This is a genomic window from Mesorhizobium sp. dw_380 (assembly GCF_018588885.1).
Taxonomy (GTDB): domain Bacteria; phylum Pseudomonadota; class Alphaproteobacteria; order Rhizobiales; family Rhizobiaceae; genus Mesorhizobium.
Genome location: NZ_JAFFIW010000012.1, coordinates 57,125 through 114,103, shown reverse-complemented (window position 1 = coordinate 114,103; position 56,979 = coordinate 57,125). Strand labels below are relative to the sequence as shown.

Here is a 56,979-nt window from a genome sequence, read left to right as displayed (position 1 = left end):
GCCAGGCCCCACAACGCAAAGGTCTTGCCCCTTAGGTTGCCCTTGAAATAGCGGTTCACCTTGTCGAACAGGACGGATTTCTGATCGTTGTTGCGCTCCTCCACGGCGCGCAGCAGCTTGGCGTCGAACTTGACGCCCTCGGCGGTCTTGATCAGCGCCCGCACATCCTTGGGGAAACACGAGCCGCCATAGCCGAGACCTGGATAGATGAAGTGGTAGCCGATGCGAGGATCGCTGCCGATACCCTTGCGCACCTCCTCGATGTCGGCGCCGAGCTGCTCGGCGAGGTTGGCCATCTCGTTCATGAAGCTGATCTTGGTCGCCAGCATGCAGTTGGCGGCGTATTTGGTGAATTCGGCGCTGCGCACGTCCATCACGATCATCTTCTCGTGGTTGCGGTTGAACGGGGCGTAGAGCTCGCGCATCACCGCCTCGGTGTCCTCGCTGGACGTGCCGACGATGATGCGGTCGGGCTTCATGCAGTCGGCGACGGCCGAGCCTTCCTTGAGGAATTCGGGATTGGAGGCGACGTCGAAACTCAAATCCTCGCGCCCTCTCTTCTTCAGCGTCTCGGCGATCCTGGCCTTCACCTTTTCGCAGGTGCCGACCGGCACGGTCGACTTGCCGACGACGATCTTGGCGGTCTCCATCTCGCGGCCGATAGTCTCGGCGACCGCCAGCACGTATTTGAGATCGGCCGAACCATCCTCGCCGGGCGGCGTGCCGACCGCGATCATCTGGATTTCGCCGTGCCTGACGGCGGCAGCGGCGTCGGTGGTGAATTTGATGCGGCCGGCGGCGTGATTCTCCCTGACGATGCTTTCGAGGCCCGGCTCGAAAATCGGGACGAAGCCCTGGTTGAGCCTCTCCACCTTGTTTGCGTCGATGTCGACGCAAACAACCTGGTGGCCAACTTCGGCAAGCACGGCCGCCTGCACCAGGCCGACATAGCCAATTCCAAACACCGTCAAGTTCATTCGGTTTCGTTCCTGTTCAGGGCCGCGAAGCGTTTTCGGTGCGGCCGGTTCATTCCGACTTTCCCAATCATTTTATAGTGCATGCCAGCGATTCCGGAAATTGGCAGGGTTGGCCGAGCGCGGTGAAGGCAACGCGCTCGACCTGCAGCGAAACCTTGCGGCCGGGATCCGCGAACGCGCCCATCCAGCTCTTCATCGTGTCGCTGCCCCAAAGGCTGAAGAAGATCTTCTGCGCATGGCTGGGCAGCTTCGCCGGATCGGTGATGGTGTTCACCAGCTGGCCGTTGACGTACCAGCGCAAACTGTCCTTCTGCCAGACGAAGGCATAGTCGTTGTAGGCTCTGTCGGTGCCGCCCGGCACGTCGACCAGCTTCTCGTTCTTGCCCTTGCCGGCGATATAGGCATTGACCTGCACCTTGGATGTGTCCTTGGTCAGGATCTCGAAATCGATCTCGTCCCAAGGCTGCTTGTCGGACGGGCCGATATAGGAGAAGAAAGCCGCGTTGAAGCCCGGCCCGGTGTCGGTCTTCATCCGCGCCTCATAGGTGCCGTAGCCGAAGCGCTGCTTGGTCTGGATCTCGCCGCAGGCGAATTCGCGATCCTTCGTTTTCCCTTTCTCGAAGCTCAGCGACAGCGCGCCGTCCGACAGGCTGACCTGCTTCTTCGACCAGGTGCAATTCTGGTGGCTGCCGTTCGTCCAGCCGTCGGAAACGTACCAGCGCTCACGGTTGAAGCTGGTGAAATCGTCGACGAAAGAAGGAGCCGTCTCGATATCCTGTGCATGGGCAGGAACTGCCGAGAGACAGCCAAGAGCGGCCAGCAGCAGCGCACTGGGCAAAACCAATCGCCGCAGCCCGGCCTGCCGGGTTTTGCGCGCGAAGGACATTGCGTCAATTGCTGTCGTGGACGTGGTTTTCGGACCAGAACTCATATCAAACTCACCTTGTGCTGTGCGCCTTCAACCCAACGTCGACATTTGAACCGCTTCCAAACGGGCCAACCTTGACCTCCTTTTTGAGCCTCTCGAAGTTCCTTCGCTGTCTTGCATCATCCTTTGCAGCAGTCCCCGCCTTCACGTCCGCGCTCGGCCGGCACCCGCGGGCCTGGCGAAATCGGCCGCGGTTGCCGAACCGGACGCCTCAGCGTCATCGAAGACCATATCCAGCGAATGACGAACCTCCTTCATCATGACGTTCTGGCGCGACAGCGCCGCGATGCGGCGCTCACAATTCAGGATCGATTGCGTCAGCCCGCTGACTTCGGATGACCGCCTCTCGGAAGCGGAGCCGTTTTCCATGGCTTCGACGAGGAAGGCCGCGTTGGTCGCCGTCTTGCGGTAGCGGCTCTCCAGGCCGGTTTTCTCGGCCTCGATCTCGGCGGCGATCTGCTCGAACAGCTTCGCCAGCCGGTCGAGGCGCGAGATGTCGGCCTGCCGGTCGCGGGCCGGATCCCTTGATCTGAAGCCGAATATCGAGGCCATGAGCTTAAATTCCTGTCATCGCCGGCTGGCGTGCCGGGCTACTGGCCGATCCCCGCAACCGGGGTAAAAAAAAACGGGTACCGCGTCGTCCCGCTCCTCCGACGGGAGAGACTTCAGACCAATCCGATCGGGGGCCAGTTCGGCTGGTCGTCCAATTTGCTGCACCGCAACATAGACTGCCATCACCTGAGCCGTGAGGCAACCACCCAATTCGTAAACTCATAAATCCGCCGGAAATGGTTGCGCGACGAGGCTGCTGTCGGCCGACAAACCGAACATTCCCCGCGCCTTACCGCTCCTTGCCCGTGCTGGTTCCAGCCATCAGGAAACGCAGCGGCGGCACATGTTTGTGGCCGGACATGAGGCCAACACGACGAAACAATGCCTCGAGCTTGTCGGACGCCACGCCCTGGACGATGGGGACCAGGTTGGATTGACTTGCGAAGGCATAGGCCGCGGCCGAGGCCAGCCCGCGCTCGGCCTTCACATCGAGAAAATTGCGCAGCCGGTATTTGTCGCGCACGTGCCGCTCATGCCGCCGCAGCACCGCTTTGGAGCCTTCCGGCAGGCTGTCGATCGCCAGCAGCGCCAGATCTGCGTCGGCCAATCGCTTCAGGTCCTGCGTCTTGTGGCGGCCGCTGAGCGAATCGGCGCGCACGATGGCGCCGTAGCCGCAGGAGCGGATGACCTTGAACCGCGCGCCGTGGGCGACAGCGCGCGCGTAGAGTTCATAGTCCTCGCCCAGGCGCAGGCTCTCATCGTAGCGCAGTCCGTGCCGGTCGAGGAAGGCACGGCTGATCACGGGCTTCAAGAAGCCAAGTTCGCCTCTTTGCACGCGGCGCCTGGAGATGTTGCCCTCGACGAAACGCTCGAAGTCGAGGAATTCCGGATCGGCGGCAAAGTCGGGGGCGGCGATTTTCGTCGCATCATCCGTCGCGTCATCCCTGATGAGCATGATGTTGTCGGCCGCGAAATCCCAATCGGCGCCGGCAAACAGGTTGCGGAACCGGCCCTCGAGGAAGAAGTCGTCGGCGTCCAGAATGCTGATGAACGGCGCTTTGGAGGCGGCGATCGCGGCATTGCGGGCGAAGGAAGGGCCGCGATTGACGTCGAGGCGCATCACCTTGAGCCGGCCGCTGCCGTCGTCGGCGGAGCGGGCGACCTCGGCCGTATCATCTGTGGAGCCGTCGTCGACGACGACGACCTCCGCCACTTCCGGTTCGCGCAACGCGGATGCGATAGCGACCGCGATCGTGCGCGCCGCATTTTTGGCCGCGATGATCACGCAGACCTCGGATTTCGTCATCGACATAAGTTTGCCTCTTGCACAGGTTCCGATCTGCCCTCGCCCTGTACGCATTCCGACGCCACCGCCATCACGGACTGGCCGGCCGCTCGAAGATGCGGCGGCTGATGTCCGCCGACGCTGCCCAGCCAGCCTCGGCCAGGTAGCGGACGGGAGCCCTGCCGCACAATTCCCACAACACCGTTCGCCGCTGCGGCCATCGCAAGGACGACAGCCATGGCGCGATGACCATGTTGAGCAGGTCCTCGTTGCCGATGCGCGACAGGATCGGCTTGGCCCGTTCCGACAAAAGCGTACCGGTGCCGCCCAGCAGCACATCGGCGGCGCGCAGGCCGAGCAGCAGCGTGTCGTCCAACCCCTGGCTCACCGCCGCATCGAGCACTTGGCGTTGCTCGGCGTCGTCGAGACGGTTGGCGCTGGCTCTGATATCACAGACATAGCCAGCGCAGGGTTCGCGGTTGAACAGTGCCTTGGCGACGCTGATGCAGGACAGCATCAGAGTGTCGGCGACCGAGGTGAACGGCACTTCGGTGCCGGCAATCTCGACCAGCCGTTTGCGCCGCAGGAACCCGTCTGCATCGCGCGGACTGGGCGAGCCTGGCTGCTGGAGGCGATAGTGAAGGTCGACCGTGGACGATTTCGGCCCGTTGCCGCGGATCATATGCTGTTCGCCAAGGAAGCGAACCCACCAGACCGAGCGCGACTTGCCTGATACTTCGTAGCCGATCGAACGCAGAACATCGCGCGCTTTCGAGAAACCGGCCGGGGAAACCAGGATGTCGATATCGCCCGAAGGCTTCATGAAGTGGTCGTCGTAGAGCAGGTGCTGCTGGAACGGGCCCTTCAGAAAGACGAAATCGATCTGGCTGTCGTGCAGCGCCTGATGGATTGCTATCGAATCCATGAGGCAGGCGGCGTTCATCGAAACCGTCTGCCTGCGATAGGTGTCGAGCCATTGGAACAGCTCAGCCGGCCTTTCGGCCGCAGGCGCGCGCGACAGCGCCTTCAGAACGAAAATGGCGACCTTGTTCAGCCTGGCGATGTCGGCGACGGCGGTGTCGGAAAGGCTCGGCGTCGACACGTGACTTGCCGAGGCGGCCGGCCCGGCGAAATACAATCGCAGGCAGGCCTGAACATAGGCAATCTCTTCGGCGCAGTCGGCGGCGCGCAGTCGTTCATAGGAACTTTCCGGCAAGGCCATTGAGCGCATAGTCTCCAAAAAGCGGTTTGCGCGACACGCATGCTGCAAGTGCGAAGCGAAGCATCCTCAAAAATCTCGGCGCCGTAAAGCCTTTCCTTTTGCAGCGCGGTACCTTGCAACCAGAGCGTTTGCCTACCTTCGAACGCGGGCAAGTATCCAGTCCTTCCGAACGGGTCCAACCGGCCATCAGTTCCGAATTGGCTAACAAAAATCAGTCTTTTTAGCGACGCCTAAAAAAGCATCAGCCGGATGAAATTTTATCATAAGCAAATCAATTGCTTAAAGAATCGCCAGCGAGCAGAGGCGATTGCGCCTGGCCTCGACCTCAAAGAGGTCAAACTTTGAGCATTTCTTGCACACCTAATGACGCCCGCAACCCATAATTGATTAACACCTGGTAAATCAGGCTTGACTCATAAATGTTGCTATGCAGCTATTGCATTGCAGCATGAAAGTGCTGACGGCACTCGACAGGCCGTTTCAAGTCCTCATAGGAGAGTAAAATGGAACAGAATGTTGAAAGGCACGAGTACGAAACGCCAAGCCTGACGGTACATGGTTCGATTGAAACCATCACCCAGGGCGGCGGTGGCAGCACGGCAATCGACGCTTCGTTTCCCGCGCACACCCCGATCGGCGACCTGACGTTCTCCTGAGACTAGCCTGGTCCTGAAGGAGTGACGTTGGGCCTCCAGGATCCAAGACCATAAACCATAAATGGAGCCGGGGATGAAAATCCCCGACTTTCCAGCATTGATCCGACTTTCCTGCACTGAACTGACGACGCGTAGACCGTGTGTTGCAAACGAGGTTTTAGGATGAACTGGAACCCATCTGAGCACGATTGCGTAAGTGCCACCAAGGATGCCGTGGCTTGCGAATTCGGCGATGGCCTCGCGCTCCTCAATCTGAAATCCAATATCTATTACAGCCTCAATGGCGTCGGCGCTTTCATCTGGGAACTGATCCAGGAGCCGAAGTCGATCGCCGATATCCGCGGCGCCGTGCTTGAGCGTTACAATGTCGACGCCGAGCGCTGCAAGACCGACGTCGACGCATTGCTGAAAGGCCTGGCCGAAAACGGACTTGCGAGGCTGCAGCATGAGGCACTCGTTTAGGCAGGCTCCGCAAAAGGCCATGATCTCGCGGCAAGGACCTGCGATGGAACACAGACCCAGGCCGGCGAAACGCCGGCCCAGCCGGCGGAGCTTGGCCAGGGTTCTCTCCCTGAACGGCTCGGAAGCACTTTTCCTTTGCCGCTGCCTGGTGGTGGTCGCAACCGTCCGGCTGGCGCTGACATTGTTCTCCTACAACCGTGTTCGCGGCATGGTGACCCGGCTCAACGCGCGCCAGTGCGCCAGTATGGGCGAGTTGCGGCTCGTCGCCTGGGGGGTTAGCGCGGCTGCAAGGTTCGTGCCGCGCGCCACCTGCCTGACCCAGGCGCTTTCGGGCCAATACATTCTTGCGCGCCAGGGCAATGCCTCCAACATCCGCATCGGCATCGAACGCGGCACGGGCGAGCAACTGAAGGCGCATGCCTGGCTGGTCAGCGACAACCATATCGTGCTTGGCGGCTCGGTCGATGGTTTCGCCCATCTGGTCGACCACGGCAGCCGATGAGCGGCGTGGCCGGAATCCTGCTGCGACAGGGGCCCGCGCCGACGGACGCGGCGACCGACATCCAGCAGATGCTGGCACGCATGCGCCATCGCGCCCCCGACGGAAATTCATGGTGGCTGGACACCGGCATCGCGCTTGGCCACGCCTGGCTCAACACCACGGATGAAGCCGGCCCCGGCCCGCTGACCATGGCCGGCGGCAAGCTCGCCATCACCGCCGATTGCCGGCTGGACAATCGCGACGAGTTGATGGCGAAGCTCGGCATACGCGACAGCTCGGTCGCCGATGCGACACTGCTGATGCGGGCCTATCTGCGCTGGGGTGAAGCCAGCCCCGTGCATCTGCAGGGCGATTTCGCCTTCGCGATCTGGGATGCCGAGCGGCAATTGCTGTTCTGCGCGCGAGACCATTTCGGGATCAAGCCATTCTACTACCATGCGGCGGACCGACGTTTCGCCTTTGCCTCCGAGATCGGGCCGATGCTTGGACTCGACGGCGTCGGTGCACGCATCAGCGAGCACCGGATCTCCGGCTTCCTGGCCGGGCTCCCCGACGACCCGCAATCGACGCCCTACAGCGACATTTTCAGCCTGCCGGCGCGGCACAGCCTCACCGTCACCGCGCAACAGGTGGTGCTGCGCCGATACTGGCAGATCGAGCCCTCGCCGCGAGCGCTGCGGTCGGATGCACCGGAGGAATTCGCCCATCTGTTCTCTCAATCGGTGCGCAACCGCATGCGCGGAAGTCGGTCGATCGGCGCGATGCTGAGCGGCGGCCTCGATTCCTCATCGATCGCCTGCGTCGCCGGCCTGCAGAACGCCGCCGAGCGGAAACCAAAGCTGCCCACCTTCTCGCTGATCTTCGAGAAGGGCTCGTCGATGGACGAGCGCGCCTTTATCGATGCGGTTCTCGATCAGCAGAGGGCCGACCCGACGCTGATCCCTGTCGGCAATTATGCACCCTTCGCCGAATTCGAGCGGGTGCTGGAGGAGCAGGAAGGCACCTTCCTGGCGCCCGGCCTGACGCTGACCCGCGGCATCTACCGGACGGCGGGCGCCAAGGGCATCAAGGTGCTGCTCGACGGCCATGGCGGCGACGAGGTCGTTTCGCAGGGACATGGCCATCTGCACGAGCTTGCCAATGCCGGCAAATGGCTGAACCTTTGGCGCGAGGTCCGCAGCGCCTCCGACACCTATGGCGACAGCACGTTCGGTCTCTATTACCAGTTCCTGACCCTTTACGGACCTGCCTGGCGCATCGCCAGGCTGAGACAGCTGGCGAACCGGGCGCTGAACAAGTTCCGCCGGCCTGGCCAAACGCAGCGTGGCCGGAGCTGGCGCGACCTGATCAATCCGGACCTGGCTAGGCGGACCGAACTCATCGACCGCTTCCGCCGGGCCGGCTATATGCCGCCCGGCGTCCAGGCCAGCGACGCGCTCAGCCATCGCTGGATCCTGTCCAACGGTTATGTGCCGCACTCTTTCGAGGTTCTCGACAAGGCAGCAGCCAATTTCGGCGTCGAACCGCGTTATCCGTTCTGGGACAAGCCGCTGGTCGAGTTCTGCCTGGCGCTGCCGGGCGAGGAGAAGCTCAGCCACGGCTTTGGCCGCTATGTGTTGCGCCGCGCCATGGAGGGCATCCTGCCGGCGGCGGTCCAGTGGCGGCGCGACAAGATCGATTTCACCGCCAATCTCGTTAATGGCATGGTGCGCAACCACCGCGACCTCCTGGAGCAATTGCTGGTCTCGGATGCCGGCCGCATCGCGCCCTACGTCAACCTGCCACAGGTGAGTGCCGCCTATGCGCGACTGCTGCGCCAACCCGATCAGGCGGCGCCGCTCGATGTCCAGTATGTCTGGCGCTCGGCGTCGCTGTCACTCTGGCTGCGGCAGGTCCAGCACAGCGGGAGCCCCGCATGATGCCTCGCAACCAGCCGCTCGCCGCACGTGCCGATCATCCTCCTCGCCATGGCGCGATGATGAGAGAGCGACGTTACTACCGGACCTATGGCCTGACCGTCGCATCCGACGTGGCATTGCCCGAGCTGGAACCGATGGAGCCGGTGGCGGCGCCGGATATCCTGATCGCCATCGGCGCCATCGACATGCCTGGGCCTTCGCCCGAGGCCGCGACGATCTTCCACTTCGACCCGGACCGGCAATATCTCGCTTGGCATGCCGTCGGCGCCTTCCTGATCAGCGACGGTTGTCGCATCGACATCGAGCCGGCGCCCGGCGTCGACGACGCATTACTTGCCTTCCCGCTGCTGGGGCCGGTGATGGCGCTGTTGCTGCACCGGCGCGGCCTGCTCGTCCTGCATGCCAGCGCCATCGCGGTGACCGGCAGGGGCACCATCTTCATGGGCGACAAGGGCGCCGGCAAATCGACGACGGCAAGTGCGCTGATCAGGGCCGGGCATGATCTGCTTACCGATGACGTCGTGGCGCTCGATCTCACCGACCCGGACGAGCCGATGATCGTTCCGGGCTTTCCGCAGATCAAGCTTGCCGCCGACGCCGCGGCCGCAATTCCGCTTGGCCAAGCTGAGGTGCGGCCGCAAGTGCATCCGGCGATCGAGAAGATGCAGCATCGCCTGCACGGCGCCTTCTCCGGCGGCAAAGTGCCGGCGACCAGGATCTATGTCCTCGAGCGCGGCCAAAGGGCCGAGATCACCCCCTTGTCCGGCATCGCCGCCTTGCAGGCCATCATCAAATTCTCCTACGTGACACGGTTTGGCCGCGCGGCCTTGACCGGCGATTTCGCGGCGATGCATTTTCGGCAATGTTCAGGAATCGCTAACCATGTCGGTGTGTGCCGGCTGGAAGTTCCGACCGGCCTCGACAGAATTGGCGAGGCGGTGGAGCTGATCGAAACCGACTTTGCGGCCTGGCATCTGGCGGCCGGGGATCCGGCGGCTGGCCGCCGGCAGCGGTGAGCGCAATCATGTCGAAGTCCTCGATCCTTCGCCTGTCACTGTTTCGCGATGTCGCCGCGTTCGGCGCCGTCATCGCCCAGATTGGCGGGCGGCGAACCTGGACGGCGCTGCTGTTCCTGATCCTCGGCAGCCTGACGGAAGGCATGTCGATCCTGCTGCTGGTGCCGCTGCTGCATCTGGTCGGGCGCGCCGACCAGGATTTCGCCGTCCGCTTGCCGAACATCGGTTTCGTGCGCTGGCTGGTGCCGGACGGAACGCTGCAGCTGACGACAGTGCTGTTTGCGCTGGTCGGGCTGGTTGCCGTGCAGGCCGCATTCAACCGCTTCAAGTCGGTCTACATGGCAAGGCTGCTTTTCGACTTCATCAACCGCTTGCGCATGAATTTGTTCGAGAGCATCGGCAAGGCGCGCTGGGGGGTGTTCGCGCGCATGCGCAGCTCCGACCTCGACCACGCCTTGACGGGAGACATAGACCGGGTCCAGGGGGCTGCCTTCTCCCTGCTGATGCTGGTGCAGATCGCCGTGCTTCTGGCCGGCTATCTCGTGGTCTCCGTGTTCATCTCGCCTGTCATGACGCTGTTTGCGGTGGTCATCGGCGTCATGATGTTCGTGGCGCTGCAGCCATTTCGCTCGCGCGCCACCGCGTTCGGGCGTGTCCTGACAAGCAATCGCCAGGATCAGTACCGAACGGTCTCGGAATTTCTTGGCGGCATCAAGGTGGCCAAGAGCCTGAATGTCGAGGCCAGTTATTTCGCGCAATTGCAGGCCACGCTCGAAAAGATGAAGGCCGACAACATCGACTATGTGCGCAACAGCTCGATCGGCACCGCCGTGTTCCAGGTGGCGAGCGTCGTCGGCTTGAGCCTGTTCATCTATGTGGCGCTGGTCCGCTTCAACCTGTCGTTGGCCGAGATCGTCGTACTGCTTCTGGTCTTCATGCGGATCGCGCCGCGCTTCATGGACATGCAGACGCAGGCGCAGCAAGTGCTGATCAACCTGCCCGCCTATACGGCCATGCGCGGCCTGCAGGCACGCTTCGACGCCGAGCGCGAACCGGGCCATGCCGAATCCAGGGATACAAGCAAGCTGTCGCTCGATACCGGGCTGAACATTCGCGGGGTCTCCTTCTTCTATGATGCCGGCGCCGGCAAGGCGGTGGTGAGCGACATCACCTTCGGCCTTCCCGCGGGCAAGGTCACTGCCCTGATCGGCCCTTCGGGATCGGGCAAGAGCACGATCGCCGACATGCTGCTCGGCCTGCTCGAGCCGACCGCCGGCAAGATCCTGGTCGACGGCGTCGAGATCGATGCCGCCAATCGCCGCCGCTGGCGCGACCAGGTGGCCTACGTGCCGCAGGATGTGTTCCTGCTGCACGACACGATCGCGGCCAATCTGCGTCTTGCCGCGCCGCAGGCCAGCAACGACGATTTGTGGACCGCGCTGCGCGCCGCGCATGCCGCCGAGTTCGTCGAACGGCTCGACCAGCGGCTCGATACAGTGGTCGGCGACCGTGGCGTGCGCCTCTCGGGCGGCGAACGCCAGCGCATCGCGCTGGCGCGGGCGCTGCTGCGCAAGCCGTCGCTGCTTATCCTGGATGAGGCGACCAGCGCGCTCGACTGGCAGAACCAGTCGCTGATCGCCCGGTCGATCGACGGATTGCGCGGCGCCATGACCATCCTGACCATCGCGCACCGTCCATCGATGATCGCCTTCGCGGACTGGGTGGTGGCGATGGAAGACGGCCGCGTCGTGGAAGTCGGGCAGTATCAGCGGCTGAAGGCAAAGCCGGCGAGCAGATTGTCCAGGATGCTGTCGGGAGAACAGGCGGAAAGCGAACCCGCCAATGTGGCCTGAGCCAGGTCAGATTCTCTTTCGAACTAGTGCACGCTCCGCCGGGCACTGCCAAGCTTCTCGCCTTCGGCCACGTCGGTCGAACTCAACTTTCTTTCCGCTTCGCGTAGCCTGTCGGCCGGCGTCGGCGCACTCCTGGCGATCATGGCATAGACGAGCGCGAAATAGCCGGCCTGGATGACCACGGCACAGATGACGACGCGCAGCAGTGTCGTGCCCAGCGAAGCGCCGTCGATCCAGGACCAGCTGACGACGATCGCGAGAGCGAAAATCATCCCAATGATGAATTTTGGAAGCGACATACCCAATAGCCCATAAACCGGCTCGGGTAATATCCAACGATAGCCCCACCCGAGCGCCGTCCCTTGTCATGCGGGCTTGTTAAACCACCCGCTGTCGACCGGTTGCTTCCGGCCTTTCAACCTGTCGCCACTCTGACAGGTATAATTTGCAATTCTATTAAGGCGAGCAGAAGGCAGCAAGGGCAACCGCACATATTTTTGATTGAGCTTACGCGATCGACTCTGCCATGCTGCAACGCACACGGCCGCACATCACTCAACCTGCATCCGCCTGGCTTTTCCAGTACTGCCCATAGTATTAAGTAGTATTTTATGTTAATGGTCGTGAACCTCATACCTTTCTAAAGCACTGATATGCGCCATTCCAGGCCGGCGAGGATGCCCTGCCCAAAATTCGCCCCAAAAAGGTCGGGATTTTTTTCCATTTGCCCATTTATTGTCACAAATGTGCTAAATATCCTGAAAAATATGCATTTCAAGCTTATTATTTAGTCAATTCATGACGCAACTATTTCAACGGCATGGGAAATTGTGTGTTGCGCTGCAACATTTTTTTGATATCGTGTGTGGTGAACCATTCGTTCAACGCATGGAGTTTACGGCATGAGGGACGTTGCCAAGTCGGCCACGGCGGATTTTTCGCAGGCTGGCACCGATTTTCCGCCGCCGATCGGTGGCCTCATCAAGCGCAGCTTCGATATCGCCGGTTCGCTGATTGGCCTGATCGCCCTCAGCCCGCTGTTTGTGATGATCGCGCTGCTGGTCAAACTTTCCGATGGCGGATCGATTTTCTACGGTCATCGGCGAATCGGACGCGGCGGACGGATTTTTGCGTGCCTGAAGTTCCGCACCATGGTTCCCGACGGCGACAAGGTGCTGGCCGCCTATCTCGCCACCAATCCGGAAGCCAATGCGGAATGGCTAGCGACCCGCAAGCTGAAAAACGATCCGCGCGTCACCCGCGTCGGCGCGGTGTTGCGCAAGCTCAGCCTCGATGAGCTGCCGCAGATCATCAACATCCTGCAGGGCGACATGAGCCTTGTCGGACCTCGCCCGGTGGTGCGCGACGAACTGGAAATCTACGGCAGTGCGGCCGTGTACTATCTGAAGTCCCGTCCCGGCCTGACCGGCCTGTGGCAGGTCAGCGGCCGCAACGATGTCTCCTATGACAGCCGCGTCGCGTTCGATCGACACTATGTCGAGAACTGGTCGCTGTTCGGGGATGTTCGCATCATCATCAAGACCGTGCCGGCCGTCTGGATGTCACGCGGTTCTTACTGACCGGCCGCCAGGCATCCGGCGGCAAGCTCATCGGGCGATGGGGCTAAAACGGATCGGAACGCTCAGTTGAAAACAGACATATTCGAAGCCTTTGGCAGCGGCCCCTTTTCCGGCCGCTCTCGGCTTATGGCCACGTGCCTTGCGGCGTCGCTCGCTTTTCTTCCCCAGATCGCCGCAGCCGATGAATACCATCTCGGCTCACAGGACAAGCTCACCATCCGGATCGCCGAATGGCAGACCGTCGAAGGCACGTTCAGGGACTGGACTGCGGTCAATGGCCAATACACGGTCGGACCGGGCGGCACGCTGTCGGTGCCTTTCGTCGGCGAGCTGCCGGCGGCCGGCAAGACCACGGCGGAAGTCGCGGCGGCGATCGGAGAGGCGCTGCAGCACAAGCTCGCCCTGTCGGACAGGCCCGAAGCCTCGGTCGAGATGGCGCAGTTCCGGCCGTTCTACATTTCGGGCGAAGTGCAGAATCCCGGCCAGTTTCCCTATGTGCCCGATCTGACGGTGCTGAAAGCGATCAGCGTCGCCGGTGGCATCAGGCGCAACACCGACTACGGTCCCCAGCTCGGCAAGGACCTGGTCACCGCCAAGGGCAACTTCGATATCTCCGACGACCAGCGCATCCGGCTGATGGTCAGACGTGCCCGCATCGATGCCGACCTTGCGGGCAAGACCAGCTTCGAGGCACCGAAGGAGGTCGAGGGCGACCCGCGGCTGCCGGCCATCGTCGCCGATGAGATGACGATCCTGACGGCCGACCAGAAGGCGCTGAAGCTGAAACTCGAGGCGTTGGACGATCTCAAGGGGGTTTTGCAGGCCGAGATCGAATCGCTGCAGAAGAAGATCGTCAACCAGCAGAAGCAGGTCGATCTGGCGCAGCAGCAGCTCGCCAGCATCGGCCCGCTGGCGCAGAAGGGTCTGGTCGCCAATGCGAGGCTTCTGGATTCGCAGCAGTCCGTCACCGACCTGCAGGGCAAGATCCTGGACTACGAGACGGCCATCCTCACCGCCAAGCAGGCGATCAGCAAGGCGACGCAGGACGCCATCGATGCCCAGAATACCTTGAGTTCGAGCCTCGCCGCCGACCGGCAGCAGACCGAAGCCGACCTGAACGAGGCCGCGCTGAAGGTGAATATGCAGCAAGGCCTGATCGCGCAGGCGACCGATCCCGCCACGAGGGTAGCCACCGCGACCAACGAAGAGCCTGCCCTGCTCTACGCGCTGGTGCGGGTCGTCGACGGCAAGACCAGCGAGATCGCGGCGAAGGAAGACACGCCCATCCTGCCCGGCGATGTGATCAAGGTGAAGCTGGCGCCGCTGCCCAGCCAATAAGGCTTCGGGACTTCGGCGCGATCCAGCGCTTTCTACCCGTAGCGCAAAGCATTCCAACCTCCGCCAGGCCTCTGGTGGAGGTTTTGCCTTGTGCGATTTCAGGCGGCTAAACGACGACTAGAGCGGTTCATCGTTTCACGGAAACGCCGAACCGCTCTAACTCTTTGTTTTGACGCTATTCCGGACGGAAAACCGCTTCACACCTGGAATTGCTTTAAGGCGCGCTACGTCGAAACGGATTCATGCGACGCACTTTAGGATTTGTCTTGATGCATGTCGGTGGGCCAAAACCGCTGCGCACTTGGACGACAGGCGTGGCCTCATGATGGGTCGGCAACTGGGCGGCCGGCATGCCGGGGCCAAGCTGCCTCGTCCCTTGCCGCATCCGCCGGCTCGAAGGCTGGCGACCATCGCGTGCGGGTCACCGGCAGTCGCGCCAGCTTGAAATAGCTGAAATACATCAGGAAGGAGCCCATGATGTAGGGGTTGAGGATCTCGACCTCGACGAAGGAGCGGATGAGCAGGAGCACCATCACGCCGAAGAGAACCACCGATTCAGCCTGCCACGCCTTGAAGATGACGGTCGAGACATGGCCGTAAAGCGTGCGCAGCAGGATCAGCGATACCATCGCCGCGCCGGTGAAGCCGAGCTCGACAAGCGCCTCGACATAGGTGTTGTGGAAATGGAAGCCGGTGCGGGTGGTGATGTAGAATTCGTTCCACAGCCGCTCGGCCTCGGCAAATCCCTGCACCCAATAGGCGGCATAACCGACGCCGAGGACCGGCGAGCGCTGCGCGGTGTTCCAGCCCTGCTCCCACAGATAGGTCCGCCCGGTGAGCGTCGAATCCTTGCCGAAGAGGCCAAGCACGAAGTCCATGAGCCCGAGATTGAGCGCAACAACGGCCACCACGACGACCAGACCGGCGCCGACAAGGAAGATCACCCGACGATAGCGCCGCGACAAAAGCTTTGTCATGGCAAGAAGCGCGATCAGCGCCAGGACCGCCGGTATCGAGGCCATCGAGGTGGCGGAATGCGAGACGACCAGCACATAGGCCGACAACAGCACGACCGGCACCGTCAGTATGAGGCTCAGCCGGCCACGCCGCAGAAAAGCGAGGAACACCACGGAGAAATAGATGCCGAGCGAGCCGACGAAGCCGATCTGGTTCTTGGAGGCGAAGGCGCCGACGAAGTTGTAGGTGCCGTCGAGGACGTCCTCGGAATAGGCCCCGACCTTGAGCGAATAGACCAAGGCGAAGAATATCCCGATCAGGGCGCCCAGTGTCAGGGTCCGCACACTGACGGTGCGCGCGGCGACGTAGGCACAGGCGATGTGGGAAAGATACTGGACCGCCGTTCTGGCGGTAATGCCGGGCGCCTGCGACCAGAAGACGGAGAAGCAGACATAGGCCGCGAACAGCAGCGGCAGCCAGGCGCTGGACAGCTGCCGCAGGAACCGCCGGTAGTCGACCATGATGAGCGGAAGCCAGACGGCATAGTAGGCCAGGATCAGCACCTGGCCGAAAATGACGGAATAGGAGAACGCCCAGATGGAGACGGCAACGGCAAAGCTGCCATAGACCGAGTTCTTCTCGGGATCGACCAGCAGGGACTTTGGAATTTTCATCTCAGAGTCCCGTCGACGCGACCCAAGGCCAGCAAGCGCGGCAGGCCGCAAGCCGGCCGGCATATCCGCAAATAGGGGCGTGCAATAAACGGCATCTCCATTGTGCAGTGCAATATAACCTATCGCACCCCACGCTCAATGGCAAATCCGGTCACCTTGTCTTACAGCAGGGCGATTGCCGAGAGATTGACCGGTCATCCGATCTGGCGGAAACCGCCCGGGTGGCAATGGTCGAAGCGCTGCGCGAGCAGCTCGAGGGAACCGCGGAGTAGTGCGCTGCCTCCGGGATTGGCCCAGACGATCGACCCCTATGCCGGCTTGAACTTGCCCGGCCGTGACCTCACAGTCGCCGCCGAGGCGATCATGCCTGGGCGATCAAGCCAGGTGCGGACAAGGGGGAAGCAGATGCCGATGAGCTTTGCAGGACGGTTCAGCGGCCGATCGGCAGTCATCACCGGCGGCGCCTCGGGTATCGGCCTGGCGGTTGCGCAAAGGATTGTCGACGAGGGTGGGCGCGTCAGCGTCTGGGACCGCGATCCGACCCAGATCGAACAGGCGAAAACCGTTGTTCCCGGCTTGCATGGCGTGACGGTGGACGTTGCCGACGCCGCAGGTGTCGATATTGCTGCCGCGCGGACGATCGAAGCCCTTGGCGGCGTCGACATCCTGGTCACCAGTGCGGCCATCACCGGGCCGAACATGACGACCTGGTCCTATTCGGCCGAGGATTGGCAAAGGGTCATCGACATCAACATCAACGGCGTCTTCTACTGCAACAAGGCGCTGGTGCCGCATATGCTCGACCGCAACTATGGCCGCATCGTCAACATCGCCTCGATCGCCGGCAAGGAAGGCAATCCCAATGCTTCCGCCTACAGCACCTCGAAGGCGGCGGTGATCGGCCTGACCAAGTCGCTTGGCAAGGAACTGGCCAAGACCAAGGTGACGGTCAATTGCGTGACGCCGGCGGCCGTGCGCACCGCGATCTTCAAGCAGATGCGCCAGGAGCACATCGACTTCATGCTGTCCAAGATACCGATGGCGCGCTTCGGCGAGGTCGAAGAAGTGGCGGCATTGATCTGCTGGATCGCCTCGGAAGAGTGCTCGTTCACGACGGCCGCCGTCTTCGATGTCTCGGGCGGCCGCGCCACCTATTGAGCCTAATCGGAACATTCCGGCATTGGCCGATGCAACTACAATTCCGCGTGACGAGGCAACGATCGGAGCTGGACAGGCGTATAGTGGTTGAAGTCTGATTTGGCGGTGACATAACAGGGTTGGCGGGAAAGCCATGACACCACGAGACAGCCTGGCTAGGGCGATGGCCCATGACCGCGGTGCCGGCGCGGCGCGATCGACGGATGCCAGGACCATCAGGCTGGAGTTTGCATCGCTTGCTTGAAGCAGATCCTGCCGCGCTGTCCGATGACGAGCTTCTGGATCGCTACCAGCGCGCCGCCTTCGGCTATTTCCTGGAGAATGTGAACCCCGACAACGGGCTGGTCGCCGATACGTCGCGGCCGAATTCGCCGGCCAGCATCGCCGTCGTCGGCTTTGCCCTGTCCTGCTATCCGATCGGCGTCGAGCGCGGCTGGATGACGCGCGGGGCGGCGGTGGAGCTGACGCTTGCGGCGCTGCGTTTCTTCTCGGCCAGCCCGCAAGACGGCGGCGACGGGGTCACCGGCCACAAGGGCTTTTACTACCATTTCCTCGACATGCGGACCGGCCTGCGCGTCTGGCGTTGCGAATTGTCGATGGTGGACACCGCCTTGCTGATCGCTGGCTTCCTGGTGGCCGGCGCCTATTTCTCCGGGGACAATGACAAGGAAGCCGAGATCCGCCTATTGGCCGAGACGCTCTACCGGCGCGTCGACTGGCGGTGGGCGCAAGGCAGCAGTCCCACTTTGCGGCAGGGCTGGAAGCCGAAGAGCGGTTTTCTCCATTATGGCTGGGAAGGCTACAACGAGGCGACCATCCTTTATGTGCTGTCGATGGCCTCGCCGGACAGCCCGACTTCGAACGACAGCTATACCGGCTGGACGGCGACCTATCAGTGGGAAAACGTCTACGGCCATGACGTGCTCTACGGCGGGCCGCTGTTCATGCACCAGTTCTCGCATGCCTGGATCGATTTCGCCGGCATTCGCGACGCCTTCATGCGCGAGAAGAACTCGGATTATTTCGAAAACAGCCGCCGCTCGACCTATCTTCACCGCGACTATGCTCGCCACAACCCGTATGGCTTTGACGGCTATGGTGAGAACCTTTGGGGTCTTTCGGCGGGGGACGGGCCGGGCGGCTTTCGTGCCAGCGTGGAGCGGCGGACCCACCGGTTTTCCGGCTATGCGGCGCGCGGCGCTCCCTTCGGGCCGGATGACGGGACGATCGCGCCATGGTCCTATCCGGCGTCGCTGCCTTTCGCGCCTGATATTTGCCTGGCCGCCTTGCGCCATCTCGGCGAGCACTACCCGCAAGTGATCGACAATTTCCGGCTGCCGAGCGGCTTCAATCCGACTTTGGCCAACCGGCGGAAATTCGGCCGCGACGGCTGGGTTTCGGAAGGCCATTACGGGCTGGACCAGGGCATCGTGGTGATGATGATCGAGAACCACCGCTCGCGCATGATCTGGGAGCTGATGCGGTCCAATCCACACATCCGCCATGGGCTGGGCAGAGCCGGCTTCACCGGCGGCTGGCTGTCGCAGCCGGCAGTCTCCGCAGCAGGGGGCCGCGATGTCGCGTGAACGGACAAAGGCGGCGAGCTTCCCCGTCGACCGCAACGACGTCGAGCTGATCAGGGTTGCGCATCCCTCTCACTGGAAGAACCCGACCCCAGACGGCCCCTACAATCTCGTCGTCATCGGCGCCGGTCCGGCCGGGCTGACCGCGGCGCGTGACGCCGCAAGCCTTGGCGCCAAGGTTGCGTTGATCGAGCGAGGGCTGATCGGCGGTGCGTGCGTCAATGTCGGCGGCATCCCATCGAAGTCGATCATCCGCACGGCAAGGCTCTATGCCGACATGCGCGATGCCGAGAATTTCGGCGGCGACACGCCGCAACGGCTTCACGTCGACTTCGAACGGGCCATGATGCGGATGCGGCAGATCCGGCAGCATATCAGTCGCGCCGATTCGGCCGCCGCCATCGTGGCGGAAGGCATCGACCTCTATTTCGGCGAAGGGCGCTTCGCCGGACCGGACACAGTGGTTGTCGCCGGCAAGACACTGCATTTCAAGAAGGCATTGGTCGCGACGGGCGCGCATGCGAGCGTGCCCGCGATTCCGGGACTTGCCGAGGCCGGTTATCTGGACAATGGGACCATGTTCAATCTTACAAAATGCCCGCCGCGGCTCCTCGTCATCGGCGGCGGACCGCTTGGCTGCGAGACGGCGCAGTCCTTCTGCCTGCTCGGCGCGAACGTCGTCCTGGCGCAAAGCGATCCGATGTTCCTGCCCGGCGAGGAACGCGACGCCGCGCAGATCCTTTCCGACGCGCTGGCGCGCGAGGGGATCGAGGTGCGCCTGAACACCGAAGTGACGGCGGTGCGGATGGCGGGCGGCAAGAAGCTCGCCGACCTCACGCGGGATGGCGACACGACGACGATTTCCGTCGATGAGATCATCACCGGCGTCGGCCGTTCGCCCAATGTCGATGGGCTCGGCCTGGAAGACGCCGGAGTGGTCCATGACGCCAAGGGCATCAAGGTGGACGATCACCTGAGAACCACAAATCCACACATCTACGCGGCGGGCGATGTGTGCCTGGAATACAAGTTCACGCATACCGCCGAAGCGAGCGCTCGCATTGTCGTGCGCAATGCCCTGTTTCGCGGGCGCGAAAAGCTCAGTGAGCTTGTCGTTCCCTGGTGCACCTATACCGATCCGGAGATCGCCCATGTCGGTCTCTATCCCATAGAGGCGCGCCTGAACGGCATTCCGGTCAAGACCTATACGGTGCTGATGCATGATGTCGCCCGTGCGGTGATGGACGGCGAGGAGGAGGGGTTCGTCAAGATCCATGTCAGGGAGGGATCCGACCGCATTCTCGGCGCGACGGTGGTCGCCGCACATGCCGGCGAGATGATCAATGGCGTGACGCTCGCCATCCGGTCGGGCATGGGTTTGCACGCCTTGGCCGATGTCATCCATCCCTTCCCGACGCAGGCGCAAGGGATCAAGATGGCGGGCGACGCCTACAGGCGAACCCGGTTCACCTCCTTGCGCAGGCGTCTGGCGGCGCGCTGGCTGGCATGGTCCAGGCGGTAAGGCACTCGGGTCGGCCTTTTTTCTGAATGTCCGTAAGATACATGGCCAAGTGTCCCAGCCGGCGCTTGACGGCACCCGGCACACGGCTAAGGAAGATTAAAATCACCTTGCGGCCGCGGAACACTCGTGGATGCAGCCAGTAACCGAAATGGAATATGGAACGGCTTGAGCATTCGCCGAGTGCCGGCGCGGAAACGGAAAGACGCACGCTGATCGTCTCCTACGACCCGGCCTTTCCAGCGGTTTCGGGCGCGGATCTGCGGAATTTCCGCAATGCCTGTCTGGCCGCTGAATACGGCCCGGTCCGGCTGGCCTCCATCATGCCGCTCGGGGATTCGTCGCAGCCGTCCGATGCCCGCATCCATGCGATTGGCATGACAGCCAAGGGCGAACCGCGCTCGGCTTCGTTGGGCTGGTGGAGATTCGCCGGGGAGAACCGCATTCCGCGAACCGCGCTGGTGCGGCTGCGAGCCCTGGTGCAAACCTTCAAGCCCGACACGATCATCGTCGAGGGCACCGGCCTATTCAGGCTGCTGCGGCCGTTGCGGCCGCTGGTCAGGCAGCTCATTCTCGACATGCACAACATCGAGTCCGATCTGACCGGGCAGATGCGGAGCCCCAAATCAACTCGGTCGGGCCTTGCGCTGGCCCGCAAGGGGCTCGGCATGAGACGTCTCGAGAGAAAAGCGCTCGCCATCGTCGACAGGGTCTGGGCCTGTTCAAAGCAGGACCGCAACAGGCTGATCGCCTTTTCGCGTCCCACGGTGCCGATCGACATCGTTCCGAACGGGATCCCCCATGCCGGAGACATTCCACAAAGGCTGCCCGCCGAAGCCGCGACCGACAGCGGCTTTCCTGTGATCCTGTTTGTCGGCCATCTCGGCTATTCACCGAACATCGATGCCGCCGAGCGCCTGGCCGGCATCATCTTGCCCCGCATCCGGCAGAGCTTGCCGGCCGCGACACTGGTTCTTGCCGGACGCAGCCCAACGCCTGCCGTGCGGGCACTGGCCGGACTGCCTGGCCTGCAACTCATCGAAAATCCTGAGAACGTCGCATCGCTCTTGTCGAAGGCGCATCTCAGCATCGTCCCGCTCAAGGCGGGCGGGGGCACGCGCATCAAGATCCTGGAGGCGATGGCCTGGGGCGTGCCGGTGGTCGCGACGCCGCTGGCGGCCGAGGGCCTGGAGCTGGTCGAGAACGACGAGGTGCTCTTGTCCATCACCGACGAAGGCGTTGCCGACATGGCCGTCGGACTGTGTCTCGATGCCGAGCGCCGGGCACGGCAGCGCGTGCACGCGCATCAAGCCGTATGGGCAAGATATGGTCCGCAAGCGATTCGCGAGGCCGTGCGCGCGGGCCTTGTAATGGACAATGACGGAACATGACGACCGGCCATCTTCATCGGTCAGCCGATTGCCGCCGATGATCCCGCCGCCCCGCAAGCCTCTCTGGAGCGGCTCAGGCAGGAACTACGGCAAGCCGCATGTTCACCAGGGGACGTGGTATCTCCGGCTTCGGCAAGCCGACCGGCCTGATGCCAAGATCGTTGGCGAGCACGCCCGCGCGGTTCAGTCCGCGCAACAGGCGTCAGTCGTGCAGTTCCCGTGAAATCGGCGGACCGACCGAAAATCCGGAGAAGGTGACTTCGAAACCCTCGCGCTGCGGCGAACAGCACATCATGCCGACAGCGGCCGCCTTCGAGATCGGGAAATAGGCGAGCCGCACCGGCTTCCAATGGCCGTCGGAGACGTCGAGATACTGGACGCGGATCGCCTCGGCGTGGCGGGTCAGGCGGATGCTGACGCCGTTCGGATCGGCATGAATGGCCACCAGAGACCAGTCCGATGTGTCGTTGGTGACGACGACGGAGACGTAGGCAAGGCCGTCCGTGTATTCGATGCCGGCCTTGATCCATTGCGTTTCGCTCAGCCGGACCATCAGCCCGGCCTGGTCGTAAAGTACCTTGTAGTCACCCTTGACGGTGACTTCGGCGGTGAAATCACCCTCGACCGGGCGATGCAGGAAGTGGCCGTCGTCGCGCCAGAAACCATAGAAGGTCTGGCGCCAGAAATCGGTCTCCTTGCCGGTGCGCACGTCGACGGCATCGCCGTTAATGGAATGGTGCGGCGGCGGGTTGAGCCAGGTCAGGTCCTGCAACGTCATCGCTTTTCTCACGATCGGTTCACCGTTTCACGGAAACGGCGAACCGCAGCCGGCGCCCGATCACCCTGCGAACGTGTAGGCGGTCTTCACCGTGGTGTAGAACTCCATGGCATAACGGCCCTGTTCGCGCGGGCCGAAGCTCGATCCTTTGCGGCCGCCGAAGGGAACGTGGAAGTCGACACCGGCGGTCGGCAGATTGACCATCACCATGCCGGCCTCGGAATTGCGCTTGAAATGCGTGGCATGCTTGAGGCTCGAGGTGCAGATGCCCGAGGTCAGCCCGAAGGGCGTGTCGTTGGCGACGGCGAGCGCCTCATCATAATCCTTGACGCGGATGACGCTGGCGACAGGGCCAAAAATCTCCTCGCGCGAACTGCGCATGGAATTGGTGGCCTCCGTCAGCAGCGCCGGTCGCAGATAAAAGCCTGGCGTCTTGCGATCTAGCCGTTCGCCGCCGAAGGCGAGCGTAGCGCCTTCCCTGACGCCGATGGCGATGTAGTCTTCGTCCTGCTTCAACTGCGTGGCATCGACCACCGGCCCGATCTGCGTCTGCGCGTCGAGCGCATCGCCGACCACCAGCTTGCCCATCCGGTCCGTCAGCGCCTCGACGAAACGGTCGTGGATGGCGTCGGTCACGATCAGCCTGGACGAGGCCGTGCAGCGCTGGCCGGTCGAGAAGAACGCGCCGTTGAGGGCGCAATCGACAGCGACCGCAAGATCGGCATCGTCGAGCACGACCAGCGGGTTCTTGCCGCCCATTTCGAGCTGGAATTTGCGCATGTGCTCGACGCTTGCGGCGGCGACGCGCTTGCCGGTGCCGACCGATCCGGTGAAGGTGATGGCGTTGACGTCGGGGCTGTCGAGCATTGCCTGGCCGACCACAGAGCCCTTGCCCATGACGAGGTTGAGCACGCCCTTGGGCAGGCCGGCGCGATGCAGGATGTCGACGATCGACCATGCGCTTTCGGGAACGAGTTCGGCCGGCTTGAAGACGATGGTGTTGCCATGAGCCAGCGCCGGGGCGATCTTCCAGGCCGGGATGGCGATGGGGAAATTCCACGGCGTGATGATGCCGACCACGCCGACCGCCTCGCGCGTGATCTCGACGCCGACGCCCGGGCGCACGCTCGGCACCATCTCGCCGGTCAGGCGCAATGTTTCGCCGGCGAAGAAATCGAAGATCTGCGCGGCGCGAATGGTTTCGCCAATGCCCTCGGCCAGCGTCTTGCCTTCCTCGCGCGCCAAGTTACGGCCGATCTCATCCTTGCGCGCCATGATCTCGTCGGACGCCTTCTTCAGCACCGCGTGGCGTGCCAGCGGACCCGAGCGGGACCATGCCGGAAACGCCGCCTTGGCCGCCGCGATCGCCTGGGCTGCCTCTTCGATCCCCGCCGAGGCATATTCGCCGACGATGTCGCCAGTATCCGAGGGGTTGATGTTGCGGGAACCGGCGTCGCCGACCCATTCACCATCGATGAGGTTCTTTCGAAACTGAGCCATGTCCTCGTCTTTCCTGCTGGTTGGCCGCGTGGCGGCATCTGTCTGAACTGGTATTTGCCAGACAATTGCCTTGCGGGAAAGCACGCACTGCCCGAGCCGCCGCGACAAAATTCCCCCGGGGTCGCCATTGCGCCGATAGCGTTGCGTCGACGGCGCCCCATAGACATCCACCCGGCTAATATCCGCCGGTCGCCATTCGGGTCCAAATGGGTTTGCCCTGTACAGATATGTACACAGCCTTGATTTGCCTGGTGCGGCATGTCATGCGTCGTGCTGATGGCAGCACTCGAAACCACGGTCCAACGCGCCGGCGCCACCGGCAACATCAAGGCCACTCGTGAAGACTGGCTGAAGTTGGCGCTTGAGATACTGATCTCGGACGGCGTCGAACGGGTCCGCGTACTGACGCTTGGCCAACAGCTCGATGTCTCGCGCTCCAGCTTCTACTGGTATTTCAAGAGCCGCCAGGATCTGCTCGACCAATTGCTGGACCACTGGCGGCAGACCAACACAAAATTCATCGTCGAGCGCGCCAGACGGCCTTCCGCGAGCGTCATCCGCGGGGTGATGAGTATTTTCGAATGCTGGGTGGACGAAAAGCTGTTCGATCCCCGGCTGGACTTCGCGATCAGGGCCTGGGCCCGCCGCTCCCCCGCCATAAGGCGCGCACTCGACGAAGCCGACGAGGAACGCGTCAATGCCATACGCGACATGTTCAAGCGTCACGGCTATGAGGAAGAAGACGCGTTCGTGCGCGCACGCGTGCTCTATTTCATGCAGATCGGCTATTACTCGCTCGAGCTCGACGAGCCGATGAGCAGCCGTTTGCCTCACGTCGCTTCATACCTGCGCAGTTTTACCGGCCAGGAACCTACGACCCAGGATGTCGAGGATTTCTCGCGCTATGTGGTGGAGACGATGGCACGCAAACGCTAGCACCAGCCGTTGTGTGCAAAGCCGATACGCGAACTAGACATATATGTACAATACCATTACGCTTTCCCTGAGAAATCAGGCTTTTCCGCCGCACCATGACCAGACGCTATTCCGCACTGTCGCTCTTCAAGGAAGGTCTGGCCGGCCAGACCGGCTGGAAGCAGGCCTGGCGCTCGCCCGAGCCGAAGGCGTCCTATGATGCGATCGTCATCGGCGGCGGCGGCCATGGGCTGGCGACGGCCTATTACCTGGCCAAGAACCACAACATCGCCAGAGTCGCCGTGTTGGAGAAAGGCTGGATCGGCGGCGGCAACACCGGCCGCAACACCACCGTGGTGCGCTCCAACTACTATTATCCGGAAAGCGTCGAGCTCTACGGGCTGGCGCACCGGCTTTATGAAGGCCTGTCGAAGGACCTGAACTACAACGTCATGCTGTCGCAGCGCGGCATGGTCAATCTTTGCCATTCCACGGCCGAAATGGAGATCGGCGCGCGCACCGTCAACGCCATGCAGATCAACGGCATCGATGCGGAGCTGTTTTCGCCAGAGGATGTGCGGCGGGTGGCGCCGATCTATAATTTTTCCCCGGATGCGCGCTTTCCAGTATTCGGCGGCATCTGGCAGGGCCGGGCCGGCACGGCCCGCCACGACGCGGTCGCCTGGGGGTATGCGCGGGCAGCGAGCCGGCTCGGCGTCGACATCATCCAGAATTGCGAGATCACCGATTTCATCATCGAGGGCGGCCGCTGCCACGGCGTCCAGACGACACGTGGCGCCATCCGTGCCGAGCGCATCGGCATGGCGGTGGCAGGGCATTCCTCGGTGCTGGCGGCCAAGGCCGGCTTCCGGCTGCCGATCAATTCCTATGCGCTGCAAGCCTGCGTGTCCGAGCCGGTGAAGCCGATCCTCGACACGGTGGTGCTGTCGCCCGGCGCCGGCGTCTATGTCAGCCAATCGGATAAGGGCGAGATCGTCATCGGCGGCGGGCTCGACCGCATCCCGTCCTATGCGCAACGCGGCAATCTGCCGACGTTGGAGACGGTGATTGCCGGCCTGCTGGAAATGTTCCCGATCTTCGGCCAGTTGAAGCTGATGCGGCAGTGGGCCGGCATTGTCGACGTCGTGCCGGATTCCTCGCCGATCATCGGTGAATCGCCGCTGCCCAACCTGTTCCTGAATTGCGGCTGGGGCACTGGCGGTTTCAAGGCCATCCCCGCCGGCGGCACGCTGCTGGCGCAATTGCTGGCAACCAGCAAGCACAACGACATCAGCCGCCCCTTTGACCTCGACCGCTTCGCCAGCGGGCGGCTGATCGACGAAGCGGCCGGCTCCGGCATCGCGCACTGACATTCACAAAGACAAAGACCAGGACCAGGCGCCATGCAGCTCTTTCCCTGCCCGTTCTGCGGCCCGCGCGACGAGACCGAATTCCACTATGGCGGCGATGCAGGCAATGCCAGGCCGGATGGCGCCGACGTGCCGATCGATCGCTGGGCTGATTACCTCTACCTGCGCTCCAACCCGAAAGGCACGGCGCGCGAAATCTGGGTGCATATGAGTTGCGGCGAGTTCTTCGTCATGGAACGTGACACTCTCACGCACAAGGTGCTGTCCTCGACCGCGCTTGGCGGGGAGTACGCGGCGTGACCGCCTCGCGTCTTGCCGCCGGCGGCAGCGCCATCGACCGCTCGCGCCCGATCCGCTTCAGCTTCGACGGCGCAAGCGTGGACGGCTTTGCCGGCGACACGATTGCCTCGGCGCTGCTGGCAAGCGATGTCGTGGTGGTCGGCCGCAGCTTCAAATATCACCGGCCGCGCGGCATCTGGGGTGTCGGCGTCGAGGAACCCAACGCGCTGGTCGATGTCGGCGGTCCCCAGGCAACGCCGAACACACGGGCCACGACCGAGCCGGCGCGCGACGGGCTGGTGGCGAAAAGCGTCAACGCCACGCCCAGCGCGCTGACCGACCGCAACGCTTTCCTCGACCGGTTCTCTCGTTTCATTCCGGCGGCGTTCTACTACAAGACCTTCATGTGGCCGGACTGGCACATGTTCGAGCCGCGCATCCGCGCCATGGCCGGGCTGGGCAAGGTCGACACGGACTGGACATCGCCGGGCACACCGGACCAAATCAACCATCATTGCGACATGCTGGTGTTGGGCGCTGGGCCGGCCGGACTGGCGGCAGCCAAGCTGGCGGCCGGCGCGGGTCTCTCCGTCACACTCGTCGATGACCAACCTAAACCGGGCGGATCGCTCGGCCACCGGGCCGGCGAGGTCGACGGCAAGCCGGCTGGCGTCTGGATCGAGGAGACGGTCGCGGAGCTTGCCGCCGGCGGTCATCTGGTCCTGCCTTCGACCACCGCCTTCGGCATCTACGATCACAATCTGGTCGGGCTGAACCAGCGCCATCTCGACGGCCGGCCCGATACGATGTGGCGAGTCCGGCCACGCCACATCGTGCTGGCGACCGGTGCCATCGAGCGGCCGCTGCCTTTCGCCAACAATGACCTGCCGGGCATCCTGTCGGCGGATGCGGCGCTCGTCTATCTCAGGCGCCATGCGGTGCTGGTCGGCCGGCGCGTCGTCGTCGCCACCAACAATGACAGTGCTTACGAGGCCGCGGCGGCGCTGGCCGAGGCCGGGGCCGATGTCACGCTTGTTGACATCAGGCGTGACGGCACGCCCGTCGCGCCTGCCAAGGTGCGACTGGTCAAAGGGCGAGCACTTGCCTCCGCCAAGGGCAGACTGCGCGTCGAGGGCGTGACGCTGGACGACGGCAGCAGGCTCGACGCCGATTGCGTCCTGGTCTCCGGCGGCTGGACGCCGACCATTCACCTGTTCGGCCAGGCCAGGGGCAAGCTCGCCTGGAGCGAAGCGCGCGCCGCCTTTTTGCCGGGGGATCCTGTCGACGGCATTTCCATTACCGGCGCCGCCGCCGGCGCGGTCTCCTTGTCGGAAGTGTTCGCCAGCTCGGAGACAGCTGTCGCGTCGCTTGGCCGGACCAAGGCAGCAGCGCCGCGCAGCACCGGAGTGGAGGCGACGGACGGCATAGTAGCGGCCTGGCCGATGCCGGGCTCGAAGGGGCGCATCTGGATCGACTATCAGAACGACGTGACCGTGAAGGACGTCGAACTGGCGGCACGCGAAAACTTCGTCTCCGTGGAGCACCTGAAGCGCTACACCACGCTCGGCATGGCAACCGACCAGGGCAAGACCTCCAACCTGCCCGGCCTGGCGCTGATGGCCGGGATAACCGGCCGCACGGTGCCGGAGGTCGGCACCACCACTTACCGACCACCCTTCACGCCGGTGCCGCTGGCGAGCTTTGCCGGCCCGCGCGTGGGTGAGTTGATGGCGCCGGTTCGCCGGCTGCCGCTGGAGAGCGTGCACCGCGCCAGTGGCGCCGTCTTCCAGGAGTACGGCGGCTGGCTGCGGCCGGCCCACTATGGCGGTCGCGGCGCCGATGCCGAGCGCTCCATCCAGGACGAGGCGTGGCGCGCTCGGCAATCGGTCGCGCTGTTCGACGGTTCGACGCTTGGCAAGATCGAGGTGATCGGCCCGAAGGCGGCCGAATTCGTCGATTTCCTCTACTACAACACCATGTCGACGCTGACGCCGGGCCGCTGCCGCTACGGCTTCATGCTGTCGGAGAACGGCGTGGTCTTCGACGACGGCGTGCTGGTGCGGCTGGACGAGCATCGCTTCGTCGTCTCCTGCTCGTCCTCGCATGTCACAGCCGTGCACGCCCGGCTGGAGGAATGGCGGCAGGACCGTTTTGGCCGCGACGCCGTCTATATCCACAACGCCACATCGGAAATGGCGACGCTGACCGTCTCCGGGCCGAACGCCCGGAAGCTGCTGGAAAAACTGGAGCTCGGTCTTTCGCTCGACGACACCGACCTGCCTCATATGGCGATCGGCCATGGCAGCTATGCCGGCGACGAGGTGCGCATCGCCCGTGTCAGCTTCACCGGCGACAGAAGTTACGAAATCTCGATCCGCGCCGATCGCGCCGAGCCTTTGTGGGCGCATCTGCGCCAGGCAGGCCAAGCGTTCGATGCGGTCATCATCGGCCTCGAAGCGCTGATGATCCTGCGCGCGGAGAAAGGTTTCATCGTCATCGGCAAGGATACCGACGGCACCACGCTGCCGCACGACCTCGGTAGCGAAGGACCCCGCAGCAAACGCCAGACCGAACATGTCGGCCGCCGCTCGCTGCTCACCGAGGAGGCATCTCGCAGCAATCGCCTGCAGCTTGTCGGACTGACTGTGCCATCCGGCGAAGCCCCCTTGCCGACTGGCGCGCACGCCATCAGGCGAGTCGACGGCAAGCTGAAAAGCCAAGGCTTTGTCACCTCGAGCTACCAGAGCCCGACGCTTGGCCGGCCGGTCGGGCTCGGCCTGATCGAGCGCGGCGCGGCCCGCCACGGCGAGACGATCGAAATCCAGCATCTCGGCAAGATCAGGACGGCGACGATCGCCGCGCCTTGCGCCTTCGACCCGGCAGGAGAGCGGCTCAATGCGTGATCTCGCGGAGAAATGGTCCGCCGCGCCGGACTGGCAGTCGGCGGCGATCACGGCACCCGGCCTTGGGGTGCGCGCAATCTCCGGCCTCGATCAGCAGCTGGTCAGCGGCGATCTCGACGCCTGGGCGCGCGTATCCGGCTTGAAGGAGAGTGGTGTCGGCGCCTTTGGCGCGGCGCAGGGCGAGCGCTATGCGGTGCGGCTCGCGCGCGACCGGCTGCTCATTGTGTCGAACACTCCACTCGCCATCACCGCGGGCTGGCACGCGCAAGGTTTCGCGGTGACGGAGATCAGCGCGGGGCTGCAGGTGTTCGAGGTCGAAGGCGTGGGGCTCGACGCTTTCATCGCGCGTGGAACGACGCTTGATTCCAGGCGGCCAAGCGCCAGCGCGGCACTTTCCTTCGCCGGCATCAGTGCGATCGTCTATCGCCATGAAAGCAAGCTGCGCGTCCATGTCGACCGCGGTCTTGCAGCCTATCTCTGGACGTGGATGGAACAGGCCGCGGGGCACATCGCGGCCGGAAACTAGCCAGCACCATCTCGCTCAGAGCGTGAACGACCAGAACAGGCAGGCGAGCGTCGCAGCGGCGAAAACCACGAAGAACAGGCTGCGCAAGAGCACGTTGCGGCGCAGTTCGTTCATGACGAAGTGGCAGCCGACCACCGCCACGGCAAACAGGAACCGCCAGTTCAGCAATGCCCACAGGGCACTGCCCTGGCCGAACGCCCATCGGGCGAGAAGGCCGCCGACGATGGTGGCAAAAAGCACGATCACCGTCCAGAAGATCGCGTCGGCGGCATGGGTCAGGACGACGCTCGCCGCGCGGATCGGCAGGATCATCATCAACAGCGCGCTGAAGAAATAGACGGCGGCGAGCGGAATGAACGTGCCTGCATCGGCGATACCGTCAAGACGCCTGACGCCGATCGCGCCGTAGGGATAGCCGTGGCGAGCCACCGCCAGGCTCAACGCCATGAGCAGAGCGGTCAGCACGGCGACGAGTGCGAAGGTCGTGAGGGCTTTGCTCATGGTGTTCCTGTCCCGGACGAATCAGACAGGAACTGATGTAACCGACGGTCGTAAATTGCGCGTAAGCGAAGTTGCCGCAACGCGGATTTCGACCTCGGCGCAATCCGCGGCGCGGCAGGCTATTCGGCGGCGATCCTGCCCGACGAGCGGTTGGCCAGCACGAAGCCGACCTCGTCCACCGCCTGCGCCGCACGCTTCAGGATCGCCTCGGAGCGCAGCACGCCATCGGTGAAATCCTTGTCGGTGGCGTAGACGGCGGTCGGCAGGGCAAAGGCCTCGAAGAAACCGAACAGCGGCCGCAACTGATGCTCGACGATCAAGGCATGCCGCTCGCCGCCGCCGGTCGCGGTCAAAAGGATGGGCTTGCCGCGCAACGCGACCGGATCGATCAGGTCAAAGAAATGCTTGAACAGACCGGTGTAGCTGCCCTTGTAGGTCGGCGAGCCGACCACCAGCACATCGGCGGCGAGGATCTGAGCCAGGATCGGTTGCGCCTGGCTGTCGAGGTCGCGCGCCCATCTTGCGGTGCCGAGCGATGGGCCGACATCCTCGATGTCATAGGTGCTCGCCGACAGGCCATGGCGCGCGGCGATGTCCCTGGCGACGAAATCGACAAAGGCGCGCGTCTTTGACGGCCGGGTGATGTTGCCGGAAAAGCCGACGACTGTTGGATTTGACATGATAGTGGGCCTCTTGATGGTAGACGTTTTGGCTGGGGCGAGCCGCTCGCCGATGGAAAAATCAGCTCCAGGCGTGCAGCGGCGGGTTCTCGCCGTTGAGGAAATATTTGCCGAGGATCGAGTACTTCCAGCGCACCGGATCGTGCAGCGTGTGGGTACGGGCGTTGCGCCAATGCCGGTCGAGATTGTGCTCGGCCAGCGTCGAACGCGTGCCCGCCAGCTCGAACAGTTTGTTCGTTGCGGCGATGGCGATCTCGGTCGACAGGATTTTTGCCTCGGCGGTGACGATCTGCGCATGCGCCACCGTCTCGGCGGTCGGCTCGGCCACCGCGCGGTCGATCGCCAGGCCGGCCTTTTCCAGCAGCGCCTGCGCCGCGTGCAGGCGCAGGGTCAGGTCGCCGACCGCCTGGATGGTGTAGGGATCGTCCCAGGCATTGTCGACGCCGCTGTCGATCCAGGCGCGGCTCCTGGTCCGGACGAAATGAATCGTCTCATTGATTGCCGCCTGGGCGATGCCGGTGTCCACCGCCACCTGGATGATCTGGAAGATGGCGCCGTCGGCGGTCGGCCTGTCATAGCCCTTGTAGCCGGGCACCAGGTGCGTCTTCGGAACCTTGACGTTGTCGATGATGACGGTGCCGGAGAGCGTCGTGCGCTGGCCGAAACTCGACCAGTCGTCGATGACCGTCAGGCCAGGCGCGCCACGATCGGCGATGGCATACCAGGCACGGCCCTCGTCATCGAGCGCCACGATCGGCACCAGATGCGCAAGCAGCGCGCCGGAGGAATAAAATTTGCGGCCATTGACGACGACATGGTCGCCGGCGTCGGTGAAGCGGGTCTCGAAATCGGCGGCACGTTTCGACCCAAACTCGGAGAAGGCGTTGCCGAACCGCGTGCCTTTCAGCGCTTCGGCAAACAGCAGTTTCTGCTGTTCCACATCCGACACCGTGCGGATGGCGGCGACGACGCCAAGATGGTTCTGCGCGATCTGGCCTATCGAGGAATCCGCCGCCGAGATGATCTCGATCACCTTGGCCAGCGTCGCGTAGGACAGTTCCGGTCCGCCGAATGCCCGGGGCACGTTGATCGACCACAGGCCGCTCTGCGAGAAGGCGTCGAGTTCGGCAACCGGCCAGATCCGCTCGTGGTCGCGCCTGGAGGAGTCCTTGGCGAATTCAGCGGCGAGCGCGCGGGCAATCGCAATCGCCTCGGCGTCATCCCGGATGATGTGTGCCGGTGTCGACGGCCTTGCGACTGGCGGTACGGCGGCGGAAGCGTGGTCGGTCTTGACGGTCGAGACGGTCATTTCACTACTCCTTGATCTGGCTTCAGGCGACTGCATGGAGATGGGCTGGCTTGGCGGCCGGCGGTGGCTGTTGGCCAAGGTAGAAGGCCCTGACATCCTCGCGCTGACGAAGCTCGGCAGCGCCGCCAGAGAGAACGGAGACGCCGTTTTCGAGCACCGTGGCGTGGTCGGCATAACGAAGCGCGACCGCCGAGTTCTGCTCGGCGACCAGGACCGACAGGCCGGTCTCGCGGTTGAGTTTTCTCAGCGTCTGGAAAATGTCCTGGACGATGAGCGGGGCAAGCCCCATCGACGGTTCGTCGAGGACCAGCAGGCGCGGCCGCGACATCAGCGCCCGGCCAATCGCGGTCATCTGCTGTTCGCCGCCGGAGGTCAGGCCGGACAATGTCCGGCGCTTTTCCCTGAGGCGCGGGAAATAGCTGTAGATCCGCTCAAGATCCCCGCTGATTTCGGCCCGGCGTCCGCTGCGGCCGATGCCACCGGCGACCAGGTTTTCCTCGACGGTTAGGCTCTTGAAGCAGTGGCGGCCTTCCAGGACCGGAACCAGGCCGGCGCGCACCAGATCGCCCGGTTTACGGTGCGAGACATCCGAGCCTTCGTAGCGGATGGTGCCGGCGTTGACCTGGCCACGCTCGGCCGGCAGCAGGTTGGAGACGGCTTTCAGCGTGGTGGTCTTGCCGGCGCCATTGGCGCCGAGCAGCGCCAGGATCTCGCCGCGCCTGATCTCGAAGCTGACGCCATGCAGCGCCGTGATGGCATGGTTATAGGTGGCATGAACCGTATCCACCGCAAGGATGACTTCATTGTCCGGCATGGGGCTCTCATTCCGCGGTTCTAGCAACCGCAAGAGGACGGGCGCCACGGAAACCTGTTCCGCGGCGCCCGCCACCTAATCAGTTGGTGGTCACGGCGTTGGCATCATCGGCGGTGCGCAGCTTGATGCCCTTCTCGGCCGCATAGGCCTCGGCGGACTTTTCGATGATTGGCCTGAGCAGCGCCCAGTCCGGCGCGATCCAGTCGGAGACGACGTTCCACTTCTTGCCGTCCCACTGCTGGAAGGTCACGTAGCCCTCGCCTTCGTGGTTGTCCCAGCTGACGTTGATCGAGTGGAACAGGTCCTTGGCGCCGAGCGCCTCGACCTTGGCCGGATCGAGCTTGAGATGTTCAAAGCCCCATCGGACCTCGTCGCCGGTCAGCGTGCGGTGGCCGAACTTTTCCTGCGCGACGCGGATCGCCTCGACATTCAAGATGCCGTTGACGATGCCGAGATTGTGGTAGACCGAGCCGATGCGCGACTTGTCTTCGAGATTGCCCTTGCCGGCGCCGTAGACCGTCTTCACGATCTCCTGCACCACCGGGTAGCTGTTGCCGGAAGCCTGGGTGGTGATGGCGGTGTAGCCCTTGGCGGCGTCGCCGGCGGGGATGACGTCCTCTTCCGAATTCGACCAGACATTGCCGACGATATGATCGACGGGATAGCCGACCTTGACCGCCGTCTTCAGCGCCACCGGGTTCATCACGCCCCAGCCGCGCAGGACGACGAAGTCAGGCTTGGCGCGGCGGATGGTCAGCCACTGCGACTGCTGCTCGTTGCCGGGATGCGGCACCTCGATCTGCTGGACGGTGAAGCCGTATTTCTGCGCCAGCAGCTCATAGATCGGGATGGTCTCCTTGCCGTAGGGCGAGCCGTGGTAAAGCACGACGATCTTCTTGCCCTTGAGCTTGTCAATGCCGCCTTCCTTGGAGGCGATGTAATTCACGATGCCCGACGTCTCGCTGTAGGGGTTGAGCAGCAGCGGGAAGACGTAAGGAAACACGCGTCCGTCGGTGGAGTCGGTGCGGCCATGGTTGACCGTGATCAGCGGCACCTTGTCAGCGGTGATGCGGTCGATCATGGCATAGGCGATGCCGACCGACAGTGGATTCCAGGCGGCCGCACCCGCATGGCTCTTCTGCCGCTCGTAGCATTCGACGCCGCGCTCGACCTCGTACTGGGTCTCGCATTCGTCCCAGGTCAGCTTGACACCGTTGACGCCACCATCGCGGATGTTGATGAGGTTGAGGTAATCGATGAAGCCGCCGAAGAAGCCGGTGCCGCCGGCCGCGTAGGGCCCGACGCGATAGCTCTGCAGCGGGAAATACTGTTCGTCGGCGTGAGCGGCGGGCAGGGCCACCGACACGATCATTGCCGCGGACAATGCCGCCGCCTTGATGGTGCTGAGGAAGGTCATTATTGGGGTACTCCCGGTATGGGCCGCCTTGGGTTCGGCCTCTGGTTCATTTTCAAATGCATGAAGCTCACGTCGACTGCCAGGCGAACAGGAGCCGTCTTCGGGTCCTGTCCCACAGGGCCACCAGCCCGTCGGGTTCAAGGATCAGAAACAGGATGATGAGGGCGCCGAGCACGATGCGCTGGCTCATGTCAAGCACGCCCGAATCGAAGACATCGCCGAGCAGGAAGCCGCCAAGGCGCGACAGTGCGAGCGGGAAGACAACGATGAGGGCGGCGCCGAAAAACGCGCCGCGGATCGAGGCGAGGCCGCCGATGATGATGATGAACAGGATCTGGAACGAGCGGTCGAGATCGAAGCCGTCCGGCTCGACGGTTCTGAGATAGGCGAAGGCCCAGATGACGCCGGCGACGCCGATGATGAAGGACGAGATGGCGAAGGCCAGCAGCTTGGTCTTCAGCACCGGGATGCCGATGATGCGGGCGGCGGTCTCATTGTCGCGGATGGCGATGAAATTGCGCCCGGTCTGCGATGTCACCAATCGATGGGCAAGGAAGGTCAGCACAGTGACGATGGTCAGCGCGAAGAGATAGCGGCCGACGGCGCCGTCGAGGGCGAAGCCTGAAATCGACAGTCTCGGCGCGTCGATCACGCCGGACGCCGAGTTGTTCGAGAACCAGCTGAACTTGGTCAGCGCCCATTGCACGAAGAACTGGGCGGCAAGCGTCGACACGGCGAGATAAAAGCCCTTCAACCGCAGGCTGGGCAGGCCGAAGAGGATGCCGATCGCGGCCGCGACAATGCCGGCGAGAACGATGCTGCCGATCAATGGCAAGCCTTCGATCCTCAGGTTGAAATTATAGGCGGCGAAGGCGCCCGCCGCCATGAAGGCAGCGCTGCCCAGCGACACCTGGCCGGCATAGCCGGTGAGGATGTTGAGGCCGACGCCGGCAAGGCCGAGCGCCAGGAACGGCAGCAGGATGGCTTCGAACAGATAGCTCGAGCCGATGAGCGGCACGATGCCATAGGCGAAGGCGAGCAAAAGTATGGGTACGGTCCATTTCGGCAGCACCGGCGTGGACGAGAAATCGCTTGTGATCGCGGCCATGGCTCAGACCCTTTCGACGAGCTTCTGGCCAAACAGGCCGGAAGGACGGATCAAGAGGAAGACCAGGGCCACGACATAGGCGAACCAGCTTTCGATGCCGCCGCCGAAATAGTCGCCGATATAGACCTCGGCGAGCTTTTCGCTGGCACCGATCAAGAGCCCGCCGACAATGGCGCCGAGGATGGAATCGAAGCCGCCGAGCACCAGCACCGGCAGCGCCTTGAGCACCACCAGGGACAGCGAGAACTGCACACCAAGGCGCGCGCCCCAGAGCAGCCCCGCGACCAGGGCGACAAGTCCGGCGGCGGCCCAGACGGTCGCCCAGATCAGCGGAAGCCTGAGGCCGACCGCGAGTGCGGCGAACTGATCGTCGGCGACAGCGCGGAAGGAGAGGCCGATGCGGGTGTAGCGGAAGAACAGCGACAGCAGGAGAACCATGCCGGCGGCCACCACCGCGGCGAAGATATCGAACTGGCTGATCAGCACGCCGCCGACTTCCAGCGGCACATCCTCGATGCCGAGGTCGAGACCATGGACCTGCGTGCCCCAGATCAGCTGGGCGGCGCCCTCGATGATGTAGGACAGGCCGAGCGTAGCCATGAACAAAGTGATCGGCGGCTTGTTGGTCAGCGGCCGCAGCACCGCGCGCTCGATGGCGATGCCGATCGCCACCATGATGACGAAGGTGGCAACCAATGCCAGCGCGAAGGGAATGCCGCGTTCGACCAGGCTGACGAAGGTGAGTGCCGCGAACAAGAGCATCGCGCCCTGCGCGAAATTGAGCACGCCCGAGGTCTTGTAGATCAGCACGAAGCCGATCGCGACCAGCGAGTACATGACGCCGGAGAGCAGGCCGCCGACGAGCACTTCGATGAAGAATTGGTAGTCGAAATCGGCGATCATATGCCCGCCCCGTCCTCATCGTCGGAGGCGACGCCGAGATAGGCATCGATGACGCGCTGGTCGTTCCTGACTTCGTCGGGCGTGGCGTCGGCGATCTTGCGGCCATAGTCGAGAACGGCGATGCGGTCCGACAGGCCCATGACGACGCCGACATCGTGCTCGATCAGCACGACAGTGGTGGCGAAACGGTCGCGTGCGGCGCGGATGAAATCCGCCATCTCGCTCTTTTCGCCAGCGGTCATGCCGGCCATCGGCTCGTCGAGCAAAAGCAGCCGCGGCTGCGCTGCCAGAGCGCGGGCCAGTTCGACCCGCTTCTGCAGTCCGTAAGGCAGCGTGCCGGCGAGGCGGTCACGAACGGCTCTGAGGTCAAGGAAATCGAGGATCTGATCGGCGCGGTTGCGTGTCTCACGCTGCTCGCCACGCGAGCGGCCGATGCCGAGCACCTGGCCGGCAAAGTTGGAGCGGACCTTATAGGCAAGGCCGGACGCGACATTGTCGAGGACGCTGAGGCCCTTGAACAAAGCAAGGTTCTGAAAGGTCCTGGCGACGCCGAGATGCGCCAGCCGCTGCGTCGGCACCTGGGCGTAGGAGGTGCCGTCGAGCAGGACATGACCACGGTCCGGCCGGTAGACGCCACTGATGACATTGATCAGCGAGCTCTTGCCGGCGCCGTTCGGACCGATGATGGCGCGGATCTCGCCAGGGCGCACCGACAGGTCGATGTCCGCAAGTGCGACGACACCGCCGAACGACAGGCCGATGCCTTGGAGCGAAAGCAGCGGAGATGCCGCATTCGCGGCGGCTCCCGCCGGCTCGGCGTAGCCTTCGGATGGCTGCGCAGGCTGGAGCGCTGAGGGCAAGCCATGCGCAAAAACTTCCGGCGCGTAGACCGAAGCCTCCATCACTCCTAGGGCATAGCTGGGCAACGGCATTCCAATCGTCCTCGATTGCTTGGCAGGCGCACAAAGTCTCGTTGACGCCCGAGCGATCGAGCGCCTGGGAACCTTCATCGGTACGCCGGCCGGATTGCCCGGCCAGCCTTCTGGAAATGGCTATTCCGCCGCCAATGACGCTGCCTGTTCGGCGTCCTCCAGCTCGCGAACGAGCGGAATGACGTGCTTGCCGAAATACTCGACCTCTTCCTGAAAATGCAGGAAGCCGAGCAGGATCAAATCGGCGCCGGCGCGCTTCAGGTCGACGATGCGCTCGGCGACTTGCCTCGGCGTGCCGATCAGGTTGGAGCGGAAGCCGTCATTGTACTGGACGAGATCGTCGAAGGAGGATTTCGCCCAATTGCCCTCGCCTTCCGGCGAAGCCTTGCCCGCATTCTTGACCTCGTGACCGAAGGCGTTGACCGCCTCGGGATTGGCCTTGGCGATGATTTCGGCAAGCACGGCCTTTGCTTCTTCCTCGGTCTCGCGGACTATGGCGAAGGCATTGACACCGACCTTGACGGAATGGTGGTTGGCCTTCGCCTTGGCCCTGAGGTCGTCGACCTGCCTGGAGATCTCGGCCGGCGTGTTGCCATTGGTGAAGTACCAGTCGGAGACACGCGATGCCATGTCGCGCGCGGCGCGCGAGGAGCCGCCCTGGAAGATTTCGGGCAGCGGCTGCGGCGGTTTCGGCTTCAGCGAATATTGGTTGAAGCGGTAGAAATCGCCACGGAAGGTGAAGCTGTCTTCAGTCCATATTCCGCGCAGTGCGCGGATGAACTCCTCCGAACGGCGATAGCGCTCGTCATGGTCGAGCCAGTGTTCGCCGATGGCATGGAATTCGCCACGGAACCAGCCGGAGACGAGGTTGATGGCGACGCGGCCATTGGTCAGATAGCTGATGGTGGCGAGCTGCTTGGCCGCCAGCGCCGGGTTCCAGGGTCCGGGCAGGATCGCCGCGATCACCTTGAGCGTCGTGGTGGCCGCCAGCAGGTCGTGGCTGAACGCCACCGATTCATGCTGCTCATCCGCACCGTAACCGGCGGTGAAACGGATCTGGCTCAGCGCATAGTCGAAGCCCGCCTTCTCGGCAATCTGCGCTAGCTTGCGGTTGTACTCGGCCGAATGATTGGTGCGCTGCTCGATGTCTGAGATCACCAGGCCGCCCGAGACATTGGGCACCCAGTAGGCGAATTTGATCGCGTCGGTCTCTGCGTGTGCCATGCACTGTCTCCCATTCTGGCCATCACTGAGCGATCCGACCGTGGCCGGCTTCCCCCGATATTTATTATGTTTATGGAATTTATATACAAAGTAGGATTTTCCGTTTTTGGAACCCTCTTTGGACGGAAATACCAATTTTGCCCGGCCTGACCGGCCTCCGCTTCAGCGCGCGACCGCAACGTCCCCGGCATTGGCGCCAACGGCGTCGACTGACGGGAGCGTGTCGAGCAGCCTGGCAATCTCGGCCGCGACCAGCTGGGCATGGCGGGCGACCTCCGGCAGGCCCATCAGTTCGCCAAAGGTGCCCCGCGCCAGCGGACCGGCGACAAAGAGGCTGGCGACCGCCCTGTCATCCCGGCCGATGGCGCGGCTTTCTAGAGTGGTCTCGATACCGAGTCCGTATGCGTCGACCCTGACCAGCCCGGCTTCCGCCAGGGAGCGCAGCGCCGGATTGGTCTGAAGGGCCTGCCCATGGGCCGGCCCTGTCGTGTTGATGACGGCATCGAAGCGTGCCGTCTCGATCCGTGTCTGGCCGCGCCGCTGAAAGCTGACCACCAGGCTCTCGCCCTCGTCGTTCGACGCGACAAGCCTGGCGGCGATGGTGTCGAACGTGCCGACTGCATGGCGGCGGTCGAGCACGGAAGCGACCTGCGGGGCGATCCTGAAGCGATGCACGTCCCAGAACACACGCAGCTGGCGGACCAGCCTTGCCCGTTCGGGCGGAGCAAGGGCTGACCACAGCGCCGGCCCCTGCAGGCGCAGTTGATCGAAAACCGACTGCCAGTTGATATTGGCCTCGCGCGCCGCGGCCAGTGTGGCACGAATGTTTTTCAGCAAGCCGAGTGCGGATGTGGCCGGCGCCGATGCGAAATCGCCGAAGGGTTCACCCCTGACGTCAGGGTGACCGCGCGAGCGCAACCCGCGGCGCGACAGCGCGAGGATGCGACCGCGATGGCCGCGTCGATCAAGTTCGGCGACCATGTCGGCCGAAGTCAGCCCGGAACCGACGATCAGCACCGACGCGTCCGGTCCGATCCCGGCAAGCGCGTCAGGGGCGTATGGGTCGGCGACAAACCCCGGCGCTTCCGCCAAGTGGATCAGCGCGGGGGGAATTGCGGGCGCAGGATGGGTTGCGGCGAGGACGACGATGTCAGCGGCAACAGGTCCGGCGGACGTCTGCACGGTCCAGCCATTGGTTTCTCGTGTTACCCGCGTGGCCAGGCCTTCGTGGCGGATAGCGCCGGTCTCGATATGGCGCGCGAGGTGCTCGGCGACATAGCGGCCGAAGACGCGGCGGCGCGGAAACACATCGCCGTTCTTCCAGATTGCGTCCGCATCGCGCTCGAGTTCGCCGCTGCCGGCCAACCAGCGCGCAAAATGCTGCGGGTCATCGGGAGCCATGCTCATTCTTACGGCGGGGACATTGACGCGGTGCGACGGCTCCTCGCTGGAATAGGCGAGGCCGCCACCAAGCGCCGGGCGGGGCTCGATCACGGAAATCGACAGGCGCTCCGGCCGATTTGCCCGCACCAGGTTCCAGGCGACCGCCGCGCCGGAAAAACCGCCGCCGATGATGATGACGCGCAATCGGCGGGCCGGAGGCAGCGCGTTCACGAGGCGCTGGCGAGCGACTTCGGCCGGTGGTCGCCGGCGATGGTCTCGCCGAACGGTCCGGTGTTGACGGACGAGCCGCCTGATTTGACCGGATGATCGGTCGGCAATTTCGGCAGCACCAGTTCCCCGAAGCGATAGGCTTCCTCCAGATGCGGATAGCCGGACAGGATGAAGGTGTCGATGCCGAGGCGGCGGTATTCGTCGATGCGCTCGGCGACCGTATCGGGATCGCCGACAAGGGCTGTTCCGGCGCCACCGCGCACCAAGCCGACGCCGGCCCAGAGATTGGGCGCGATCTCGAGCTTGTCGCGGCTGCCGCCATGCAGCGCGCTCATCCGTGCCTGGCCGACCGAATCCATACGGGCAAAGACTTTTTGCGCCGAAGCGATGGTCGCGTCGTCCAGCCGGCTGATCAGACTGTCGGCGGCGGCCCACGCCTGTTCGGTCGTTTCGCGGGCGATGACATGCAGGCGAATGCCGAAGGAGAGCTTGCGGCCGGCTTTTTCGGCCAGTTCACGCATGCCGTCCAGCTTGCGCTCGACATCGGCGGGTGGTTCGCCCCAAGTCAGATATTTGTCGATTTCCTGGGCCGCCACCACCGATCCGGCCTCGGACGAGCCGCCGAAATAGAGCGGCGGGTATGGTGTCTGCACAGGCGGGAAGAGCAGCCTCCCGTCCTCGATGTGGAAATGCTTGCCCTGGTGCTCGACCGTCTCGCCGCTCAGCACGCGCTTGTAGATCCGCAGGAATTCCTGCGTTACCTCGTAGCGCTCGGCGTGCGAGAGGAAGATGCCGTCGCCCTTGTTCTCCAGCGGATCGCCGCCGGTGACGACATTGATCAGCAGGCGGCCGTTGGAAATGCGGTCGAGCGTGGCGGTCATGCGCGCGGCGAGCGTCGGCGACTGCAGGCCAGGCCGCACGGCAACGAGGAAACGCAGCCGTTCGGTGAGTGGCGCCAATGCCGAGGCGATCACCCAGGAATCCTCGCAGGCCCGGCCGGTCGGCAACAGCACGCCGTAATAGCCCAGCGTGTCGGCGGCTTTCGCCACCTGCGTCAGATAGGGCAGATCGACGGCCCTGCCGCCTTCCGTCGTGCCGAGATAGCGGCTGTCTCCATGTGTCGGCAGAAACCACAGCACCTTGATGCGATCGGGAACGTCGCGGGTCATGGCCGGCCTCTCCCGATTGGGCGGCGGTGGCGGGCTATGTCTGAGAGCGGGCGCAAGGAAGCGGGCATGGCGTGGTCCTGTCCGGGAAAACCAGATCGCCAGTGCAGATTGCTTATTCTATAAACTCTGTAGAGTTAGTTTATTCCAAATCCGGGCCCGGAATTGAAAATTCTCTCTTCGGGCCGCACCCAAGCTGATGGTCGGTTGCACGGTTTGTGCGGGCCAAGGCGCACGAACCGAAGCGCCAAGTGCATTTCATTTGACATCCTAATATAATTTGACCGTTTCTGGTGTACGAAGACGCGGATTTCCTATGGACCTGGACCCTTCGACGCTCAATCGGGCACTGCCACTGCGCGATCAGATTTATCATAAGATCCGCAAGCTGATTGTCGTCGGACAGATGAAACCGGGGGAAGTCATCAACGAGGTGGCCATCGCTGAAGCGCTCGGCGTCTCGCGCACACCGGTGCGCGAAGCGGTCAAGCGCATAAGTGACGAGGGCCTCGTCACGATCCTGGCGCAGACCGGAACCTATGTCGCGCCGATCAACCGCGTCGACCTCGAAGAAGCCTACGTCATCCGGCGGGCCCTGGAGATGGAAAGCGCCAGGCGCGCGGCCGCCAGATTTACGCCGTCAGCCGGCGAACTTCTGGAGGACAATATGGCGGCGCACCGGCTCGCAATATCGCGCGGCAGATATGCCACCGCGATCCAGCTCGACGACGTCTTCCACCGCACCATAGCCGAGATCTGCGGGCTGCCGAAAATCTGGCGCGCCGTCGACATCTCCAAGGCGCAGATGGATCGGGGCCGGTATCTCGTCATCCCGAAGCCCGGCTATGGCGAGCAGACGATCGAGCAGCACGAAGCCATCCTCGAGGCGCTGAGGCGCCACGACGCCGAGGGCGCCGCGCAGGCGATGGAGAACCACCTCGAAACGTCGTTCCGCAACACCCTCGAAGTCGCCGCCGAGCTTCTCGGCTGAAACAGGTACATTGTTCCCTGACATTCAGGCGGGATGCTGCAGCTGGCTCAGCCCGCCGTCGACGACGAGCGTGGCCGCGTTCATGAACGGGCTTTCGTCGGAAATCATGAACACCGCGGCGAGCGCGATCTCGCGTGCCGAGGCGATGCGGCCGCCGGGATGCAGCGCCATGGTCTTGGCACGCGCCGCGGCCGGATCAGCAAAGCTGTTCCAGTAGTCGATCGCCTTCTGCGTCTCGACATAGCCGGGCGCCAACGCATTCACGCGCACGCCTTGCCGCGCATACTCGAGCGCTAGCGATTTGGTGAGGCCAAGCAAAGCGTGCTTGGCGACGGGATAGGGGAAGGTGTGCGGAATGATAGTGAAGCTGTGCGTCGAGGCGATGTTGAGGATAGTGCCGCCGCCGCTGGCGAGCATGCCAGGCAGCACCGCCTTGCTGCAGTTCCAGGCGCCCTTGACGTTGACGTCGAAATTGCGGTTCCACTCCTCCTCCGTCGCATCGAGCGGCGTCGAGAAGACATTCATGCCGGCATTGTTGATCAACGCGTTGACCGGGCCGATCTCTTCGCCTGCTTGCCTGACCGCGGCGGCAATCGCGGCCCCGTCGCTGATGTCGGCGGCGACGTGCCCGATAGATCCGTGCGAGGCGGCAAGCCCCGCCACGGTCTTGTCCAGCAATTTGCCGTCGCGATCGACCAGGAACAGCTTTGCCCCCTCGGCCAGACAAGCTTCGGCGATGGCTAGCCCGATGCCTTGCGCGGCGCCGGTCAGGAAGATGCGTTTGCCGGTCAGACGGTCAGCCATCACTGTCACTCCACCTGGAAGATGATTACCTCCGGCCCAATGCCGACGAGCGTAGATTGTCGAGCAGAACGGCGAGCAGCAGGATCACGCCGCGCACGATGTATTGATAGAAGGCTGGGATGTTGAGCAGGTTCATGGCGTTCTCGGCAATGCCCATGATCAGCACGCCGACGATGACGCCGGACATGGTGGCGCGACCGCCGGCAAGCGAGACGCCGCCGAGCACGCAGGCCGAGATGACCGAAAGCTCGAGCCCGACCGCCGCGTTGGGCTGGCCCGAGGTGATGCGCGAGGCCAGCAGGATGCCGGCGATGCCGCAGACCACGCCCTGCAGCGCGAAGATCCAGATGCGCGTCCTGTCGACATTGACGCCGGCCAGCCGCGACGCCTCGGGATTGCCGCCGATGGCAAGCGTGTTCTTGCCGAAGACGGTGCGGTTCAGGACGAAGCCGAAGATGCCGAACAGAAGCGCCAGAATCCAGATCGGTGTCGGGATGCCAAGCAGTTTCGACAGCGCCAACTGGTAGAAATCAGGGCTGTTGATGCCGACGGCGCGGCCGTCGGATGCGATCAACGCCAGGCCGCGCACGATCTGCATGGTGGCCAGCGTCGTGATCAGCGCGTTGATGCGGAATTTGGCGATGACGACGCCGTTGATGAAACCGACGAAGGCCCCGCAGGCGATTGCCGCCAGAAGGCCGAGCAGGATCGAGCCGGTGTAGTTCGACGCCATCACCGCGACCATGCCGGCGAAGGCGACGATCGAGCCGACCGACAGGTCGAAGTCGCGCGCCGCGAGACAGAACATCATGGTGCAGGCGACGATTCCGACGGTGACCACCGACTGCAGCAGGCCAAGCATGTTGCGATCGGTGAGGAAGTTCGGCACCAGAGCCGACACCAGCGCGAAGGCGACGATGAAGATGACGACGAGGCCCTGTTCGCCGAGCAGGAGCTTCTTCAACCGGTGGGTCATGCCAAAATCCTCAGGATGCGATCGCGTCGGGGGTTTTCTTGTCGGGAAGTGCTGCTGCCAGGATCGCCTTCTCGGCGAACTGGTCCCGCACAAGTTCGGCGCTGATGCGCCCGCCGCACATCACCAGGATGCGGTCGCAAATACCCATCACCTCGGGTAGTTCGGACGAGACGACGATGATCGCCATGCCGTCTTCGGCAAGCTGGTAGAGCAGTTCGTAGATTTCCGATTTGGCGCCGACGTCAATGCCCCGCGTCGGCTCGTCGACGATGAGGACGCGCACGCCCTGCTCCGACAGCCACCGGCCAAGGATGACCTTCTGCTGGTTGCCGCCGGAAAGGTTGATGATGTCCTGCTTGCGCGAGGGCGTGCGCACCTTGAGCTTCTTGATGAAGGTTTCGGCGGTTTCGATCTCGCTGGCGCGGTTCAAGACGCCGAAGCGCGCGTGATGGCGCCGCGACGAGATGTTGATGTTCTCCTCGATCGAGCGGCCCTGGATGATGCCGTCATGCTTGCGATCTTCCGAGCACAGAACGATGCCGGCGCGGATCGCATCATGCGGGTCGGTGGCGCCAACGACCTTGCCGTCGACGGTGATGGTGCCGCCCGATCGATGGTCGGCGCCAAAAACCAGCCGCATCAACTCCGAGCGTCCGGCGCCGATCAGGCCGAAGAAGCCGACGATCTCGCCAGCCCTCGCCTCGAAACTGGCGGGCGTCTTCAGCTTTGCTCCGGAGACAGTGTCGACTTTCAGCCTGATGTCGCCTGATTTGCGCGGGCGAAAACCCCAGATGTCGGAGATTTCGCGGCCGACCATTTCGGCGACGACTTGGTCGCGGGTGACACCTTTCAGCGACGCGTGATGCGCCGCGAGCTTGCCGTCGCGCAGCACGGTCAGGCTGTCGCAGAGGCGGAACACCTCGTCCAGCCGATGCGAGACATAGATGATGACCTTGCCCTCGCCGCGCAGCCGGTCGATCAGGGAAAACAGGATTTCGCTTTCGCGCGAGGACAGCGACGAGGTCGGCTCGTCCAGCGCGATGACGCGCGCGTCGAGCATGATCGCCTTGGCGATCTCGACCATCTGGCGTTCGCCGATGGACAGCGTCTTGACCTTGCGGCGCATGTCGATGTCGATGCCGGCCGATTTCAGCTTGGCGCCGACATCGTCCAGCATCCGGCGGCCGGCGATGATGCCGGCGCTGGCGGGAAAGCGGCCGAGGCTGAGGTTCTCGGCAACGGTGAGTTCGGGGACGAGCTGGAGTTCCTGGTGGATGACGATGACGCCATTGTCGAAGGCATCCCTTGTCGAGGCATAGGCCTGGACCTTGCCGTCGATGCGGATCTCGCCATCGTCGGCATGCTGGTCGCCCGACAGGATCTTGATCAGCGTGGATTTACCAGCGCCATTCTCGCCCATCAGGCCATGCACGGCGCCCTTGTCGACGCCGAACGAAACATCCGACAGCGCCTTGACGCCCGGATAGGTCTTGGTGATGCGCGAGAAGTCGAGAAAGGACACGGCGCCGATCCTTCTGTGTCATGACAAACAGGCGGCGGGATGAGCCGCCGCCTGTTTGTACAGGGAGGATTATTCGATGCCGAGGCCCTGGCGGACCTTCTGGTAGTCGTCGCGCTTGGCCAGCGCACCGGAGGTCAGGATCAGCTTCTCCGGTTCCTTGTTGTTGGCGACCCAGTCATACATGTTGAGCGCCGTCTCGTAACCATGCCGCTTCGGCGAGATGATCACCGTACCGACGAAGCCGGTGGCGGTCGGCTTCTTGAATTCGTTGATCGCCGAATCCGCGCCGCCGATGCCGACGCCGATCATGCCGTCGGCGGGAATGCCGACGCTTTCGGAAGCACGCACGGCGCCCAGAACGGCCTCGTCATTGAGGCCGAAGGAGACCCACTTCTTGATGTCGGCATGGGCGTTGAGCACGACGGTCGCGGCGTTGAGGGCGGCCTCGGTGTCGGTCTTGGCTTGCGGCGCATCAAAGATATTCTCGGCCTTGAAGCCATTGGCCTTGAGCACCGAAATTGCGCCTTCGACACGGTCGACGGCGGTCGGCAACTGGTCGTAGGAGACCCGGATCGCGCCGACCTCGTCGGCCTTCCAGCCGCGCGCCTTCATTTCGTCGACGATCGCCTGGCCGACGGCCTCGCCGATCTTGGTGGCCGAGATGCCCATATGCGGCACATCCTCCAGCGCCTTGCCGTCGGCGCCGACCAGCCGGTCGTCGACGGTCATCAGCTTGAGATTGTTGGCGGCGGCCTTGGCGGCGATGCCGGGGCCGAGCTTCACGTCCGGGGTGCAGACAATGAAGCCCTGCGCGCCCTGGGCGCCGAGATTGTCGATCGCCGACATCAGCTTCTCACCGTCCTCGGCACCGATCTTGACGAGGGTAAACCCCTTTTCCTTGGCGGCCTGGTCGGCGAATTTCCATTCGTCCTGGAACCACGGCTCCTCGGGCTGTTTGACGATGAAGCCGATCTTGGTGTCCTGAGCATATGCAGCGATGGTCGTGACGGACAGCACGGCAAGCGCGCCCGCGACAAGCGCGGTCTTCAAAAGTCGCATGATTACCTCCCAGCGATAGGCCGGGCGCTCGGCCCGGGTGCCGGAGTCTCTATTCGTTTTTATCATACTCGTCAATTGATCTGGTATGATAATTAAGATACATGCTCTGACCAAGGATCGCTGGCGCAAATCATCCGCATCCGGTAAGGCCGGGCCGGTTGTGCGAAACCCAAAGGGTTCGCCGCCTTGGAGGAGGGCTGAGGTGACCGAAACTTCTAAAAAGGCGTCAGGCGAGACGGCTAGCCGCCGCCCGCGCGTCATGCCCGATGTGACCAAGGCGATGGCCTCGGATATTTTTTCCGGCCGCTACCCGGCTGGATCCTCCCTGCCGACCGAAAACGAACTTGGCATCGAGTATGGCGTCAGCCGCACCGTCATCCGCGAGGCCCTGAAGGTGCTGGCCGCCAAGGGGCTGGTGCTGTCGCGGCCGCGCGTCGGCACCATCGTCTGCAACGAGGACGACTGGAACATCATCGACCCGCAGGTGCTTGCCTGGCATGCGCCGCATGCACTGGACGACAAGCTGTTTGACGCCATCCTGGAAACACGCCGCGCCATCGAACCGCTGGTCGCGGAACTGGCAGCGACGCGCGCGACACTGCAGGAGATCGCCGATCTCGAAGCCGCGTGGCGCGGCATGGCGGACGCCGGCGAGGACCTCGCCATGTTCTCGCGCTCCGATATCGCCTTCCACCAGATCGTGTATGCTGCGAGCCACAACCCGATCTTTCGCCAGATCGGCAATCTGATCGACACCGGGCTGAAATTCTCGCTGGAAGCGACGGCGACGATTTCTTTCGAGCGGCGCATGGAAGCCGTGGCGGCGCACCGCGAGGTGGTGGAGGCGCTGCGCATGCGCGACGCCGAGGCCGCGCGTGGCGCGGCAAACCGGATTCTCGACCTTGCGGCGCGCGACCTCGTCAGCGCCAAGAAACTCAAGAACAACTGAGACCCGCATGAAAATCATATCGCTCACCACCTACATCGTTCCGCCGCGCTGGCTGTTCCTGAAGATCGAGACCGACGCCGGCGTCACCGGCTGGGGCGAGCCGGTGGTCGAGGGCCGGGCGCTGACCGTCGAGGCGGCGGTCAAGGAGCTTGGCGACTACCTCATCGGCAAGGACCCTCGCCTGATCGAGGACCACTGGACGGTGATGCACCGCGGCGGCTTCTATCGCGGCGGGCCTATCCTGATGAGCGCCATTGCCGGCATCGACCAGGCGCTGTGGGACATCAAGGGCAAGGCGCTTGGCGTGCCCGTGCATGAACTGCTCGGCGGCAGGCTGCGCGACACGATCAAGGTCTATTCTTGGATCGGCGGCGACCGCCCAGCGGAGGTGGCGGCCGGCGCCAAGGAAATGGTGGCGCGCGGCTTCCTGGCGCTGAAGATGAATGGCACCGAGGAATTGCAGATCGTCGACAGCCACGACAAGATAGACGCCGCAGTGGAACGCGTGGCCATGGTGCGCGAAGCTGTCGGCCCCAACATCGGCATCGCCGTCGATTTCCACGGACGCGTGCACCGGCCGATGGCCCGCATCCTCGTCAAGGAACTCGAACCCTACCGGCTCATGTTCATCGAGGAACCGGTGCTCAGCGAAAACCGCGAGGCGCTGAAGGAGATCGCAGCTCTCGGTTCGACGCCGATTGCGCTGGGCGAGCGTCTCTACAGCCGCTGGGACTTCAAATCGGTGTTCGAGGAAGGCGTCGTCGACATCATCCAGCCGGACCTGTCGCATGCCGGCGGCATCACCGAATGCCGCAAGATCGCGGCGATGGCGGAAGCCTATGACGTGGCGGTGGCGCCGCACTGTCCGCTGGGACCGATCGCGCTGGCCGCCTGCCTGCAGCTCGACGCCGTCAGCTACAATTGCTTCATCCAGGAGCAGAGCCTCGGCATCCATTACAACGCCGCCAACGACCTGCTCGACTACGCCGCCAACAAGGATGTCTTCCGCTACCAGGATGGCTATGTCGCCATTCCCGATGGCCCGGGCCTGGGCGTCGAGATCGACGAGGATTACGTCAAGGAGCGCGCCAGGGAAGGTCACCGCTGGCGCAACCCGGTCTGGCGCCACAAGGACGGTTCCTTCGCCGAGTGGTGAGGAGGTAAATCTCCGGTCTCGGGGCCAGCTGCAATCTCGAGCTGCTCTCGCCGCGATTTGAGCGCTAAACTTTGCAATTGCGCGTTTTGAAGCCTATGCTTAGGCATCGGCCGCCAGTTGCTTCGGATGCGCCCGACAGTAGGAGGTACGCGCTCTTGCCCGCATGGGAGAGAGCCTTGCCCCAATCCCTTTTTCGCAACCAGGTGCTGAACGCCCTTTCCCCGCAGGACTTCGCGCTTTTGCGGCCATCGCTGCATCACGTCGAACTGGACATCAGGGATCAGTTGGAGGTCGCGCACCAGCCGATCCGGAATGTATATTTCCCGGAGATGGGCATCGCCTCGGTCGTCGCCACCATGACCGGCGGGCGGCAAAGTGAAGTCGGCATTATCGGTTATGACGGGATGACAGGGATTGCCGTCATTCTCGGCCAGGACAGCTCTTCCAATGAGACCTATATGCAGGTCGCAGGCAATGGCTGGTGCCTGCCGGTTGAAAATCTTCGCCCTGCGATTGCAGAAAGCCCATCGCTTCGCACGTCGGTGCTGGACTATGCCCACGCGTTCCTTGTCCAATCGTCCCGGACGGCACTGGTCAACGGCCACTCCAAGATCGAGGAACGGCTGGCCCGCTGGCTGCTGATGATCCATGACCGGTCTGACGGAGACAAGATCTACCTGACGCATGAATTTCTGGCGACCATGCTCGGCGCCCGCCGTCCCGGGGTCACCACGGCCCTGCAAATGCTCGAATATCGGGGGCTGGTTCGTGCCAGGCGCGGCGAGATCACGATTGTCGACCGCGTCGGATTGATAGAACTCACACATGGCGCTTACGGCGAAGAGGAGCAACGTTATTTCGGCCTGGCCTCCGCTGCCTGATTGTCCGGTATCGGACATAGGCTTGAAGGCTGCCGAACTCCCGTCCTAGATCGTGTCAGTCAGGGTTTCAGGGAGGAAATTCTCGATGACCAGCAGCTTTCACACAGTCACGGTTGAAAAAGCCGCCGAAGCCTATGTTCTCTCCAGAGGCAAGGCCCGGTTCCTCTCCACCGCGCAGGCGATCCGCGCCATTCGAACACTCATGCCGGCATGCAAAGCGACCGACCGCGAGTTGGAGGAATTGGTGGCGGCGGCGTCCATCGTTCACGGTGTGCCCGTCGCCTTCGACGCAAAAACAATCGATGGAGCAGAACCACGGCTGCATTCATAGGCCGGATATGCCGGCGCTCGCGCAGACGCCTACCGCATCGGACGTTCGCCAAGCGATTGTCCGCTATCTGATCGACAACGTCGGCAGGCCGTGCATTTCGATCTGCGAGGTCCACCGCGCCGTACGGCGAACCTTTCCGCTTTGCGAACTCACGGATTGGGAACTTGGCGATCTCGTTGCGCGAAGTGCTATCGACGCGGGATTTGCGATTGAATTCGACGCGACGGACCTCTGAACGGATGCCGAACCCGCGACGGGTACCCTGGCCAATCAATCAGCTGAGAGTTGGCAATCACCTGAGATTTGGCAATCAGCTGAGATTTGGCGCCTAAAGAGGATCTGATGCCTGGAGAGTGACTGGTGGAGCCAATCGGGATCGAACCGACGACCTCTTGAATGCCATTCAAGCGCTCTCCCAACTGAGCTATGGCCCCACTTCCGGCAGTCACCGGCGCCGTTTCCGGCGAAGAGATCCGGCGCGGGTTGGAACACCGCGCCGTTAGTGCAGGCGGCTTCTAACCCCGCCTTTCGTCAATATCAAGCCTGAACACGGGCTTTTTATTCCAACGCTGCGAAAGCCGGCAAACGCCTTCGCGAAAGGCCGATCAGACCTCGTCGTCGTCGTCGCCGACGCCGATCATGTCAGCGACATCGTCATCTTCTTCTTCTTCGTCGGCGAGGAAGGTGTCGTCCTCGTCGTCGCCGAGGTCGACGTCCTCGTCATCGCCGAGATCAGGCAGATCGTCGCCCTTGACGTCATCGTCGGCCTCTTCGAGCGAGACGACCTCAACGCCCTCTTCGTCCTCCGCGTCGACTTCCTTCTCGACCACTTCCTCTTCCTCCTCGATGGCGGCGATCTTGCCCTCCTCGAAATAGGAACGCGGATAGGTCTTGCCGGTGTAGGGCGAGACGATCGGGTCCTTGTTCAGGTCGTAGAATTTTCGACCCGTCTCGGGGTCGATACGCTTTGTGCCAAGTTCGGTTTTTGCCACGGCAAGCCTCGTGAATAAAAGAGTGGTCCCCTTAACCACTGTTTGCTGCGCTGTCAAAGCCAAAAGCCGGCGGCACAAAACCATGCATTGAAAGGCCTCGCGGCAAGTGACGACCATGGGGATGACCATTTCGCCCCGCCGTGATACGAGACCGCCGCAACAAATGAAAAAGCGCCGGCCCGCCGGCATTCCGTCCAGGGAAATTCCATGTCTCACGCCGCCGCCCAGAAGTCGGCCACCGCCCGCAAGTCTCCAGCCCTTTCCGGCACGGCCCGCGTGCCGGGCGACAAATCGATTTCGCACCGCTCCTTCATGTTCGGCGGGCTGGCCTCCGGCGAGACCCGCATCACTGGGTTGCTCGAAGGCGAGGACGTGATGCGCACGGGTGCGGCCATGAAGGCGATGGGCGCGCATATCGAGAAGCGCGGCGCCGAGTGGGTGATCCGCGGCACCGGCAACGGCGCGCTCTTGCAGCCGGAGGGCCCGCTCGACTTCGGCAATGCCGGCACCGGCTCGCGGCTGACCATGGGCCTCGTCGGCACCTACGACATGGAAACGACCTTCATCGGCGATGCCTCGCTGTCGGGCCGGCCGATGGGGCGTGTGCTCGAACCTCTGCGCCAGATGGGCGTGCAGGTGCTGAAGGCCACACCAGGCGACCGCATGCCGATCACGCTGCATGGGCCGAAGCACGCCGCCCCGATCACCTACCGCGTGCCGATGGCCTCGGCGCAGGTGAAGTCAGCTGTCCTGCTCGCCGGTCTCAACACGCCGGGCATCACCACCGTCATCGAACCGGTGATGACGCGCGACCACACCGAAAAGATGCTGAAGGGGTTTGGCGCCAACCTGTCGGTCGAGACCGATGAGCGCGGTGTGCGCCACATCTTCATCGAGGGCCAGGGCAAGCTCACCGGCCAGACGATCGCGGTGCCGGGCGACCCGTCCTCGGCCGGCTTCCCACTGGTCGCCGCACTGATCGTGCCGGGTTCCGACGTCGTCATCGAGAACGTGCTGATGAACCCCACGCGTACCGGGTTGCTTCTCACTCTCCAGGAGATGGGCGGCCAGATCGACATTTTGAACCCGCGCAATGCCGGCGGCGAGGATGTCGCCGACCTGCGCGTGCGTTATTCCGAACTCAAGGGCGTCACCGTCCCGCCGGAGCGGGCGCCGTCGATGATCGACGAGTATCCGGTGCTCGCCGTTGCCGCCAGTTTCGCCGAGGGCGAGACGCTGATGCAAGGGCTGGAAGAATTGCGGGTGAAAGAATCCGACCGGCTGTCGGCCGTGGCCAACGGCCTGAAGCTCAACGGCGTCGACTGCACGGAAGGCGAGGCTTCGCTTGCGGTGCGCGGCAAACCGGGCGGCAAGGGACTGGGCGCCCATCCCAACGGCCAGGACACGACCGTGCAGACCCATCTCGACCACCGCATCGCCATGAGCTTCCTGGTCATGGGGCTGGCGACGGAAAAGCCCGTCACCATCGACGACCAGGCAATGATCGCGACGAGTTTCCCGGAATTCATGGGGCTGATGAAGGGACTGGGCGCGGAGATCGAGTGACAGTCGATGGATTGGAGCCAAACTGAAATCATGGCGGGACAGCGCCCCCCTCTGTCCTGCCGGACATCTCCCCCACGAGGGGGGAGATCAGCCTTCATCGCGACTTTAGCCAATCGCCGACGTCACAGGATCGATCAGCGCGCCAAAGCTGCCAATCTCCCCCCTCGTGGGGGAGATGTCCGGCAGGACAGAGGGGCGCGCGAAGGATCGCGACGCTCGTCATTTACATTGTGCCTTTCGACCGCCAAGGGTGGTCAATGACCTCAACCTTCACCATCGCCATCGACGGCCCAGCCGGCGCCGGCAAGGGCACACTGGCCCGACGGCTCGCCGACCACTACCGGTTGAACCTGCTCGATACAGGCCTGACCTATCGCGCGGTCGCCTATGCGCTGATCCAGCATGCGCTGCCGCTTGACAATGTGTCGGCGGCGGAGACCGCCGCCCGCCAGGTCGATCTGGCAAAGCTCGACCGAGCGGTCCTGTCAGCACATTCCGTTGGCGAAGCGGCCTCGAAGATCGCGGTTTATCCGACCGTGCGGCGCATCCTGGTCGAAAAGCAGCGCGAGTTTGCCAAGACGCCGCCGGGCGCGGTGCTTGACGGGCGTGACATCGGCACCGTCGTCTGTCCCGATGCCGACATCAAACTCTATGTGACGGCGAGTGCGGACGTGCGCGCGAAGCGTCGGCTGGCCGAAATCGAAAGCATCGGCGGCACCGCCAATTTCACCGAAATCCTCGCCGATATCGTGCGCCGCGACGAGCGCGACATGGGCCGTGCCGACTCGCCGCTGAAGCCGGCCGCCGACGCGCACTTGCTTGATACCAGCGAAATGGCTATAGAAGCCGCGTTTCTCGCGGCCATGGCTGTTATCGACGACGTGCTGGCCAAGAGAAACAAGGCCTGATCCGGGTTTTCTCCCACGTTTCCGTTGCCGGAGGCGAAGAAAATACCCATATCGGGCACGAACCAGCCTGCCAGCATTCTTGATGCGCCGGAATTGCCGCTTGAAGAGCGGCCCAGGGCTTTTTTAAGCCCGGAACGCCGGCAGGCCAACGCAACGCTAACCCACGGCGCCCGTCCCGCTTGAGATGCGGGGCACTCCAGGAGAAACAATGTCAGCTGCAAATCCCACTCGCGATGATTTCGCGAGCCTGCTCGAAGAATCTTTTACAACAGGTCATTCCGGCGAAGGTCAGGTCGTCAAGGGCACGATCACCGCGATCGAAAAGGACATGGCCATCATCGACGTCGGCCTCAAGGTCGAAGGCCGCGTGCCGCTGAAGGAATTCGGCGTCAAGGGCAAGGACACCACCCTCAAGGTCGGTGACACCGTCGAAGTCTATGTCGAGCGCATCGAGAACGCGCTTGGCGAAGCAATGCTTTCGCGTGAGAAGGCCCGCCGCGAAGAGAGCTGGGTCCGTCTCGAAGAGAAGTTCACCAAGGGTGAGCGCGTCGAAGGCGTCATCTTCAACCAGGTCAAGGGCGGCTTCACCGTCGACCTCGACGGCGCCGTGGCCTTCCTGCCGCGCAGCCAGGTCGATATCCGCCCGATCCGCGACGTTTCCCCGCTGATGCACAACCCGCAGCCCTTCGAGATCCTCAAGATGGATCGCCGCCGCGGCAACATCGTGGTGTCGCGCAGGACCGTGCTCGAGGAAAGCCGCGCCGAACAGCGTTCGGAAATCGTGCAGAACCTCGAAGAAGGCCAGGTTGTCGAAGGCGTCGTCAAGAACATCACCGATTACGGTGCGTTCGTCGACCTCGGCGGCATCGACGGCCTGCTGCACGTCACCGACATGGCATGGCGCCGCGTCAACCATCCGACCGAAATCCTCAACATCGGCCAGACGGTCAAGGTGCAGATCATCCGCATCAACCAGGAAACCCACCGCATCTCGCTCGGCATGAAGCAGCTCGAGAGCGATCCGTGGTCCGAGATCGGCACCAAGTTCCCGATCGGCAAGAAGATCAAGGGTACCGTCACCAACATCACCGACTACGGCGCGTTCGTCGAGCTGGAGCCCGGCATCGAAGGCCTCATCCACGTTTCGGAAATGTCGTGGACCAAGAAGAACGTGCATCCCGGCAAGATCCTGTCGACGACGCAGGAAGTCGACGTGGTGGTGCTCGAGGTCGATCCGGCCAAGCGCCGCATCTCGCTCGGCCTCAAGCAGACGCTTGAGAATCCGTGGGAGGCGTTCGCGCGCAGCCATCCGGTCGGCAGCCAGGTCGAGGGCGAGGTCAAGAACAAGACCGAGTTCGGCCTGTTCATCGGCCTGGAAGGCGACGTGGACGGCATGGTGCACCTCTCCGATCTCGACTGGACCCGTCCGGGCGAGCAGGTCATCGAAGAGTACAATCGCGGCGACATGGTCAAGGCGCAGGTGCTCGACGTCGACATCGAGAAGGAGCGCATCTCGCTCGGCATCAAGCAGCTGGCCCGCGACTCGGTCGGCGAAGCAGCGACTTCAGGCGAACTGCGCAAGAACGCCGTCGTCACCTGCGAGGTCATCGGCGTCAAGGATGGCGGTCTGGAAGTGCGGCTGGTCGACAGCGGCATCGAGACCTTCATCAAGCGCTCCGACTTGAGCCGCGACCGCGACGAGCAGCGCCCCGAGCGCTTCACCGTCGGCCAGAAGGTCGACGCCCGCGTCATCGCCTTCGACAAGAAGACCCGCAAGCTGCAGGTCTCGATCAAGGCGCTGGAAATCGCCGAGGAGAAGGAAGCCGTCGCTCAGTACGGTTCGACCGACTCCGGCGCTTCGCTGGGCGACATCCTGGGTGCCGCGCTGAAGAAGCAAGGCAACTAAGTCCTTCGCAACGCGAAGCCCTTCGCTACAGTCTCGAAAATCAAAAACCCCGCCGGAGCGATCCGGCGGGGTTTTTCATTGGTGAAGCCAATTCGCGACCGAAGCGAAGCTATGCCCGGCCGTAGAGCGGCACCAGCGTGCCGCTCATCGCCTGGTTGGCGGGGGAGGCAAGATAGGCGATGGCTTCGGCCGCCGCTTCGAGGCTGACCCATTTGGTGACATCGGCATCCGGCATGTCGGCGCGGTTGGCCGGCGTGTCGAGCGTCGACGGCGCCACGGCATTGACCAGAATGCCCTTGTGCTTCAATTCCTCGGCCATCGCCACCGTCATGGCCGCCACTGCCGCCTTGCTGGCGGCGTAGGCGACCTTGCCGGCTCCGCGCCTTGGGTCGACTCCGGCGCGCGCCGTGACATTGACGATCCGGCCCGCGGTGCCAGACGCCAGCATCGAGCGGATAGCCGCGCGGCAGCACAGGAACGCGGTGCGGGCATTGGTGTCCATCATCTCGGCAAAGGATGCCGATTCGATCTTTTCGACCGGCGCCTCGGTAAAGCCGCCGGCCAGGTGGATCGAGCCCCACAGACCTGGAACCTGGTTGTAAAACGCCTCGACCTTGGCGGAGTCCGAGAGATCGACATTGTGCACGAGGATAACGCGATCATGCGCGGCGAAGGGGAAATGCGCGGGCGCGGCGGCATGGGCATTGGGCACATGGCAGACAGCGCCCTCACCCAGCAGTTTGCCGACGACCGCACCGCCGAGGGCGCCGGTTCCGCCGGTCACCACGATATGCCTGCCTTGAAGTGTTTCCGTCATCCTGGGCCGCTCCTGTCATATTTTTATGATTTTGTCGCTTGTTGCGCCGCGCCGACGCGAAGCGTCGCGCCTTTTGTGCGATCACTCAAATGATATCTCGACATGGCAGTTGTCGCGTCTTTGCATGTGTCAGATCGCTGAACGAAGGCGGGCCGCCAGCGGCGCGGCTCGTGCCACGCAAAAGCCAAGCCGGCGAATGGGCCGACGCAGGTTTGAAAAATCAACGCCGGCCCGAAGGCTTCAATCGACGGTGATTTCGATGACGCGCGGCAATCCGGTTGCCTGGGCTCGCTTCAGCGCCCGCGGCAAGGCGCTGGTATCAGCCAGCCGTTCGGCGCCGATACCATAGGCTTCGGCCAGCTTGCAGAAGTCCGGCGGCGCCGGCGAGACGCCGACAGGTTCCACACCGACGTCGAGCATCGAGGTCTCGATCTCGCGATAGCCCCTGTTGTTCCAGACCACGAAGATGACCGGCGCGTCTGCATCAAGCGCGACACCCAGCTCTGGCAAGGTGAACTGGAAGCCGCCATCGCCGGTCAGGCAGACGACCGGCGCACCGGGCATGGCCAGCGCCGCGCCGATCGCCGCCGGCGGACCATAGCCAAGCGCA

General features: G+C 63.4%; 53 protein-coding genes and 1 tRNA gene (2 of these 54 only partly in view). 26 read left to right on the top strand and 28 right to left on the bottom strand.

Annotation, left to right across the window (positions count from 1 at the left end; genetic code table 11):
- The 5 genes from JT360_RS14810 to JT360_RS14790 all read right to left on the bottom strand — a co-directional run.
- A protein-coding gene (locus JT360_RS14810; RefSeq protein ID WP_214472399.1) for a UDP-glucose dehydrogenase family protein crosses the window boundary here: on the bottom strand, positions 1-977 show its 5' portion. 355 nt of this gene lie to the left of the window's left edge; 977 of the gene's 1,332 nt are visible here — the first part of the coding sequence; it begins with the start codon at positions 975-977; its stop codon lies beyond the left edge, outside the window.
- A gap of 67 nt (positions 978-1,044) precedes the next feature.
- A complete protein-coding gene (gene exoK, locus JT360_RS14805; RefSeq protein ID WP_214472398.1) occupies positions 1,045-1,908 on the bottom strand; it encodes an endo-1,3-1,4-beta-glycanase ExoK in 864 nt (287 codons plus the stop codon).
- 141 nt (positions 1,909-2,049) lie between these two features.
- Complete coding sequence (locus JT360_RS14800; protein ID WP_214472397.1) at positions 2,050-2,457, bottom strand: single stranded DNA-binding domain-containing protein; 408 nt, start codon at positions 2,455-2,457, stop codon at positions 2,050-2,052.
- 289 nt (positions 2,458-2,746) lie between these two features.
- Positions 2,747-3,769, bottom strand: coding sequence for a glycosyltransferase family 2 protein (locus JT360_RS14795; RefSeq protein WP_214472396.1), 1,023 nt, complete (start codon positions 3,767-3,769; stop codon positions 2,747-2,749).
- A gap of 64 nt (positions 3,770-3,833) precedes the next feature.
- Positions 3,834-4,964, bottom strand: coding sequence for a nucleotidyltransferase family protein (locus tag JT360_RS14790; RefSeq protein ID WP_214472395.1), 1,131 nt, complete (start codon positions 4,962-4,964; stop codon positions 3,834-3,836).
- A gap of 503 nt (positions 4,965-5,467) precedes the next feature.
- Here JT360_RS14790 and JT360_RS14785 point away from each other — a divergent pair.
- From JT360_RS14785 to JT360_RS14760, 6 genes are all read left to right on the top strand, one after another.
- The gene (locus tag JT360_RS14785) at positions 5,468-5,620 is read left to right on the top strand and encodes a lasso peptide (RefSeq protein ID WP_214472394.1); all 153 of its coding nucleotides are present in this window, start codon (positions 5,468-5,470) and stop codon (positions 5,618-5,620) included.
- 162 nt (positions 5,621-5,782) lie between these two features.
- Positions 5,783-6,082 (top strand): PqqD family protein, encoded by a 300-nt coding sequence (locus JT360_RS14780; RefSeq protein WP_214472393.1) that lies wholly within the window; start codon positions 5,783-5,785, stop codon positions 6,080-6,082.
- A gap of 91 nt (positions 6,083-6,173) precedes the next feature.
- Positions 6,174-6,584 (top strand): lasso peptide biosynthesis B2 protein, encoded by a 411-nt coding sequence (locus JT360_RS14775; protein WP_250888820.1) that lies wholly within the window; start codon positions 6,174-6,176, stop codon positions 6,582-6,584.
- Positions 6,581-8,503 (top strand): lasso peptide isopeptide bond-forming cyclase, encoded by a 1,923-nt coding sequence (locus tag JT360_RS14770; RefSeq protein WP_214472391.1) that lies wholly within the window; start codon positions 6,581-6,583, stop codon positions 8,501-8,503. Before JT360_RS14775 ends, JT360_RS14770 begins: the two co-directional genes overlap by 4 nt.
- On the top strand, positions 8,500-9,519 hold the full coding sequence (locus JT360_RS14765) for a phosphoenolpyruvate carboxykinase (ATP) (RefSeq protein ID WP_214472390.1): 1,020 nt from the start codon (positions 8,500-8,502) through the stop codon (positions 9,517-9,519). The genes JT360_RS14770 and JT360_RS14765 overlap by 4 nt, the downstream gene beginning before the upstream one ends.
- 8 nt (positions 9,520-9,527) lie before the next feature.
- Entirely contained in the window at positions 9,528-11,372 is a 1,845-nt protein-coding gene (locus JT360_RS14760) for an ABC transporter ATP-binding protein (protein ID WP_214472389.1), read from the top strand.
- 23 nt (positions 11,373-11,395) lie between these two features.
- On the opposite strand, the gene JT360_RS14755 is transcribed toward JT360_RS14760, so the two are convergent.
- On the bottom strand, positions 11,396-11,671 hold the full coding sequence (locus tag JT360_RS14755) for an exopolysaccharide production repressor protein (protein ID WP_214472388.1): 276 nt from the start codon (positions 11,669-11,671) through the stop codon (positions 11,396-11,398).
- Positions 11,672-12,274: 603 nt separating this feature from the next.
- Between JT360_RS14755 and JT360_RS14750 the strand changes: the two genes are divergently transcribed.
- Together JT360_RS14750 and JT360_RS14745 are read left to right on the top strand one after the other, a co-directional pair.
- Positions 12,275-12,952, top strand: coding sequence for a sugar transferase (locus JT360_RS14750; protein ID WP_214472387.1), 678 nt, complete (start codon positions 12,275-12,277; stop codon positions 12,950-12,952).
- A gap of 126 nt (positions 12,953-13,078) precedes the next feature.
- Positions 13,079-14,290, top strand: coding sequence for a polysaccharide biosynthesis/export family protein (locus tag JT360_RS14745; protein WP_250888829.1), 1,212 nt, complete (start codon positions 13,079-13,081; stop codon positions 14,288-14,290).
- A 320-nt stretch (positions 14,291-14,610) separates the two neighbouring features.
- Here the strand turns inward: JT360_RS14745 and JT360_RS14740 are convergent, their stop codons facing one another.
- A complete protein-coding gene (locus JT360_RS14740; RefSeq protein WP_214472386.1) occupies positions 14,611-15,921 on the bottom strand; it encodes an O-antigen ligase family protein in 1,311 nt (436 codons plus the stop codon).
- Positions 15,922-16,326: 405 nt separating this feature from the next.
- Here JT360_RS14740 and JT360_RS14735 point away from each other — a divergent pair, with 405 nt between their 5' ends.
- The 4 genes from JT360_RS14735 (at position 16,327) to JT360_RS14720 (ending at position 21,572) form a co-directional block, all read left to right on the top strand.
- Positions 16,327-17,079 carry an SDR family NAD(P)-dependent oxidoreductase gene (locus JT360_RS14735; protein ID WP_214472458.1) on the top strand — a complete coding sequence of 251 codons (753 nt, stop codon included), beginning with the start codon at positions 16,327-16,329 and terminating at the stop codon, positions 17,077-17,079.
- Between the two features lie 236 nt (positions 17,080-17,315).
- On the top strand, positions 17,316-18,665 hold the full coding sequence (locus tag JT360_RS14730) for a glucoamylase family protein (protein ID WP_214472385.1): 1,350 nt from the start codon (positions 17,316-17,318) through the stop codon (positions 18,663-18,665).
- Entirely contained in the window at positions 18,655-20,184 is a 1,530-nt protein-coding gene (locus tag JT360_RS14725; RefSeq protein WP_214472384.1) for a mercuric reductase, read from the top strand. Before JT360_RS14730 ends, JT360_RS14725 begins: the two co-directional genes overlap by 11 nt.
- Positions 20,185-20,339: 155 nt before the next feature.
- Entirely contained in the window at positions 20,340-21,572 is a 1,233-nt protein-coding gene (locus JT360_RS14720; RefSeq protein ID WP_214472383.1) for a glycosyltransferase family 4 protein, read from the top strand.
- Positions 21,573-21,774: 202 nt separating this feature from the next.
- Here JT360_RS14720 and JT360_RS14715 read toward each other — a convergent pair whose 3' ends face one another.
- Positions 21,775-22,350, bottom strand: a complete 576-nt coding sequence (locus JT360_RS14715) for a DUF1349 domain-containing protein (protein WP_214472382.1) — start codon at positions 22,348-22,350, stop codon at positions 21,775-21,777.
- 60 nt (positions 22,351-22,410) lie between these two features.
- Positions 22,411-23,850, bottom strand: coding sequence for an aldehyde dehydrogenase family protein (locus JT360_RS14710; RefSeq protein ID WP_214472381.1), 1,440 nt, complete (start codon positions 23,848-23,850; stop codon positions 22,411-22,413).
- Between the two features lie 276 nt (positions 23,851-24,126).
- Between JT360_RS14710 and JT360_RS14705 the strand changes: the two genes are divergently transcribed.
- The 5 genes from JT360_RS14705 to JT360_RS14685 all read left to right on the top strand — a co-directional run bounded on the left by JT360_RS14705 (position 24,127) and on the right by JT360_RS14685 (position 29,843).
- Positions 24,127-24,786 carry a TetR/AcrR family transcriptional regulator gene (locus JT360_RS14705; RefSeq protein ID WP_214472380.1) on the top strand — a complete coding sequence of 220 codons (660 nt, stop codon included), beginning with the start codon at positions 24,127-24,129 and terminating at the stop codon, positions 24,784-24,786.
- Positions 24,787-24,881: 95 nt separating this feature from the next.
- Positions 24,882-26,135 carry a sarcosine oxidase subunit beta gene (locus tag JT360_RS14700; protein ID WP_214472379.1) on the top strand — a complete coding sequence of 418 codons (1,254 nt, stop codon included), beginning with the start codon at positions 24,882-24,884 and terminating at the stop codon, positions 26,133-26,135.
- Positions 26,136-26,168: 33 nt separating this feature from the next.
- Positions 26,169-26,435 (top strand): sarcosine oxidase subunit delta, encoded by a 267-nt coding sequence (locus JT360_RS14695; RefSeq protein WP_214472378.1) that lies wholly within the window; start codon positions 26,169-26,171, stop codon positions 26,433-26,435.
- The gene (locus JT360_RS14690; RefSeq protein ID WP_214472377.1) at positions 26,432-29,317 is read left to right on the top strand and encodes a sarcosine oxidase subunit alpha family protein; all 2,886 of its coding nucleotides are present in this window, start codon (positions 26,432-26,434) and stop codon (positions 29,315-29,317) included. The genes JT360_RS14695 and JT360_RS14690 overlap by 4 nt, the downstream gene beginning before the upstream one ends.
- Positions 29,310-29,843, top strand: coding sequence for an aminomethyltransferase family protein (locus JT360_RS14685; RefSeq protein ID WP_214472376.1), 534 nt, complete (start codon positions 29,310-29,312; stop codon positions 29,841-29,843). The genes JT360_RS14690 and JT360_RS14685 overlap by 8 nt, the downstream gene beginning before the upstream one ends.
- A gap of 15 nt (positions 29,844-29,858) precedes the next feature.
- On the opposite strand, the gene JT360_RS14680 is transcribed toward JT360_RS14685, so the two are convergent.
- The 11 genes from JT360_RS14680 to ssuD all read right to left on the bottom strand — a co-directional run bounded on the left by JT360_RS14680 (position 29,859) and on the right by ssuD (position 41,514).
- On the bottom strand, positions 29,859-30,344 hold the full coding sequence (locus tag JT360_RS14680) for a hypothetical protein (RefSeq protein WP_214472375.1): 486 nt from the start codon (positions 30,342-30,344) through the stop codon (positions 29,859-29,861).
- Positions 30,345-30,463: 119 nt separating this feature from the next.
- A complete protein-coding gene (msuE, locus tag JT360_RS14675; RefSeq protein ID WP_214472374.1) occupies positions 30,464-31,024 on the bottom strand; it encodes an FMN reductase in 561 nt (186 codons plus the stop codon).
- Positions 31,025-31,085: 61 nt separating this feature from the next.
- Entirely contained in the window at positions 31,086-32,333 is a 1,248-nt protein-coding gene (locus JT360_RS14670; RefSeq protein WP_214472373.1) for an SfnB family sulfur acquisition oxidoreductase, read from the bottom strand.
- A 22-nt stretch (positions 32,334-32,355) separates the two neighbouring features.
- Positions 32,356-33,147: an ABC transporter ATP-binding protein gene (locus JT360_RS14665; protein ID WP_214472372.1), complete on the bottom strand. Its 792-nt coding sequence runs from the start codon at positions 33,145-33,147 to the stop codon at positions 32,356-32,358.
- A 79-nt stretch (positions 33,148-33,226) separates the two neighbouring features.
- Positions 33,227-34,564 carry an ABC transporter substrate-binding protein gene (locus tag JT360_RS14660; protein ID WP_183455626.1) on the bottom strand — a complete coding sequence of 446 codons (1,338 nt, stop codon included), beginning with the start codon at positions 34,562-34,564 and terminating at the stop codon, positions 33,227-33,229.
- Positions 34,565-34,631: 67 nt separating this feature from the next.
- Complete coding sequence (locus JT360_RS14655; protein ID WP_214472371.1) at positions 34,632-35,672, bottom strand: branched-chain amino acid ABC transporter permease; 1,041 nt, start codon at positions 35,670-35,672, stop codon at positions 34,632-34,634.
- Positions 35,673-35,675: 3 nt separating this feature from the next.
- A complete protein-coding gene (locus JT360_RS14650) occupies positions 35,676-36,575 on the bottom strand; it encodes a branched-chain amino acid ABC transporter permease (RefSeq protein ID WP_214472370.1) in 900 nt (299 codons plus the stop codon).
- Complete coding sequence (locus tag JT360_RS14645; RefSeq protein ID WP_214472369.1) at positions 36,572-37,507, bottom strand: ABC transporter ATP-binding protein; 936 nt, start codon at positions 37,505-37,507, stop codon at positions 36,572-36,574. The genes JT360_RS14650 and JT360_RS14645 overlap by 4 nt, the downstream gene beginning before the upstream one ends.
- A 120-nt stretch (positions 37,508-37,627) precedes the next feature.
- Positions 37,628-38,731 (bottom strand): dimethylsulfone monooxygenase SfnG, encoded by a 1,104-nt coding sequence (sfnG, locus tag JT360_RS14640; protein WP_214472368.1) that lies wholly within the window; start codon positions 38,729-38,731, stop codon positions 37,628-37,630.
- 162 nt (positions 38,732-38,893) lie between these two features.
- Positions 38,894-40,345, bottom strand: coding sequence for an FAD/NAD(P)-binding protein (locus JT360_RS14635; RefSeq protein ID WP_214472367.1), 1,452 nt, complete (start codon positions 40,343-40,345; stop codon positions 38,894-38,896).
- Positions 40,342-41,514 (bottom strand): FMNH2-dependent alkanesulfonate monooxygenase, encoded by a 1,173-nt coding sequence (gene ssuD, locus JT360_RS14630; protein WP_214472366.1) that lies wholly within the window; start codon positions 41,512-41,514, stop codon positions 40,342-40,344. The genes JT360_RS14635 and ssuD overlap by 4 nt, the downstream gene beginning before the upstream one ends.
- A 313-nt stretch (positions 41,515-41,827) precedes the next feature.
- Between ssuD and JT360_RS14625 the strand changes: the two genes are divergently transcribed.
- Complete coding sequence (locus JT360_RS14625; protein WP_214472365.1) at positions 41,828-42,502, top strand: GntR family transcriptional regulator; 675 nt, start codon at positions 41,828-41,830, stop codon at positions 42,500-42,502.
- A 24-nt stretch (positions 42,503-42,526) separates the two neighbouring features.
- Here JT360_RS14625 and JT360_RS14620 read toward each other — a convergent pair whose 3' ends face one another.
- The 4 genes from JT360_RS14620 to JT360_RS14605 form a co-directional block, all read right to left on the bottom strand.
- Positions 42,527-43,306 (bottom strand): SDR family oxidoreductase, encoded by a 780-nt coding sequence (locus JT360_RS14620; protein ID WP_214472364.1) that lies wholly within the window; start codon positions 43,304-43,306, stop codon positions 42,527-42,529.
- A gap of 25 nt (positions 43,307-43,331) precedes the next feature.
- On the bottom strand, positions 43,332-44,282 hold the full coding sequence (araH, locus tag JT360_RS14615) for an L-arabinose ABC transporter permease AraH (protein WP_214472363.1): 951 nt from the start codon (positions 44,280-44,282) through the stop codon (positions 43,332-43,334).
- A gap of 10 nt (positions 44,283-44,292) precedes the next feature.
- Positions 44,293-45,804, bottom strand: a complete 1,512-nt coding sequence (gene araG / locus JT360_RS14610) for an L-arabinose ABC transporter ATP-binding protein AraG (RefSeq protein WP_214472362.1) — start codon at positions 45,802-45,804, stop codon at positions 44,293-44,295.
- A 69-nt stretch (positions 45,805-45,873) separates the two neighbouring features.
- Positions 45,874-46,863, bottom strand: a complete 990-nt coding sequence (locus JT360_RS14605; protein ID WP_214472361.1) for an arabinose ABC transporter substrate-binding protein — start codon at positions 46,861-46,863, stop codon at positions 45,874-45,876.
- A 259-nt stretch (positions 46,864-47,122) separates the two neighbouring features.
- Here JT360_RS14605 and JT360_RS14600 point away from each other — a divergent pair, with 259 nt between their 5' ends.
- From JT360_RS14600 to JT360_RS14580, 5 genes are all read left to right on the top strand, one after another.
- Positions 47,123-47,812 (top strand): FadR/GntR family transcriptional regulator, encoded by a 690-nt coding sequence (locus tag JT360_RS14600; RefSeq protein ID WP_250888826.1) that lies wholly within the window; start codon positions 47,123-47,125, stop codon positions 47,810-47,812.
- Between the two features lie 7 nt (positions 47,813-47,819).
- The gene (dgoD, locus tag JT360_RS14595) at positions 47,820-48,968 is read left to right on the top strand and encodes a galactonate dehydratase (protein WP_214472359.1); all 1,149 of its coding nucleotides are present in this window, start codon (positions 47,820-47,822) and stop codon (positions 48,966-48,968) included.
- 176 nt (positions 48,969-49,144) lie between these two features.
- Positions 49,145-49,849, top strand: a complete 705-nt coding sequence (locus tag JT360_RS14590) for a Crp/Fnr family transcriptional regulator (RefSeq protein ID WP_250888825.1) — start codon at positions 49,145-49,147, stop codon at positions 49,847-49,849.
- Between the two features lie 85 nt (positions 49,850-49,934).
- Entirely contained in the window at positions 49,935-50,180 is a 246-nt protein-coding gene (locus JT360_RS14585; protein WP_214472358.1) for a hypothetical protein, read from the top strand.
- Complete coding sequence (locus JT360_RS14580; RefSeq protein ID WP_250888819.1) at positions 50,152-50,415, top strand: hypothetical protein; 264 nt, start codon at positions 50,152-50,154, stop codon at positions 50,413-50,415. Before JT360_RS14585 ends, JT360_RS14580 begins: the two co-directional genes overlap by 29 nt.
- Before the next feature lie 123 nt (positions 50,416-50,538).
- Here the strand turns inward: JT360_RS14580 and JT360_RS14575 are convergent.
- A tRNA-Ala gene (locus JT360_RS14575) sits at positions 50,539-50,614 on the bottom strand.
- A 171-nt stretch (positions 50,615-50,785) separates the two neighbouring features.
- Positions 50,786-51,172, bottom strand: coding sequence for a TIGR02300 family protein (locus tag JT360_RS14570; protein WP_214472357.1), 387 nt, complete (start codon positions 51,170-51,172; stop codon positions 50,786-50,788).
- Between the two features lie 207 nt (positions 51,173-51,379).
- Between JT360_RS14570 and aroA the strand changes: the two genes are divergently transcribed.
- The 3 genes from aroA to rpsA all read left to right on the top strand — a co-directional run bounded on the left by aroA (position 51,380) and on the right by rpsA (position 55,552).
- Positions 51,380-52,738, top strand: a complete 1,359-nt coding sequence (gene aroA / locus JT360_RS14565; protein WP_214472356.1) for a 3-phosphoshikimate 1-carboxyvinyltransferase — start codon at positions 51,380-51,382, stop codon at positions 52,736-52,738.
- A 257-nt stretch (positions 52,739-52,995) separates the two neighbouring features.
- Entirely contained in the window at positions 52,996-53,646 is a 651-nt protein-coding gene (gene cmk / locus JT360_RS14560) for a (d)CMP kinase (protein WP_214472355.1), read from the top strand.
- A gap of 208 nt (positions 53,647-53,854) precedes the next feature.
- Positions 53,855-55,552, top strand: a complete 1,698-nt coding sequence (rpsA, locus tag JT360_RS14555; protein ID WP_214472354.1) for a 30S ribosomal protein S1 — start codon at positions 53,855-53,857, stop codon at positions 55,550-55,552.
- 109 nt (positions 55,553-55,661) lie between these two features.
- Here rpsA and JT360_RS14550 read toward each other — a convergent pair whose 3' ends face one another.
- The gene (locus JT360_RS14550; RefSeq protein WP_214472353.1) at positions 55,662-56,369 is read right to left on the bottom strand and encodes an SDR family NAD(P)-dependent oxidoreductase; all 708 of its coding nucleotides are present in this window, start codon (positions 56,367-56,369) and stop codon (positions 55,662-55,664) included.
- Between the two features lie 240 nt (positions 56,370-56,609).
- A protein-coding gene (locus JT360_RS14545) for a 5-guanidino-2-oxopentanoate decarboxylase (RefSeq protein WP_250888818.1) crosses the window boundary here: on the bottom strand, positions 56,610-56,979 show its 3' portion. It continues 1,250 nt past the right edge of the window; the window shows 370 of its 1,620 coding nt (coding positions 1,251-1,620); the start codon falls outside the window, past its right edge; it ends in the stop codon at positions 56,610-56,612.

Bases quoted from the DNA above. Each gene is read 5' to 3' on its own strand.
- JT360_RS14695 (WP_214472378.1), top strand. From the start codon at position 26,169: ATGCAGCTCTTTCCCTGCCCGTTCTGCGGCCCGCGCGACGAGACCGAA.
- JT360_RS14645 (WP_214472369.1), bottom strand. From the start codon at position 37,507: ATGCCGTTGCCCAGCTATGCCCTAGGAGTGATGGAGGCTTCGGTCTAC.
- JT360_RS14660 (WP_183455626.1), bottom strand. From the start codon at position 34,564: ATGACCTTCCTCAGCACCATCAAGGCGGCGGCATTGTCCGCGGCAATG.
- JT360_RS14680 (WP_214472375.1), bottom strand. From the start codon at position 30,344: ATGAGCAAAGCCCTCACGACCTTCGCACTCGTCGCCGTGCTGACCGCT.
- JT360_RS14700 (WP_214472379.1), top strand. From the start codon at position 24,882: ATGACCAGACGCTATTCCGCACTGTCGCTCTTCAAGGAAGGTCTGGCC.
- ssuD (WP_214472366.1), bottom strand. From the start codon at position 41,514: ATGACCCGCGACGTTCCCGATCGCATCAAGGTGCTGTGGTTTCTGCCG.
- JT360_RS14800 (WP_214472397.1), bottom strand. From the start codon at position 2,457: ATGGCCTCGATATTCGGCTTCAGATCAAGGGATCCGGCCCGCGACCGG.
- JT360_RS14665 (WP_214472372.1), bottom strand. From the start codon at position 33,147: ATGCCGGACAATGAAGTCATCCTTGCGGTGGATACGGTTCATGCCACC.
- JT360_RS14655 (WP_214472371.1), bottom strand. From the start codon at position 35,672: ATGGCCGCGATCACAAGCGATTTCTCGTCCACGCCGGTGCTGCCGAAA.
- JT360_RS14785 (WP_214472394.1), top strand. From the start codon at position 5,468: ATGGAACAGAATGTTGAAAGGCACGAGTACGAAACGCCAAGCCTGACG.
- exoK (WP_214472398.1), bottom strand. From the start codon at position 1,908: ATGAGTTCTGGTCCGAAAACCACGTCCACGACAGCAATTGACGCAATG.
- sfnG (WP_214472368.1), bottom strand. From the start codon at position 38,731: ATGGCACACGCAGAGACCGACGCGATCAAATTCGCCTACTGGGTGCCC.
- JT360_RS14795 (WP_214472396.1), bottom strand. From the start codon at position 3,769: ATGTCGATGACGAAATCCGAGGTCTGCGTGATCATCGCGGCCAAAAAT.
- JT360_RS14580 (WP_250888819.1), top strand. From the start codon at position 50,152: ATGGAGCAGAACCACGGCTGCATTCATAGGCCGGATATGCCGGCGCTC.
- JT360_RS14715 (WP_214472382.1), bottom strand. From the start codon at position 22,350: ATGACGTTGCAGGACCTGACCTGGCTCAACCCGCCGCCGCACCATTCC.
- JT360_RS14720 (WP_214472383.1), top strand. From the start codon at position 20,340: ATGGAACGGCTTGAGCATTCGCCGAGTGCCGGCGCGGAAACGGAAAGA.
- JT360_RS14740 (WP_214472386.1), bottom strand. From the start codon at position 15,921: ATGAAAATTCCAAAGTCCCTGCTGGTCGATCCCGAGAAGAACTCGGTC.
- JT360_RS14760 (WP_214472389.1), top strand. From the start codon at position 9,528: ATGTCGAAGTCCTCGATCCTTCGCCTGTCACTGTTTCGCGATGTCGCC.
- JT360_RS14735 (WP_214472458.1), top strand. From the start codon at position 16,327: ATGCCGATGAGCTTTGCAGGACGGTTCAGCGGCCGATCGGCAGTCATC.
- JT360_RS14550 (WP_214472353.1), bottom strand. From the start codon at position 56,369: ATGACGGAAACACTTCAAGGCAGGCATATCGTGGTGACCGGCGGAACC.
- aroA (WP_214472356.1), top strand. From the start codon at position 51,380: ATGTCTCACGCCGCCGCCCAGAAGTCGGCCACCGCCCGCAAGTCTCCA.
- JT360_RS14780 (WP_214472393.1), top strand. From the start codon at position 5,783: ATGAACTGGAACCCATCTGAGCACGATTGCGTAAGTGCCACCAAGGAT.
- JT360_RS14705 (WP_214472380.1), top strand. From the start codon at position 24,127: ATGGCAGCACTCGAAACCACGGTCCAACGCGCCGGCGCCACCGGCAAC.
- dgoD (WP_214472359.1), top strand. From the start codon at position 47,820: ATGAAAATCATATCGCTCACCACCTACATCGTTCCGCCGCGCTGGCTG.
- JT360_RS14600 (WP_250888826.1), top strand. From the start codon at position 47,123: ATGCCCGATGTGACCAAGGCGATGGCCTCGGATATTTTTTCCGGCCGC.
- JT360_RS14685 (WP_214472376.1), top strand. From the start codon at position 29,310: ATGCGTGATCTCGCGGAGAAATGGTCCGCCGCGCCGGACTGGCAGTCG.
- JT360_RS14745 (WP_250888829.1), top strand. From the start codon at position 13,079: ATGGCCACGTGCCTTGCGGCGTCGCTCGCTTTTCTTCCCCAGATCGCC.
- JT360_RS14770 (WP_214472391.1), top strand. From the start codon at position 6,581: ATGAGCGGCGTGGCCGGAATCCTGCTGCGACAGGGGCCCGCGCCGACG.
- cmk (WP_214472355.1), top strand. From the start codon at position 52,996: ATGACCTCAACCTTCACCATCGCCATCGACGGCCCAGCCGGCGCCGGC.
- JT360_RS14725 (WP_214472384.1), top strand. From the start codon at position 18,655: ATGTCGCGTGAACGGACAAAGGCGGCGAGCTTCCCCGTCGACCGCAAC.
- JT360_RS14750 (WP_214472387.1), top strand. From the start codon at position 12,275: ATGAGGGACGTTGCCAAGTCGGCCACGGCGGATTTTTCGCAGGCTGGC.
- JT360_RS14605 (WP_214472361.1), bottom strand. From the start codon at position 46,863: ATGCGACTTTTGAAGACCGCGCTTGTCGCGGGCGCGCTTGCCGTGCTG.
- JT360_RS14585 (WP_214472358.1), top strand. From the start codon at position 49,935: ATGACCAGCAGCTTTCACACAGTCACGGTTGAAAAAGCCGCCGAAGCC.
- JT360_RS14765 (WP_214472390.1), top strand. From the start codon at position 8,500: ATGATGCCTCGCAACCAGCCGCTCGCCGCACGTGCCGATCATCCTCCT.
- JT360_RS14790 (WP_214472395.1), bottom strand. From the start codon at position 4,964: ATGGCCTTGCCGGAAAGTTCCTATGAACGACTGCGCGCCGCCGACTGC.
- JT360_RS14755 (WP_214472388.1), bottom strand. From the start codon at position 11,671: ATGTCGCTTCCAAAATTCATCATTGGGATGATTTTCGCTCTCGCGATC.
- rpsA (WP_214472354.1), top strand. From the start codon at position 53,855: ATGTCAGCTGCAAATCCCACTCGCGATGATTTCGCGAGCCTGCTCGAA.
- JT360_RS14620 (WP_214472364.1), bottom strand. From the start codon at position 43,306: ATGGCTGACCGTCTGACCGGCAAACGCATCTTCCTGACCGGCGCCGCG.
- JT360_RS14625 (WP_214472365.1), top strand. From the start codon at position 41,828: ATGGACCTGGACCCTTCGACGCTCAATCGGGCACTGCCACTGCGCGAT.
- msuE (WP_214472374.1), bottom strand. From the start codon at position 31,024: ATGTCAAATCCAACAGTCGTCGGCTTTTCCGGCAACATCACCCGGCCG.
- JT360_RS14670 (WP_214472373.1), bottom strand. From the start codon at position 32,333: ATGACCGTCTCGACCGTCAAGACCGACCACGCTTCCGCCGCCGTACCG.
- araH (WP_214472363.1), bottom strand. From the start codon at position 44,282: ATGACCCACCGGTTGAAGAAGCTCCTGCTCGGCGAACAGGGCCTCGTC.
- JT360_RS14710 (WP_214472381.1), bottom strand. From the start codon at position 23,850: ATGGCTCAGTTTCGAAAGAACCTCATCGATGGTGAATGGGTCGGCGAC.
- JT360_RS14650 (WP_214472370.1), bottom strand. From the start codon at position 36,575: ATGATCGCCGATTTCGACTACCAATTCTTCATCGAAGTGCTCGTCGGC.